Here is a 53,500-nt window from a genome sequence, read left to right as displayed (position 1 = left end):
AGGACCGATACCGTTCGCGCTCATTCCCGATGAGGCACCACCACACCCTACGCGCTCAAAAAACGTGAGGCACGTCGGGGGTTGCTTGCGTCGCATTCCTATGTATAATGTCTCAAGTCGCCAAAAGCGACGACCTAACGCGGATGTAGCTCAATGGTAGAGCCTCAGTCTTCCAAACTGATTACGCGGGTTCGATTCCCGTCATCCGCTCCACTCAAGGACCGTTGGAATTCCAACGGTCCTTTGCGTTTCATAACCATAGTGTCGTCGTCCATGACAACGACGTGACAACAAACACTATAATTCCACTGATTGAGAGCTTTCCAATGCCACAATCCCGGAAGAGCAGGTCCAGAGGATTATTTTTCGCTTCCCAGACTCCCCAATGACCTCAAAACGTTGGAATTTCCCAAAGGGAGCATACAGCGCACAAAGGGAGCGCAAAGGGAGCACGCGAGAATGGCGGAATGACCCAAAGGGAGCAAAGGGAGCAGATTTCACTCTCCAGAGAGAGCAACGAGTGATAACGGTTAATCACGGGTCGGCACGGTGCGGGTATGAAAAAGCGCCCGGCATGTGTCGGGCGCTTTTTCTCGGTGAGGGTTGTGGTCAGTCGTCTAGTCCGCATTGGCTGAGGTATGCGTCAAGATCGTCGGGTTCTCTCGCCGTTCCCGGGGCGGCTTGCAAGGGACGGGCGCGGTTGATGTCTTTCAGGGCGCTCAGGTATGCCGCCACTAGGCGTGTTGACGGTTCGGTGCCGGCCGTGTCCATCTGGCGGGCGAGGGTGCGGGAGACTTCCACTATGGCGTTGTATCGGTCGTCCGCGTCGAGTCCGAGCGCTTTTATGGTCCTGTTCACGGCCCTGATGTGCGTCTGGCTCATGGTCTGGCGTCTTTCGAGTTGGGTGAAAAATCGGCGGAGGGGGAGGAAGAGCGGCCACGCGGGCAGTGTCCCGGCCGGGGTGGTTTTCGGTTTTCTACCGCCCCTTATCCCTCGGGGTCGAGCGTGTCGGTGATGCGTTCCAGTCTGGCGTCGATGTCGAGCAGCTGGCGGGCTATGAGGGCGAGCAGCTGCACGGCCGGCGTGTGCTGTCGGCCTGCGATCTCGCCGACCCATTCGGCTATGCGTTCGCGTTGCATGGGGAACCTCCGCGTGATGGGCGGCGGCGCTTCCTCCACCGCCGCCCTGTGTGTCCCGGCCGCGAGAAGGAAACACGGCCGGAAGACATTCTTTACTTGGCTGCGTCCACCCGCAGCGTCTTGGCTATGCCGGTGGTGTCGGTCTGGCCCGACAAATCGAGCTTGACGAGACCGTGGGCGCGGAACACGTCGAGTGCGTAACGGTTCTCGACTCGGGCACGGATGGTGTTGCGGGTGAATCCGCTGTAGGGGTTCCACTCGATGTGCATTTCCTCACCGAAGCTGAGGGCGACGGAACCGGCGCCGATAACCCAGCCGGTGCCGGCTTCAAGGCCGGGGACCTGCACGACCTGGTAGCCGAACATGGTTCGGCCCACTGGGTCGATGATGCTGGGGGACATGTAATAGCGTCCTTCGGCGTCCTTCCATCGTTGCGCGTTCATCCAGTCCGTCGTGCTCAATGCGATGAGTTGCGCGGCCACGCCGACGCTTTCCACCTTGTTCACGCCCAGCATGACGGTATCGAGGATGTTTCCTCCCCATTCCTGGGTCTGGACGCCCTCGATGTGGTCGAGTCCCAGCAAATGCTTATCGCTGCCGTCTCCGTGAAGGATTTCGTCTTCCACGGCGTTGATTACCTCCAAGGTGAGGCGATTGCCGAGCCATGTCCTGATTGCCGAAAAGTCCTGTAGGACGAACTTGTCCAGTTCGTCCGAGAGAACGGCCACGACTTTAAGGTTCTGCGTCTTGAATTTCAGGCCAAGCCTCTTGACGGGCTTCTCTGCGCCTTCGGGGACAACGGCCGCGCCGCCTGAGTCTTCTTCGGGGGTGGTCTCAAAAAGGATGTCGTAAACGGGCTCTTTGCGGCCGACGGCGGGCAGATAGTCCACGAGACGCGGCGGAATCTCCGCGTCGATGGTCGGGATGGGCTCGGCGTTGTTGATGATGGGCACGGGGAGCAGCGTCCGGCCCGACTGCAACAGGCCTTTCACTCCAAAACGGCCGCTGTAGCTGATGATTTCCTTCGGGATCTCGTTTGCGAGCGAGCGGAGTGACAGGTGGGCGGATGCGCCGCCGCGCCGCGCGGCGGGGTTCGCGCCGTCGAAGTTCAGATCATTGACGCCCTTGAACAGCTCCACGCGCTCCTTGAGGCTCTTGGCCTTCTCGTAATGGTTCCTGAGTTCCTTCATTTCCTTTTCCGTGAGATTGGAGCCGTCGGGCCCGCCCTTCTCCACGAGCTTGCCGGCTGCGGCCTTCTCCGCTTCCAGTTGTTCCAAGATGTTCATGTCGGCTGGTTCCCCTCGTTGTCAGATGTCGAGTTTGTTGATGTATTCGGCGATGCGTTCGAGCTGCGGCAGCTCGCGGCGGCGTCGCCACCTGCGGATTCGTCGGCGTAGTGCGTTCATGAGGTCGCTCATTCGCTATTCCTCCCTATTTTGATATTGATAACCGTTACTATTACCTTTCTTGCTCTCATTATACGAAAAACCCGGCAACATGTCGAATAAAACGGCAGTTACCGGGCTTGTATCGCGCCTCATGCGCTCTCCGTGCATGCCGGCGAGCGCACACGGCGTTTAGGGGTTTACCGACTGTTTGAGGTTTGCTTTGTCGGTTGGTTCGTCGTGGTGTCGGATTGCGTCTTTGCGGGCCCTTCGCGTTCCCGTTCCCTTTTCAGTCGTCTGATGATGTGTCTCAGGTCCGTTTCGGTGTTCCTTGCGGTTTTTCGGTTTCTTCTCGGCATGGCCGGCCCCTTCCTGTGTGGTCGTTGTGTCTGGAGCTATCGGTGGTGGGTATCCTCACGGGTGCGTGGCGTAAGGGCGTGCATTTCGGTCCATGCGTGCTCGCACATGGGGCATATGGTCGAGCCGGGCCGGCCGGGGTCTTGCGAGCGCTTCCACGCCACCACGTCCGGCGTACGGAAGAACAGGCGGCCGCATAATGTGACGGTCACTCCGATCTCTTGGAGTTCCCGCGTGCGCACCCTGTGGTAGACGATGCGGCCGTTGGGGTCATGTGTTTCCGCCTCCATGGTTTCGGTCGTGGGTGGATGGCGGATATTCGTATGCACGGTGGCGTTGCCTCCCATGGTGTCGGTGGTGGTCATTGTGGGTTCCTTTCCTCGTGGTTTCCCTTGCTGGATTCCATGCCGTCGCCGTCCCGCGCCCCTAGTGGCGTGTGGCAGTGGACGGCGGCGGTAAATTTTTTCCCTCACCTGTCGGCGCGGCTTGGTCTATCCCACCTGTGGGTGACGTCTGCGGGTATCGGGTGAAGTTCCTGCGCTATGCGCAGCATGGACGCGGCCTGGACGGCGGCCGTCTCGGGGCTGCCGGGGACGCGGAACGTGACCGACTCCGCGCCGCCCTGCATGGCATAGGCGGCCGCACGCAACAGGTCGCCGGCGAGCGCCCTCGCGTCACGTCTCGGCTTGTCCACGTCCAGCCGGTACATGGCTGTAAGTTCGCGGGTCGAGGGGCGCGGCCCTGCGGGCATGGTCATAACCGGAATCCCTCCAATGGTGGTTGCGTCCAGCCGACGCGCAGGGCGTTGACGATCTTGGCGGCCTCGCACAGCGGGCATGAGACTTCGGTGTACACGCCGGCCCGCCGGGCCTGTCCGCACATGGTTTCGAGTTGCGGGGTAACGGTGACGGTCTTTCCGCATAGGGTCACGGCCGTGTTGCCGGACAGCCACCGGGCGGGCGTGTGCTGGGTCATGACGATAGGCCGGACGGTAGTGTTGTCGGTATCGTTCATGATTTTTCCTTTCTTGGTTTCAGACTTTTCAGACTTTTTTCAGACTTGTGGTTTCGGAAACCATTGGAATCATTGAGACTTCACAGACTTTCTAGACTTTTCAGTCTTTACGGGTTTTTCGCCGTTCGCGGGTTCGTTGTTGGTGCCCCAAGTGCGGGCGTCCTCCTCGCTGCATAGGTCCTTGAGATAGAGAATCGAGCGGGGGCGCACGCACTTCTGCTTGGTCTGGCGCACGCCGGCCTGACGGTAGGCGAGACGGAGCTGGTTGGGGCTGTAGTCCTTGGCCTTGGCCCATGTCTGAAGGTCGATGGCGAACACGTGGGTACCCCTGATCTTGATGGTGTCGTAAACCCACCTGGCCATCTCGGGCAATTGGTCGGGGTCCACGGGTTCGGCGTTGAGCGCGGCCTTGAGCTTTTTGAGCTCGGCTACGGTCTGGTCGGTGGGCTGCATATCCTCCACGACACGCACGGTGTAGGGTTTTCCGTCGTCGCCGGTCATCGGCTTGACCGCGAAAGTGATATACCGGTTGCGTCCCTCGGCGTAGGATGCGGACACCTGCTGGAGGACGGCGTGCATGTCGTCGTCCGGGGGCGTGCCGAGCGCGAGATGCGAGCGGCATTTGGCTATCCACTGATCGGAGCCGGACGCGCTCACGTCCACGTCGGCGTTCGGGTTCTTGCCGTCGTGCAGCACGCCGAGCACGGCGCAATCGAGGTTCTGGGCCATGGCGGTGAGGTCCACGAGACAGTCGGCGGCGTCCTGCCGGTTCCAGTCGCCCTTGGCGAGGGCGTGCAGCGGGTCCACCGTCACAAGCAGCGGCCTGACGGTTTCGGCCACCTGGATGATGGCGTCGAGGTCCCGGGCGGTGAAGTTCTCGCGTACCTCCGCCCCGCGCCGGTTGGTCCTCTTGGTGAAGACGCGCACGTTACCCATGTCGGCGTCCATGGCCTTGAGACGTGACTTGACGATGAACAACGGGTCCTCGCGCTGGACGATGAGGACACGGCCGGTATGGGACACGTCGGCGGCGATCTTGAGCGCGAGGGTGGACTTGCCCGAGCGTTTGGGGCCCACGAGGGCTGTCACTGCCTGCTTGGGCAGTTCGGGCTTCCAGCCGGGCACATAGTCCACGTCATGCATGGGCACGTCGTCCAGACTCTCCGCCGTGTACTCGCTGCCGTGCAGCACCACGGGTTCGTCGTCCTGTCGTGAAGTCTGGTTTTCCCCGGAAGACTGAAAAGTCTGCAAAGTCTGTGAAGTCTGAGTGTTTCCAACGGTTTCGGGACGTAAAGCCTGAAAAAAGTCTGAAAAGTCTGAACCGGGCGCGGCCGTTTCGGTCTTCCTATCGAGGTTATCCAGCCCCAAGGCGGCACCCACGATCTTGTTCGTGCGCATGTCATCGACGCCGGGCATGGTTTTTCTTTTCGTTCTGACACTCACTGCGCTCATGATCTATTCACCTTGCTTCCATTCCAACGGCTCGAACGGCTCCCCGGACAGGGTGCGGGGTATCCCGTCGCCCTGGTACTCGATTACGGGCGGTATCCGGTAGGTCTGCATATAGACAAGTTCGTTGAGGTAACGCCGGTAATTCGCTACGGCGTCCAGATACTTGCGGAAGGCGGCGAGCACCTGGGCGGATACGTCGGACACGTTCACGTGTTTTACCGGTAGATTGGAAACCGCAAGGTCTTTCACTCTTTCCTCCTTGCTTTCGGGATTCGGTATCATCGGCGTTCGCTCTTTCTCCTGAGGGGCGGACGCCGGCCCTATATGCGAATATTTCGACGAGAAGCCCGGCCAGTCCGAGCGCGTACACCCACGCCCATTGGTCAAGGCCGGTCAGTTCCAACGCGGCGAGCGCCAACAGCAAAGCGACTATGTGACTCATGATTCCGGCCTCCACAGGTGCGCGTGGATATAGTTCAATACGCTTTCACGCTTGTAGAACACGCGGCCGTTGACTGTGGTCAGGTAATCCGGGCCCACGCCCTCCGCGCGCAACGTCCGCCAATACGAGACCGGCGTATCCGTCGCGCTGGCGATCACGGTATCCATGCAACGCCTGGGCAATGCCTGCGCCTGTTCAAGCTGGCGAGCGCTGAACACGATATGCGCGACGGTCATGCGTTCACCTCGTGTGTGGTGTTCTGTTCACTGCCGTTCAGCCAGTCGTCTATATCGCCTTTCCGGTAAAGAACGGTGCGGCCTGACGGTTTGAGGAACTTGGGACCGTTGCCGGTATAGCGGAGCTGGGCTAGCTGGCCTTTGTCCATTGGGATGTAGACGGCGGCCTCTTCCGGTTTCATGCGGACTTCACGCGGGTCAAGACTGGCAGCAATACGCGCCATAAGCCGCTTATAGACGGTTTCACTCTCCGAAGGCGGGTCAAGGTCGATAACGGCGGCTGATATTGACCGAGATTCCTGAGTCATGTGATTCTCCTGCTTTTTTATTATCTACACACGTCGTATAGAATCCGTTGACTAAATATATACGTTGCGTATAGGAATGCGTCAATACGAAATATATACGGCGTGTCGTCATTCTGTGATTTAAATTAAATACATGGTTGAAAGCAGCAACGGATACAGCGATAAAGAAGTTGGCTCGAATCTCACTCGTTTGCGAGAGGCTGCCGGAATGAGCATGGAAATGCTGGCGGCAAAAATGCGCGACGTGGGGTACAAATGGACAAAAGCTACTGTGTACAACATTGAACGCGGTGAGCGTGCTCTTAAGTACACAGAAGCTAACGACGTCTTGTGGTGTCTTAATCTAAACCCGGGTTATCTCAATGAATTTTCTATGACGGCACCAGAGGTTGAGCTAGATATAGCTCAAGACAACGTATGGAAGTCGTTGCTGAAGATTTTTAAAGATATTGAAGGGCTGCAAGCCTCCATTAGAGGCTTGACCATGAGTATTAACGACCCTACGGGTCCCATCTCTGAAGAAAAACTGGACTACGCTCACAAAGTTCTTAAGGATGTTAGCGATCAGCGGATACTCTTATACGTCAAAGAAAAGCTGGAAGGACAATTACCGTCATGTTGGCGTCCGCAAAAAGCCTCTCATGGGCCTGATTATGTATCGTTGGGACCTAACCCTTTGGAATCATCTGGTGACTGATGGCGTCTAATCCGCTGCCGTACTATCTGAAGAATGGCGAGAAGCGTTATCGTATCGCCTATCGCAAGCCCGACCACAGCCAAGGCACGAAGCGCGGTTTCAAACGCTCCAAGGACGCCAAGGACTGGGCGGCGAGAATCGAGATCAGTCTCAATGACAACGACTTCATAGACCCGGCGTCCGGTGAAGTCACGATAGGCGTTTTGGCCAGAACGTATCTTGAAGGCAAGGAAGGCGCGGTCAAGCCCAGCTACAAGCGTGACCTGGAAAGCGCGTGGCGCGTCCACGTGCAACCCAAGTGGGGTAATCGTGCCGTCAACACGATACGACGTTCCGAGATACAGACTTGGGTGAGCCGCCTGGCCACGGGCGACGAAAAACACGGGATGCCCGGTAGAAGCGCGAGCGTGGTCATACGCGCCTACGATCTGCTTAAGCAGATTCTGGACATGGCCGTGGCCGACAGGCTTATACGCAAGACGCCCTGTGTTGACATCAGTCTTCCGCGCAAGACCCGCAAGGAAAGAACCTATCTCGATGAAGCGCAGGTGCTCGCCCTGGCTGATGCGAGTGGCAAATATCGGACGCTGATACTCGTATTGGGTTTCTGCGGCCTGCGCATGGGTGAGGCGAGGGGCTTGAAAGTCGCTGCCGTCGATATGGAGAACAACCGTATCCGGGTATTGGAGAGCGTCACGAGAGTGAACCGCGAATATGTGGCGAGCAAGCCGAAAACGTGGGAGACGCGCGAGGTTCCCGTGCCTGAATTCGTCATGCAGGCGTTGAGGGAACAATGCAAGGGCAAGGACAGCAGCGCGCTTGTATTCAACGGGCGCGCCCATGACGGGTATCTGGGCGAATACCGGCGCGGCTCCTACGGCTGGTATTCACGGGCCCTTGCGGCTTCCGATACCCCGAGTCTCACGATTCACGATCTGCGTCACACGGCGGCGTCGATTGCGATTCACAGCGGTGCGAACGTCAAGGCCGTGCAAAGGATGCTCGGTCATAAAACGGCGACCATGACGCTCGACCTTTACGCCGACCTGTTCGACAGTGATCTTGATGCGGTCGCGGAGAACGTCAACAGGAAAATCGAATGCGCCGTGACAACGACATGACAACAATTCCATTCAAAACACATGATTCCAGCAAGTCCCGCTCATGCATGAAGCGTTGAAAAATCAACGAAACGAGATTTGCAGACTGACGTGAGCCGGGTTCGATTCCCGTCATCCGCTCCACTCGAGGACCGTTGGAATTCCAACGGTCCTTCGCGTTTCACGGCAGTTTCGGCCGGTTCAAATATCATATGCATACAATCGATCACCTAGGCCCCGCACAGAAAACCGCGGATTGTCATGCAACTTTCAGGCGACGTCTGGGCTGCGATGAGCTTGAGGCTGTTATATGGGAGTCACGGCCGCAAGGTCGCGATAACTGAAACTCCTTCTTCTTCCCTCTCTCTTCTCCGGCCCGGTTCCTCGGAACCGGGTTTTTTGCCTCCAACATCCGAATCCTGCGAAAACCGCGGTATTGCAAGCATTACGCGATATCTGCCGCAGTAGGATCCCGCCTATTCCACCCCGGATTTCACTGTGGGTAAAACCCCGGAATGATTGGGGGCGCGGGAAGTTGGGTGAAGTGAAAGGCGAAGGTGAGAGCCCCGGAAGGGGTTCCGGAACCGGCCACGATATCCGCTTCGCTTCCCGCCCGCGGCAAGGCAGGAAGCGGACGGTAGCCAAACCGCTTCCCTCCTATTCAAGGAGTACCGATTATGGCAATGTTTCCGGCTTTGATGAATGACACGATGTTCTCTGATTTGTTCGACGATCCGTTCTTCGAGGGTTGGCGCAACATGGACAACCAGGTGGCTGCGGCCATGCCGGCGAACATGATGAACACGGATGTGCGTGAGACCGCCAACGGCTACGACGTCGACATCGACATGCCTGGCTTCAAGAAGGACGATATCAAGCTCGAGCTCAACAACGGCTACCTGACCGTGTCCGCATCTCGCAGCAGCGAGCATGAGGACAAGGCCCCTGAGTCCGGCGAGGCCACGGGTTCGTCGGATGCGAAGTGCGCATGCGCTTCCGATTCCGGCAAGTGGCTGCGTCGCGAACGCTACATGGGCTCTTGCTCTCGTAGCTTCTACGTTGGCGACGATGTGAAGGAATCCGATATTCACGCCAGCTACCAGAACGGCACGCTGTGCATCCAAGTTCCGAAGATGCAGGCCCAGCCGCAGGTCGAGGCCAAGCACCAGATCGCCATTGAGGGCTGATTAGGTTCGCTCCCGAACGGCAGATAACTTAATACGCCAGATGTCCCGAGACCGTGCCGTAAGGCATTGAGTCCGACGGCTTCGTCGCCGCCGGGCCGGCCTCCTGAACGAGGAGGCAATCAACACGATTCGTCGGGGACACCAAGCAAAAGGGACTTTTGTTCCTGCGCCGTCCGTCCTACGTTTTCTACGCCGACTAGTCTGACGGGCAGCGGGAAACAAAGCCAAATGAAAATGCCGGGCAAGGCGTTACACCTTACCCGGCATTTTCGTCGTTGTTGGCCAGGGACATCGCGGCCGAACAAGGCCTGCCGCCGGTCGCGATCGGTCAGGGATTCAGACAGTAAGGACCGATCGCAAGCCGGTTACAGGCAAGTCAATATGCACGGGATACGCAGGGGTGCGCGGAGTCCGGCAATGGTAAGCGGCATCTCGTAAACGTCGTGTCAGCCGCTGGGCTCCGGCACCACCCCGCGACTCATCACAGGTGGATGAACCGGGCCTCGTACGGGGCGAGGTCGGCCTCGACCGGGGAGTCGATGATGCCCTCGCTGGCGTTAAGGTGCGCATGCTGCTCCAGTTCGGAGAAGTTGAACAGGCCGACCAGCACGGAGCCTTCCACCTTGCGGACCACGGCGAGCACCGCGTCGTTGAACGTATCCCACGTGGACACCCAGGCGTCGGGCGCGAAGCACGGGTCGTGGCGCTCCTCGCGCAGGCCTTCCATACCCTTCCACAGCTCGTTCTGAAGGGTGCCGGACTTCTTGCGCAGCGCAGCCTTGTCCCAGTCGAACTTGGAGCGGTGCAGGTTGCGGCTGTCCTCCACGCGATCGGGATCCTCCTTGTAATCCCAGCCGTTGAGCTGCGCGATCTCGTCGCCGCAGTTGAGCATCGGGAAGCCACGCAGGAACGCCATCGCCTGATGCATGAGCAGGTCACGCTTGACGGACATCTCAAGCAGGGGCTTGTCATGCGTGATGAGCGCCTTCTCGATGCCGGTCAGGGATGCGGTGGTGCCGCAGCTGCGGGCGTCGCGGGTCGCCTCGTCGTAGTTGTACAGCTCGCCCATCGACCAGCTGCCGGGCACCGCGCCCTCGTAGAAGTGGTACAGGAATTCCTTGTGCTTGAGCGGGTCAATGCCGATTGCGCGTTCCACGTCCTCGTCCAGACCCCAGCCGATGTCGTCATGGCAGCGCAGGTAGTTGACAAACCAGCAGTTCTCAGGCAGGGCGTCGAGCTTGTCGATCTGGGCCTTGAGCAGGCGCACGTCGCGGCTGGCCAACGCGCTCCACAGGTTCACCATGATGGACACGTTGTACAGCATGTGGCACTCGGGGGCCTCCGGGGTGCCGAAGTAGGCGGCGAGCTCCTTGGGGGCCATGACCACCTCGCCCTTCAGGACCACGGCCGGGCAGACGCATTCGAGGATGATGCGCAGGATGCGCACGATGGTGTGCACGGTGGGCAGGTTGCGGCAGTTGGTGCCGAGTTCCTTCCAGATGTACGGCACGGCGTCGATGCGGAAGACCTCCACGCCGAGGTTGGCCAGGTGCATCACGGAACCCATCATGGCCACGAGGACCTTGGGGTTGCGGTAGTTGAGATCCCACTGGAACGGGTAGAACTGGGTCATGACCCACTTGCACATCTGCTCGTTCCACGTGAAGTTGCCGGGGGCGGTGTTCGGGAAGACCTGCGGCACGTGCGCGTCGTACTCGTCCGGGATGGTGCGGTCGTCGTAGCAGAAGTAGTAGTCCTGGTATTCCGGATCACCGGCCTGGGCGGCCTTGGCCCAGCGGTGGGTGGAGGCGGTGTGGTTCATCACGAAGTCAAGGCACAGGCTGATGCCGGCGCGACGCAGTTTCTTGGTGAGCGCGGCCAGATCCTCGTTGGTGCCGAGGGAGGGATCTACGTTGTCGAAGTCCTCGACCGCGTAACCGCCGTCGTTGTTCGGGTGCGGCATCTGCAGCAGCGGCATGAGGTGCAGGTAGGTGAGCTTCTGTTCCTTGAGGTACGGAATCTTGTCCGCAAGCTTCTTGAGGTCGCCGGCGAAGAGGTCGGTGTACATGGTCATGCCGAACATGTCGCCGCGCTTGTACCATTCGGGGTCAGCCTCGCGGGCCTTGTCGAGACGCTTCAGGTCGGCGGGACGGTCCGCGTACGCCGCGGCCATGGAATCGAGGAGCGACTGGAAGGCGGCCTGGTCGTCGTACAGGCTCATGAACAGCTGTTCCAGTTCCTCGCGGTGAGCGTCAAGCCTGGCCTTGAAGATAGGGCTGACGGCTGCCGGACGCGACGCCGTGTTGCGGGCGCGCGCTGCCGTTGATTTCGTGGATTTTGCCGCTGCCTTGGTCGCCTTCGGCTTCGACTGTGCCGACTGGTTGCCATTCTCCTGATTGTTCCGAGCCATCGGGAACTCCTTCGTCGCCTAAATTCCGCCCGCGTCAATCGTTTGACGTTGGGATATAGCATATCAAACCGGTTCGATATAGGCAAATCGAGGCACGCCGACACGCGTGGAAAAATCAGGATTTTCAGCCGGGTCGCCCCGGGGAGTTGAACACTCATCCAGCCGGGCCGTCTTTCGGTCGACTTCCCCGCCGACCCGTCCTGATCGGGACGTCAGTCGGAGGAGATTATGACCACGGCGGAGGCGATAGGGCCATCGTGACTGAGGGAGATGTGCACGACCGGTGATTCGGCTGCGCTCACAACCGCAACCGGCACGTCGCCGTATCGCCGCCCATGCATGACGGCATACGGGCTGTTATCACGACCGGCATCGGCCAAAGCAATGCGAGATGAACCCGCGTAATCAGTTTGGAAGACTGAGGCTCCACCCCTACGGCCAGCGCCGATCACTGACCCGCCAGACACATCCCGAAACGCCTGCGAGATCTTACCGGTGAGCATCATATGCGGCACCCCGCGCGAATCGTCCAGAATCTCGACTTCACGCCATGGAAAGTCATCCAACGTGAACGGGTATGGCCGCTCCCCCAACGCCTCGCACCACGCCTTGAGGAACGCCTCCTTGCCGGCCCACTTGGCAGCCAGATGCACGGCCTCGCCATCGTTTTTGACGCGCGCGCGTTCAGAGGCCTGCCGCAATTCGCGTACGGAGAACAGGTTGCGTATGCGGGAGCCCGGCTCGGACAGCTGCTCGGCGAATGCCGCCACGTCCACCACATCATGGCCCAGTCCGAGCACACCCATGATTCCTCCCGTATTCATGCGGCTGAATGTACGCGGCCGAATTGTCCGAATATGGCCGTCATCCGCCGCCGCGTATGGTCTGATCCCATATAACCACGCGGCTCAAGGACTTGACAGTATGGATTCAAGGCCTCGACGGTATGAATTTCCCCCGCCCCGATCACGCCCATGGTGTAGGGAATTTCCCATGTTGTAGGGATACAAATCTGCCATAAACCTCAAAAATGGCGGAATTCCGCCATTCTGATTCCCTACACCATGGGACGTTCCCTACACCATGCGAAAATCCCTACACCATGGGCACAGCTCCCCTCAGATAAGGGGAGCCAAGTGCACATCAGGCTTCGTAGAAGCCGGATTCGCCGAGACGAGCGTTCGGATCCAGCAGCATCGCCTTTTCGACCTCGTGGTGGTCGTAGCCGCGGTGGTCGTCATGGAAGCGACGGTTCTCGATCGGCTCGTACAGCGCGGCACGACCCATCATGCCTTCCTCGAGGTGACGCTGACCGGCGGCCAGGCGTGCGTTGGCACGTTCGCGCCATTCGGCAAGCGCAGCCTCGCCGTCGGCCTTGGCCACGGCGGCCTCGAAGGCACCAGGGTGCACCAGCGCCACGAATCCGGACACGTGTCCGAAGCCGAGCGACGTGGCAAGTCCGGCCTTGACCGGACGGCCCGGCGTCACGCGACCGTACGAATCCTCGCCTCCGCCGATGCGCAGGGGCTTCCTGACCCAGACCATGTGGTCGTCGCGCTCCAGCTTCGGGTCCACGCAGTCGAGGGCCGCGTTGGCCGGGATCACGCCGGACTTGAACAGCTGCGTCAGGCCGTTGACCTGGAAGATGCAGGCACCGCCCTTGGCGTGGCCGGTGAGCGTCTTCTGCGAGATCACGAACAGCAGGTTGCCGTCCGTGCGGCCGATGGCGTGGGCCAGCGTGTTGTGCAGCTCGGATTCGTTCGGGTCGTTGGCGTTGGTGGACGTGTCGTGCTTGGAGACCACGGCGATGTCGTCCGCCGTGACGCCGAGCGCGGCCAGGTCACGCACGAGCTTCGACTTGCGGCCGCCGAGGCCTGCCGCCAGAGCACCGAGACCGGGGGCCGGAATCGAGGTGTGCGCACCGTCGGCGTAGCTGTGGATGAAACCGACCACTGCCGCGACCGGCAGGCCGAGCTTCAGGGCGATGTCGCCGCGGGTCACGAGGATCGTGCCGCCGCCCTGGGATTCCAGGAAGCCGCCGCGCCTGCGATCGTTCGCACGGGAGAAGAACCGCGCGTCGATGCCCTTGCCGTACATTTCGGCGGAGTTGGCGGTGGCGTTCATGTTGCCGAAGCCGATCACCGATTCCACGCCGATGTCGTCGATCGCGCCGGTGACCACGAAGTCGGCCTTGCCCAAGGCGATCTTGTCGACGCCCTCCTCCAGGGAAACCGCGGCGGTGGCGCAGGCGGAGACGGGCTGGATCATGTTGCCGTAGCCGCCGATGTACGACTGCATCACGTGTGCGGCCACCACGTTCGGCAGTGCCTCCTGCAGGATGTCGGTCGGGATCTCGTGGTTGAGGAAGCGGTCAAGGTAGAGCTTGCGCATGGAACGCATGCCGCCGAAGCCGGTGCCCTGCGTGGAGGCCACCAGCGAGGGGTGGATGGCCTGCAGGATCTCGGCCGGGGTGAAGCCGGCGGAGAGGTAGGCGTCCACGGTGGTGACGATGTTCCACAGCGCGATCTCGTCCACGTCGCCGACCATCGAGGCCGGGATGCCCCAGCGGGTCGGGTCGAAGCCGGTCGGGAACTGACCGCCGACCGTGCGGGTCATGGTGGCACGGCGCGGCACGCGGATCATCGAACCGGCGTGGCGGGTCACGTTCCATTCGCCGGATTCGGCGTCAGGGGCGATGGTGGTGCGCTTGGCGTCCAGCTTGACGTATTCGCGGGCGACGTCCTCGCTCGGCACGGAGAAGGTGACGTCGTGGTCCAGGAAGACCTCGGCCTCCTCCTCGTCGGCGCCGTCCTTGTAGTCGGAGCCCATGCCGGTCTCGAACGGGCGGATGCCGGAGCGGGCCACGACCTCGTCGTGGTAGCGTTCGGCGATGTCTTCCTCGGGCACCAGGTTGCCGTCGGCGTCGTACCAGCCGGGCTTGGGGCTGTCCTGCCAGGTCAGCAGGCCCATGTTCCAGGCCAGTTCGAGCACGGCGCCGGCGCTCAGGTCAACCTCGCCGTCCGAATGGATGCCGAGTTCGGCCTCGGCGCGCGTACGGCCGGAGCCCCACGGACCCAGTTCGCCGACGGACACGATGACGATTTCGTCCTCCGGGCGGGCGGTGACGTTCTGCCAGTCGGCGAGGTCGACCGGGGCCTGCTTGGTGACGATGGGGGTGGGCAGGGCCTTCAATTCCAGACCGTCAACGGAACCTTCGGCACTGTCCTTATCGTCCTTCTCTCCCCCAGTCAGCCTTTGGCTGCCAGCCTGACCGGTAATTATGGAGCCTACGGCCAAAACATCAGCTCGACTATCGTCTCGCACCTTGCCTACGGAAAGTCCACCGGACTCTCCGCCCAACGGCAAGGTCCCGTCAGAGGGGGCCAAGTCTGCGGCAGCTTCGGCACGGAGGGCCTTGATGTCGATGAGCTCGGAGCCGAGGCCGCCGGTCAGGTCCACGTCAAGCGGGTGCTTGACGGCTTCCGCACGCGATTCCGCGGTGCACAGGTCGAGCAGCTTGGCCGCGATCTGGGCGGTGGAATAGGTGTGGATGCCGTGACGCTCCACCACGTCGACCAGCGGGTCGTTGCCGCCCATGAGACCGGTGCCGCGCACCCAGCCGATCTTCGGGTGGGCGAAGGTGACGCGGTCGGACCAGGCGTCACGCTCGGCACGGGCGCGGTTGACGATGGCATCGAAGGCGCTCTTGACTTCGCCGTAGGCGCCGTCGCCGCCGAACACGCCGCGGTTCGGGGAGCCGGGCAGCACCACGTGGAGCTTGTGCTGCACGTTGGTGTCCGCGCCGATCTTCGAGAATCCGGCGATGGCGCGTTCCACGCCCCACAGCATGAGTCGGGCCTGCGATTCGAACAGGTCGCCGGCGTCGGCCAGGGTGCCGTGCACCGGCGGGGCCGCGAACGGGAAGAACAGGGTCGGCTCGTAGGCGGGCTTGAGCACGGTGGTGGTGGCACCGGAAGTCTTCTTCTGCTCGTGGCCCACCCAATCGACCAGCGCGTCCACGTCGCGGTAGCTGGAGAGGTTGGCCGGGACCAGCCACAGCTTGGCGTCGCCGGTGGCATGCTCGCGGTAGGCCTTGCGAGCCCAGGCCTTGATGGACGGCTTGAAGCTGTGCGAGGTGGCCACCACGGTGGCGCCGCCCGCGAGCAGGCCTTCGACCACCTGCGCGGCGATGGAGTTCGGGCTCACACCAGTCACGATGGCGATGTCGTTCGCGAAGCGGGATGCCTGGTGATCAGAGGTGACGGGTTCGAGGGCTTCGGAGGCTACCTTCTGGAAGGCGGTCTTGAGGTCGGCGGTGCCGCTCCCCTCACCCGCCGCGCGGGAGCTCCCCTCAGAGAGGGGAGCCGAAATAGCGGTCTCCTCGACGGAGGGCTGATTAGCGAACCAGTTGGCTTCGTCGGCGATGGTCTTGCCGAGGCCAATGAAGCTGCCGTTCAGGGCGGCTGGGTCATTGTCGTAGTAGGCGCGGGCGAGGTCCTCGCGGGCGGAGGCCCAGCGGTCGTCGAACAGGATGGCCTTGTTGGCGTCGAAGCGCGGCTCGACCTGCTTGGGCCAGTCGGAGCCGAGTTCGGCCTCGACCGCGGCCACCACGGCGGCATTCTCGTCCTCTTCCTCGGCGGGGGCCGGGGCGGCCACGCCGAGTTCACCCAGCACGAAGCGGGCGGTGGCGGCGAGCACGCCGTTGGAGCCGGTGACCTTCTCGGCGAAGGCGTCCAGCGCGGCGGAATCGACCACCGCGCCGCCGGCCGCACCACCCGCGGTGGGCAATGCGACGGTGACGCCCTTCAGCTGGGCGACGGTCTGGACGGCGGCGTCGATGAGCTTGTCCGCCTCGGCCTTGGACTGCACGGCCGCGGTCGGCAGTTTGGCGAGGTCGCCGCCGCGGGAGCTGGAGCCCTCGCGGGTGTCGAGCAGGAGCGCGGCAAGCACGCTGGCCACCCAGCCTTCGCCGAGCTGCCAGACGTTGGCCACACGGTCGCGGATGTACTGCTGCTTGACGCCGGCGGCGCCGAAGAGCGCGCGCAGACGGTCACGCAGGGCTTCGGACAGCACGGCGCCGAACGGCTTGTAGTTCGGGGCGGCCTTGTTCACGATCTGCGCGAGCTGCACGAGCGTGGCTTCGGCGGCACCGTCCACGCTGGCGACTCCCAGTTCGGAGCTGATGTCCATGAGCAGCTGGTTGCGGCGCGAGGAGACGCCGTTGGTCAGGGTGTCGGTGGTGTCGTTGCTGCCGATCTGGTCAAGGCGCACCTTGGCGGAGTAGGCCATGAGCACGCCGATGGCGTCGGAGGCCTTGAAGGGCAGGTCGGCGACCGGGCCGGTTGGGGCGCCCAGTTGTGTTGCGGCATCATCCTCGGCTCCCTCTGATGAGGGAGCTGCCTGCACCGCAGGCTGAGGGAGAGAAGCAGGCGTAGCCGTAAAAACATCGGATTGGCCGGAGGCCAATGCCTTATTCTGAGCGGCAGCCGCCGTAGTCTCTCCCCCAGTCAGCCTGCGGCTGCCAGCCCCCTCGTCAGAGGGGGCCAAGGCTGCAGCTGCAGAATCAGCATCATCCTCGGGCACGAGGGAATCGGAATCGGTCATGTACACGCGGCCTTCGTCGCGGCCCACGTTGTAGACCACGGTGTCGCTGCCGGCGAACTCGGGCAGACGCAGGGTCTTGGCACCGAGGTTCGCCAGGGTCGGCGCGTTGCCGAGACCGACCTCCACGTATTCCTCGACGCCGAGGCCACCCTGCTCGCGCCTGCCGAACAGCAGCGCTTGGGTCTCGATCCAGCGCACCGGGGAGGCGAACTGCCAGGAGAGCAGTTCGGTCAGGAGCAGTCGGCCGAGCTTCTGGTCGTCCGCGGCGTAGGAATCCCACACCTCCGGGTTCTCCAGGGCCTCGCGGATGCGCTCAGAGGGCACCACGTCGAGAATCTTGGCGGCGAACTCGCGGGTCATCTCGAACGGCACGGCCACCAGGTTCGGGATGTAGCGGCCCACCAGACGGCCGCGGTAGTCGATGTACTGAGGCAGCAGCGCGTCGAGCTTGTCGCGGAACTCCGGCACGCCCTTGCGAAGCAGCGTGGAGTGGAACGGCACGTCGATGCCGGGCACCAGCATGAACGCCGGCTTGCCGCCGTATTCGGCCACGCGGCGGGCGGCGTCGGCCTTCAGGGCCTTGAGGCCCGCGATGGTGCCGGCGATGGCGTACTGCTGGCCGGCGAGGTTGTAGTTGACGATCTGCAGGAACTCGCCGCTCTTCTTGGCCACGGACTCCACGTATTCCTTGACGTGCGCGTCGTCCACGCCGAACTGGTTCGGACGCAGCGCGCCCATGCGGTAGTTGGAGCGGCCCTGGGCGTCGCGGTCGATGAGGTGGTGCATGGTCGAGCCGCGGTGGAACACGAGCTCCAGCACGGTCTCCAGCGGGATCACACCGGCGAATGCGGACAGCGCGTTGTACTCGCCGAGCGAGTGGCCGGCGAAGTAGGCGGGCCAGATGTCCGCGCCGGCCTCGCGCAGGCGGGCGGTTTGGGCGAAGGCCACGGTGGCGAGCGCCACCTGTGTGAACTGCGTCAGGTTGAGCAGGCCTTCGGGGTGACGGTAGGTCACGCCGTTGGCGGTGAGCTCCTTGGGGTTATCGCGCACGAGGCCGATGATCGAGAAGCCGAGCTTGGAGCGTGTCAGCTTGTCGGCGCGCTCCCACACGTCGCGGGCGGCGGCGGACTTGGCGCGCTCGTCCAGGACCATGCCCTGCTTCTGGATGCCCTGGCCGGGGTAGACGAAGGCGGCGCGCGGGGCACGGACCAGTGCGGTGCCACGGGAGACGAGCTGTCCGCCGATACGGCAGGTGACCTCCAGGGTCATGCCGCCGTGGCGCACCTTGCCCACGCGCTCCACAGAAATCTCCACCTGGTCGTTCAGCTGGACCATGCCGTACATGTTGTAGGTCCAGCCGGCGATCTCATAGTGCGCACCCTTCTCATCGGTGGCCTGCACGGCGTGCTGGGCGGTGGCGGACAGCCACATGCCGTGCACGAGCGGGGCCTTGAGCCCGGAGATGCGGGCGCCGCGCGTGGAGGTGTGGATCGGGTTGAAGTCGCCGGAGGTGCGGGCGAAGGCGGTCATGTCGCCGGGGGCGGTGACCTTCACGCGGCGCAGCAGACGACGCGGCGTGGGCTCAATCTCGTCATGCGAGGCGTCGCCGAATTCGGGGGCGTCCGCGGGCAGCGCGTCGGAGTAGACACGGCCGCGGATGGCGAAGCGCTCGGTTTCGCGGGCCAGCAACGTGCCGTCGGCGGCGGTGTGGGTCACGTGGATGGTCACCACGCGGCCGGATGCGGATTCGAAGTAGTCCTCGGCCCAGGAGGTGAGGGCGATGGTCTCGCCGGTGTGCTTGAGCAGTTCCTCCTCGTTCACCTCGAGTTCGATGAGGTGGTCGAGGTGGACGGCGTTGAGCAGGCCTTCGATGACCGGGTAGCCGTTGACGGAGACGGAGCCGAGCGCCGCGTAGATCGCCGGCCAGGCGGGGCCGACCAGCGCGTCGGGGGCGATGCGGCTGGGCTGCAGGGTGGCGGGCAGGGCACCGCCGGTGGCCGCCTCGTGGTCGAAGCCGAGGTTGGCGGAGAGCGTGTAGGTGGCATGCGCCTCGCCGAACACGCGACCTTCGGCGGGCGTGATCTCGGGCATGGCGGCGAGCTTGTCGCCGGTGATGGCGGTGTTGCCGATGCCGGCGGTGGCGGCGAGCATCGCGTAGACGTCCGGGATCAGGCGCTCGCGGTCCACGACCGGCACGCGGCCGGGTTCGGTGCCGCCCACGATGAGCGGGATGACGATGTCGCGCACGGCGTGCTTGGAGAAGCCACCATCCAGATCGTTGTCCCAGTAGGTGTCGAGATGGATGTCAAGGTCGTACTTGCCGGCAGTGGCGTCAAACGCGCGGATCTCGTAGTGCTCGTCGCCCAGTGCGGTGCCGTAGGCGGGGTTGTCGGTGATGTGGCCCACCCAGGAGATGTTCGGGGACTTGCGGATGAAGTCCTCGGCATCGGTGGCGTCGCCCAGCGCGGCGAACGCCTGCGGCTCCTCGGTTTCGGCGGTCTTGACACGCTCAATGGCGGCGTGTTCGAAGCGGCCGAGGATATCGGCCACCGGCTCGTCCACGCTGGTGATGCCGGCCACGGAGATCGGGCCGGGGATGGCACGCACGGAATCGGCGGAATAGCGTGGGTCCTCGGACTGCCAGAGCTGATCCTGGCCCCACCAACGCAGCAGGTCGTGGTCGATGACCGGCACGAACGGCATGGGCTTGGGGTATTCGCGCACGAGCACCGGGAACCAGGCCACGTCGGCCGGGACCACTGTGAGCTCGGCGGTTTCGGAGTAGGTTTCGGCGAGCTTGGCGAGCGCCGGGGTCGAGTCCTTGAGGATGTCGTCGCGGGTCAGGAGTCCCGCTGCGGCGGCGGCTTCGGCGGAAGTGCCGTCCGCGGCGAACAGTCGGGAGGCGAACTTGCCGGAGTCCTTGGCGTTGACGCGGGCCTCGATGCGCTGCAGTAGGTGCTGGAAGCGGTCGGCATAGGTGGGGTCGACCCACGGGTAGGCGAGCGCGGCGAAGCGCTTGGCCCAATCGAGGTAGGTCATGGAGTCGAGGTCGCCGAAGTAGGGCTTGGCGGTCTTGTTCAGGGCCTCGATGATCTCGCCGCGGCGGGACTCGAGTTCTTCGGGGTGCTTCATGACGCGCACGAGCAGGCGGCCGCAGGCGGCGGAGGAGTTCTCGAGTTCGTAGATGTCCGCGTGCAGATGGCTCAGGCCGGAGGAGACGCCGCCCGCGGACTTGCCGGAGGGCACCCAGTGGGCGGCCTGCGGGGCGAACGGATCGGCGGCGTCATCGCCGGCACCGGCGGAAGGGGCCGGGATGCCGGGCGTCTTGACGAGCAGCTGCTTGACTTCGGGGCTGGTGTGCGCCTCCTTGGCGGTCATCACAGCGGTGCCCACGAGCACGCCGTCCACCGGCATGTCGGGCAGGCCGTAGGCGCGGGCCCACTGGCCGGAGATGTAGTCGGCGGCACGTTCGGGGGTGCCGATGCCGCCGCCGGCCACGAGCACCAGATTCTCGCAGGCGCGCACGTCGGCGTAGGTGGCGGCCAGCAGGTCGTCGAGAGCCTCCCAGCTGTGGTGACCGCCGGCCTCGCCGCCCTCCACCTGGATCATGATGACAGTGGGGGCCACGGCCTTGGCGATCGCGACCACCTGACGGATCTGGTCCACGGTGCCGGGCTTGAAGCTCACGTACGGCAGGCCGTCCGCCTGCAGGGACTTGATGAGGGAGACGGCCTCGTCAAGCTCAGGAATGCCGGCGGAGACCACCACGCCGTCGATGGGCGCGCCGGACGCGCGCTTCTTGGGTACGATGCGGGAGGAACCGAACTGCAGGTTCCACAGGTAGCGGTCCATGAACATGGCGTTGAATTCGACCGTGCGGCCTTCCTCCAGCTGCTCCTCCAGCGCGGCCACGTGGCCACCGCCGGCGAGCGCGGCCCAGTAGCCGGCGTTGGCGGCCGCGGCCACGATCTCCGGATCCACGGTGGTGGGGGTCATGCCGGGCAGCAGCACCGGCGGCTTGCCGGTGAGACGGGAGAACTTGGTGACGAGCTTGTCGCCGGCCGGGGTGGCGATCACGCGCGGCGCGAAGGCCTTCCAGTTCTGGGTGCGTTCGGGTTCGCCCTCCAGCGTGGACAGGGCGGCGCGTTCGGCGAGGGTCGTGGCCTCCACCACTCCCACGCCGGTGCCCTGCACGACGTTGCCCACGAGCTTGCCCAGGGTGTTGCCCGGGCCCAGATCCACGATCCACAGCTTGGCCGGGTCGTCCACCTGGTCAAGCAGGGCCTTGACGCGGGCATTCCAGTCCACGTGGTTGAGCAGTACCTCCTCGGCGAGCGCGCGGGTGCGGTCCTGGTCGAAGCCGCAGGCGGCGGCCCAGGAGACGGTCTGTTCCACGGCCTCGGCCATGAGCGGGGAGTGGAACGGCAGGGTGACCTCGAGGTATTCGAGGGTGGGGTTGAACACGGCGCCGCCGTGCAGCTTCTCCTCGCGCAGCTTGGTCTGGTGCTTGTGCTCGCGCTCGGTTTCGATGGCGAATGCGGACAGGTCCTCTGGGTAGCCTGAGAGCACGTGGTGGTTGCCCGAGTTGGTCACGGCGATGGAGATCGGGCCGCGGGCGTGGTTCGAGCCGGCCACGCGGGCGATGAGCGCCTTGACCTGGGCCAGGGTGGCACCCTTGACGGAGAGCATCGGGCTGGCCTCACCGTACTTGGTGGCCAGTCCCAGTTCGCGCACGCGACGGGTGCCGGCGGCGCCGATCAGCGAGGCGACGGCCAGGATCTCGTCGAGCGTGGGGGCCGCGGCCTCGATCGAGCCGGCGGATTCGATGGCGCGGGCCATGTGGACCGCGAGCACGCCCTGGGAGTGGCCGAGCACGGCGGCCGGCTTGGCCGTGGCGAGCGTGTATCCCAGGTGTTCGAGGTCGAGCAGGGCGCCGAGCTGGGTCAGGGCCACGCCTTCCACGGAGGCGGTGGCGTCGGCCGCGGCGCCGAGGCGGGCCGGGTTCGGGGCGAAGCCGAACAGGTCCACCGGGCGGCCGGTGGTGGCGAGCAGGTCGGCGGCCACCGGGGTGAGCAGTCGGCTTGCGGCCTCGACGTGGGCGTGCAGGGCCTCGTCGAGGCTGGGATCGGTGGTCTGGTCGGCGAGCGCGACCGGCCACGGGGTGGACTGTCCGGCAAAGGCGAGCGCGTGCGGCTCGGCGGCCAGGCGGTTGAGGAAGAAGGTGGTCATTGGTGTTCCTTGGGTTGGTGGATTGGTTGACGGATTAGGAAAAAGTTGATGAGACATGAGCTTTGGCTCCCTCTGACGGGACCTTGCCGTTAGGCGGAGAGTCCGGTGGACTCTCCGCAGGCAAGGTGCGAGACGACAGTCGAGCTAATGACTCGGCCGAAGGCTCCATCATTGCTGGTCGAGCTGTCGAGCGCAGCGAGACTGAGGGAGAGAAGCCGCGATGTCAATCGCGAAAGAAACAGCATCGGCCCGCAGGCCGATTCGTTACCAATGCGGCTTGCGCCGGCTGCTCTCCCCCACCCGCTTCGCGGGAGCCCCCTCGCCAGAGGGGGCCAAGATACGACCCGCGCTACAGCGGTTGGTTGCCGTGATGCTTGGTGGTCCGTCTCACGCGGCGTTTGGTGGCGAGCGTGGCGAGGGATTCGGCGATCACCTCGCGGGTCTGCTCCGGGTCGATCATCGCGTCGATCTGCCCGATTTCGAGCGAGAGGTTCGCGTTGACCGTGCTGGTCTCGTATTCCTTGATGTACCGGGCTCTGAGCGCTTCCACGTCCTGTCCGGCGGCCTTGGCCTTGGCCAGGTCGTGCCGGTGAATGATGTTCACCGCACCGGCCGCGCCAAGCACGGCGATCTGCGAGCTGGGCCATGCGAAGTTGAGGTCCGCGCCGATGGCCTTGGAGCCCATCACGATGTACGCGCCGCCGAACGCCTTGCGCAGCACCACGGTCACGAGCGGCACCTGCGCGTTGGCGTAGGCGTAGATCACTTTGGCGCCGCGGCGGATAATGCCGGCATGCTCCTGGTCGGAGCCGGGCTTGTATCCGGGCACGTCCACGAGCGTGACGACGGGCAGGTTGAAGGCGTCGCACAGGCGTACGAACCGGGCCACTTTCTCGGACGAGTCGACGTCCAAGATGCCGGCCCTGACGTTCGGCTGGTTGGCCACGACGCCCACCGGATGCCCGTCGATGCAGGCGAATCCCACGAGCGCGGAGGCGCCGAAGAGTTCCTGGACCTGCACGAATTCGCCGTAGTCCACGATGCAGCGGATCACGTCGAGCATGTCGTAGGGCTGGCGTTCGTTGGCGGGCACGATCTGGGCGAGCCGTTTGGCGGTGTCCCGCTCGGCGCGGGTGGCGGCGTAGGCGTAGACCGGCGGCTGGCTCTCGGCGTTGGACGGCAGGTAGGCGAGCACGGTGCGCGCGTAGTCGATGGCGTCCGACTCGTCCTCGCCGAGGTAGTGGGCCACGCCGGAGACGCGGTTGTGCACCTCGCCGCCGCCGAGGTCGGCCATGGAGATGGTCTCGCCGGTGGCCGCCTTGACCACATCCGGGCCGGTAACGAACATGTTCGAGTTCTCGCGGGTCATGATGATGAGGTCAGTCAGGGCCGGACAGTAGACCGCGCCGCCGGCGCAGGGTCCCAGGATCAGGCTCAGCTGCGGTACGAAGCCGCTGGCCTCGCAGGTCTTGCGGAAGATGCGGCCGTATTGGGTGAGCGCGGCCACGCCTTCCTGGATGCGCGCGCCGCCGGAGTCCACGATGGCCACGATCGGTACCTTGAGGTCGATGGCCATGTCCATGAGGCGGCAGATCTTCTCGCCTTCCGCGGTGCCGAGGGTGCCGCCCTTGACGGAGAAGTCCTGCGCGTAGACAGCCACCTTGCGCCCGTAGATCAGGCCGAAGCCGGTGATGACGGCCGCGCCCGCGTTGCCGGCGGCGATGTTGCCGCCCTGGAAGCGGCCGATCTCCTCGAAGGTGCCGGTGTCGAAGAGCATGTCGAGGCGTTCGCGGGCGGTCTTCTTGCCTTTGGCGTGCTGCTTGTCGCGGGCGCGCTCCTCGGCGGCGCGGGCCAGTTCGGCGGCACGGACCACGGCGGCCCTCAAAGGCTGGTGGGCCGAGGGCTGCGACGGGTTGGCGGAGCCGCGCGCGGCGGAATCGGCGGAACCACGCGCATCCTCAGCGCCCGTCGTCCCCGTCCCCGCGCCCGCCGCCGCGGAGCGCACCGCCGCCTTGACGGCCGGGGAGTCCATGATGTCGGTCATTTGGCCGCCTCCTTCTTGGTCACGTCCAGGGTCACGAGGGTGTCGCCGGCCTCCACGCCGTCCGCGGGCCCGACGAAGATCTTGGTCACTTCGCCGGCGGCGGGCGCGTACACGTAGTTCTCCATCTTCATGGATTCGAGCACCACGAGCAGGTCGCCCTTGGCCACCTGCTGGCCTTCGGACACGTTGATGCGGGTGACCACGGCCTGCATCGGTGAGGCGATGACGCCGGACTGGACGCCGTCGTTCGCGCTCTGCCCTGCGGCGGCCACGTTGTGCAGACCGGCGCCGCGCAACGGCTGGGTGGGCCGCTTGGCGCCGCGGGCGCGGGCGGAACCGGTGATGTTCTCCACGATGTCGAGCGGCACGGTGAGCTTGACGCGGCGGTCGTTCATTTCGATGACGAACGTCTCGGTGCGGTCCTTCTCGGCTTCCGCGGCTCCCTGGGCCGTGCCGGCTCCGGCGAGGGACGCGGGCTGCCCGGCACGGGCGGAATCCGGCTCGCGGTTGAGGTACGTGCGTTCCAGCCATTTGGTGGACACGGCGAACGGATGGCCGCCTTCCGCAGTGAAGTCGTCGTTGCGGAAGATCTCCTTGAACAGCGGGATCGGCGTGGGCACGCCCTCGATCACGAGTTCGTCGAGTACGCGGCGCACGCGGGACACGGCGGCGGCGCGGTCCTGCGCGGTGACGATCACCTTGCCCATCATCGAATCGAATTTCGGTGAGATGGTGTCGCCCTGTTCCACGCCGGTGTCGATGCGCACACCGGGGCCGGCCGGCCATTGGATGCGCTCCAGTGTGCCGGCGCCGGGCGTGAGGTTTTTGGCCGGGTCCTCGCTGGTGATGCGCAGTTCGAAGCTGTGGCCGCGCGGTTCGGGGGCCGGTGTGAGCGTGCCACCGGAGGCGATGACGAGCTGCTCGCGCACCAGGTCGAGTCCGCTGACCTCCTCGGAGACGGTGTGCTCGACCTGCAGTCGCGGGTTCACCTCGAGGAAGTAGACCTTGCCGTTGGGCGTCACCATGAACTCGCAGGTGCCCAGGCCCACGTAGTCCACGGTGGTGAACAGGCGGCGGGAGTACTCCACGAGCGTGTCGGTGATCTCCTGGGGCAGGAAGGGGGCGGGGGCCTCCTCCACGAGCTTCTGGTTGCGGCGCTGCAGCGAGCAGTCGCGCGTGGAGTAGACGGTGAAGTTGCCGTGGGAGTCGCGGCCGGACTGGGTCTCGACGTGACGGGCCTTGTCGATGAACTTCTCGATGAAGTATTCCTTGAGATCGCCGCCCTGGAGCGCGTCGTGGTTGGTGTAGAAGCGGCGCAGCTCCTCGTCGTCGTGGACCACGGTGATGCCGTGGCCGCCACCGCCGTCGGTGCGTTTCATCATGATCGGATAGCCGTGGGTGTGCGCGAAGTCGAGCAGTGTGCGCATGTCCTCGACCGGTTCGGACAGGCCGGGCACGGGCGGCACCTTGGCGCGCAGGGCCACACGGCGGGCGGTGATCTTGTCGCCGAGGTCCACGAGTGCGGTGTGGTGCGGCCCCACCCAGATGGCGCCGGCGTCCTCGACCTTCTGCGCGAAGCTCGGCACCTCGGAAAGGAACCCGTAGCCGGGATGCACGGCGTCCGCACCGGTGCGGTGCAGGATGTCGATGAGCAAATCCTCGTTGAGATACGTGTCCTTGTAGGTGTCGCCGGAGAGCAGGTACGCCTCGTCGGCCATGTCCACATAGCGGCCGTCGCGGTCCTGTTCGGCGTAGACGGACACGGTCTTAATCCCCATCTCCTTGGCCGTGCGCACCACGCGCAGCGCGATCTCGCCGCGATTCGCGATCAGCAGTTTATTGACAGATTGAGCCATATCGTCAAATTTTTGCGCGCTTCGGCGGCCACGGCAAGACCCGTTCACACAAAACGTTTCAAGGGCTTTTGTAGGCTACCGACAAACGAGCGCGTAGGTTTCGCCGACGTAACCGTAAGCGACCAACAGCCAAAAGCGTTGCGGTTCCGCCGTTTTTAACCCACCTACACTCGCTGTCGCAAAGTTGACAATGAAGAACTATTCGTCAACTTGCGACAAATCGAAATCAACATTTTTGTAACTTGGCACGAAACCGCACGAAAACGAACATTCCTACGATGGCAATCGTTGGGGGAAGGTTCCGCCGTTGCCGGCTTCTTGGGAGAGGCCGGCAACGAAGCCTCGCGAACAGCCATCGCGGCCCTTCACGGACCACACGCGGCAGGAGTCTTTTCCGGATCCCTGTCAGGGGAGCCGGCGGCAAAGCCAACGAAGGGTGGCCCGTGACCGCTACGCCCGCAAAACCACAAGCACCCAGCACATCACGCCACATCACAAACCCAGCACATCACGCCACATCACAAGGGGGAATCACACATCATGCAGACTTCACACACCGCAACACCCGCCGCCTCCGCAATCTCGCTCACCCGCCGCATCGCGGCCGCATCCTGGAAGCCGGTGCTGTTCGCCGCATTGCTGTGGCTGGCGGCCGCGGCCGGCGAGATTCCGGTTCCCGGCACGCCGGTGCCCATCACGCTGCAGACTTTCGTGGTGATGCTGGCCGGTCTCATGCTGCCATGGCGTCAGGCCACCTCCGCCGCGGCGCTGTATCTGGCCGCCGGCGCGCTGGGCCTGCCGGTGTTCGCGGGCGGCGCCTCCACGATGGCGTTGGTCGGCCCGAGTGCCGGTTTCCTGTTCGGTCTTATCCCGGGCATCATCGTCATCGCGCTGCTGCGCGGCAAGGCTGATCTTTCCTCCGCCGCGCGTGCGGCGTTCACCGCCGGCCGCTATCTGCTGGCGGCCCTCGTCGGCGGCGTCGCGGTGGTGTACTTCTTCGGCATCACCGTGCAGTCCACGCTCACGGGCGTGCCGCTGACCACGGTCGCGCTGGCTTCCATGGCCTTCATCGCCGGCGACATCATCAAGGCCGTGGTGGCCGCGCTGGCCACCTCCGGACTGAGCCGGCTTGTCCGCTGAAATCGCACTGAGCCGCGCCGAAATCGCGTCATCATATGGTTCGGGCCGCCCTGCAGCATATGCGGGCGGCCCGAACCATCTCTCTTTCTTTCCTCTGATCGTCGGCGGCAACCGTGACGCCGACGACGTCTGTTACAGCACGCCCACGTCCGCGGTGTGCACGGTGTGGTCGACCCCGTCGGGGGTGCGCAGAATCAGCGAGGCGTCCTCATTGAGACCGATCGCCTCGCCGGTCAGCGTGGATCCGTCCGTGAAGTGCGCCTCGACCTGACGGCCGCGCGCCCAGCACACGGTTTTCATCTCCTCGCGCAGCAGTTCGGCCTGGCCGTGTGGGTCGGCCACGAATTGGGCCAGTCGCTCACGGAAGCCAGCTACTTCGCGGGCGGCCACGGCGTCGCGCAGTTCGCCGAACGCCGGCAGGTCGTGCACATGCAGCTGCAGCGACGTGGACTGCGGCGTGGGCAGTCGGCATGCGCCGAGCATGAGGTTCAGGCCGACGCCGAACACGACGGCGACATCGACGTCCGCATCCGCCGTCTCGGGCAGCAGCACCAGCTCGGACAGCAGTCCGCCCAGCTTAAGGCCGTGGCAGAAGATGTCGTTAGGCCACTTGAGTTCCAGCAGCGAATCCGGATGGTCTGGCTCGGCACCGAATTCCTTCATCGCACCGTTGAGCGCGTCCAGCGTGACCAGTCCGGCGATCATCTGCAGCCACCCGTTGAGCGTTTCGTCGGTGGCGATCGCGCGCGGCAATCTCACGGCATAGGAGATCGTGGAGGATCGGCCCGGCTGGCTCACCCACGTGTGCCCGTTGCGCCCGCGGCCGGCGGTCTGGCGGTCGGCGGCCACCACGGCGATGGCGGGGGTGCCGTCCTGCGCCGGGGCGAGCGGCATCGTGCCGTCGGCGATCATGCGCGCGGCAAGCGCGTTGGTCGAGTCGGTCTCGGCCACTGCCACCACCTGTTCGGTGGCATCGTTGGTTCTCGGCAGCTGCGGCACTGCAGCCTTCAAAGCAATAATCATGGGTGACACCATACCCCCGATACCGACCAAGATGACCCCGTCATCCCACGAAGAACCGCACAATTCCAACCATTTTCCGACAACGGTTCGTTGTTAGCGCTCACAACCACCGCGCAAAGTGACGCAAATCACATTTTCGTCACATCAAGCCGGCGGGGCCGCACGAACCCCACCAGCCAGGGCCGCCGAGCCGTCAGGCTCCGGGCGCGAATCCGTCTTCCAGAGGTCTTTTCCGCATAGCAACGGCTGGTTCCTGTACTGAAAGGACCTCAAATCCAGGTATTCGCGGTCCTTTCAGTACAGGAACGAGGGTCTGCTGTACTGAAAAGACCGCGGACGCCGCGATTGACGGTCCTTTCGCCATAGAAGACGCTCCCTTCTGTATCGAAAAGACCGCAAGCAGGGCACACGCCGCCTCAACCTCGCGCCACCCGCGGCCCGCCGACACCGCAACCACCGCCAGCGCCCCAGCTCAGCCCACCGCCAGCAACCCGGCCCAGCCCGTCACCTATGCATATCCATCAATCACAAGCACTCCTCACACACGCCTTATTTATAACCTTATAAATAAGTGCTATGCTGATGACGTACGCACAGATGCACGGCACCGCGGCAAGGCTCCGACGGCGCCACAGCAGCAACGAAGCAGCCGAAAGGAAACCCATGCGATACGGTCATTTTGATGATGCGAACCGCGAGTACGTAATCGAGACCCCCGCCACCCCCCTGCCGTGGATCAACTACCTGGGCAACGAGGACTTCTTCTCGCTGATCTCCAACACCGGCGGCGGCTACTCGTTCTACAAGGACGCCAAGCTGCGCCGCATCACCCGCTACCGCTACAACAACGTCCCGTTCGACAACGGCGCACGCAACTACTACGTGAGCATCATGAGCGGCGAGGGCGCGGACGCGACGCCGGTCGAGACCTTCTCCCCCACCTTCCTGCCCGTCAAGACCCCGCTTGACAGCTACAAGTGCCGTCACGGCATCGGCTACACCGTCTTCGAGGCCACCAAGTCCGGCATCCGCACCGAGCTGACCGCGTTCGTGCCGCTGCACACCGCGGCCGAAATCAACCGCCTCGACATCACCAACATCAACGGCGCCCCGAAGACCGTGGACGTGACCGGCCTGGTCGAATGGTGCCTGTGGAACGCGGTGGACGACTCCAGCAACTTCCAGCGCAATCTGTCCACCGGCGAAGTCGAGGTCGAGCGCCGCGAGGACTCCACCCTGCTCTACCACAAGACCGAATTCAAGGAGCGCCGCAACCATTACGCATTCTTCGGCGTGAACGCGCCGGTCGTCGGCTTCGACACGAGCCGCGACGAGTTCCTGGGCCAGTTCAACGGCTGGGACACCCCGCAGGTCATCGCCGAGGGCAAGGCCCACGATTCCGTGGCCCACGGCTGGTACCCGATCGCCGCGAACCGCGTGCGCGTCACAATCGCCCCCGGCGAGACCAAGTCGCTGGTGTTCACTCTCGGCTACATCGAGGTGCCGAACGACCAGAAGTGGGAGGACCCGAACGACCCGGCCAAGGTCGGCATCATCAACAAGAAGCCCGCGCACGAACTGTTCGCCCGCTTCGACACGACCGATAAGGTCGAGGCCGCGCTCGCCGAGCTCAAGGACTACTGGAACGGCCTGCTGAGCATCTACAGCGTCGAGTCCGGCGACGAACGCCTGGACCGCATGGTCAACATCTGGCACCAGTACCAGTGCATGGTCACGTTCAACATGTCCCGCTCCGCGTCCTACTACGAGTCCGGCATGGGCCGCGGCATGGGCTTCCGCGACTCCAACCAGGACCTGCTCGGCTTCGTGCACCTCGTGCCCGAACGCGCCCGCGAGCGCATCATCGACATCGCCTCCACCCAGATGGAGGACGGCTCCGCCTGGCACCAGTACCAGCCCCTGACCAAGAAGGGCAATGCGGACATCGGCGGCGGCTTCAACGACGACCCGCTGTGGCTCATCGCCGGCGTGAACGCCTACCTGGCCGAGACCGGCGACGCCTCGATTCTCACCGAACCGGTCCCGTTCAACAACGTCGAGGGATCCGAGGTCCCGCTGCTCGAACACCTGCGCCGTTCCGCGAACTTCACGATGACCCACCTCGGCCCGCACAAGCTGCCGCTCATCGGCCGCGCCGACTGGAACGACTGCCTCAACCTCAACTGCTTCTCCGCCACCCCGGGCGAGAACTTCCAGACCGTGGAGAACAACGACACCGGCGTGGCCGAATCCGTGTTCATCGGCGGCATGTTCGTGCTCTACGGCGGCCAGTACGCCGACATCCTCGAGCACTACGGCGAGGCGACCGGCATGAGCGCCGACGAAGTGGCCGCCGAGGCCGCGAACGTTCGCACCGCCATCGACGACATGACCGAGGCCGTTAAGACCGCCGGTTGGGACGGCGAATGGTTCGTACGCGCCTACGATGCCTACTCCCGCCCGGTCGGCTCGCACACCGACACCGAGGGCCAGATCTACATCGAGCCGCAGGGCATGTGCGTCATGGCCGGCATCGGCCTGGACGACGGCAAGGCACAGGCCGCGCTCAAGTCCGTGCGTGACCGCCTGACCTGCGAGTGGGGCACCGCGATCCTCGCGCCCGCGTACTCCACCTACCGCATCGAGCTTGGCGAGATCTCCACCTATCCGCGCGGCTACAAGGAGAACGGCGGCATCTTCTGCCACAACAACCCGTGGGTCTCCATCGCCAACGCCCTCGCCGGCAACGACGAGGAAGCCTTCAACGTGTACCGCCGCAACTGCCCCGCATGGCTCGAGGACAAGTCCGACATCCGCAAGGTGGAGCCCTACGTGTACTGCCAGATGGTCGCCGGTCCCGAGGCCGCGATCCCGGGCGAGGGCAAGAACTCCTGGCTCACCGGCACCGCCGCATGGACGTTCGTGGACGTCTCCCAGTACCTCCTCGGCATCCGCCCGACCCTGGACGGCCTTGCCATCGAACCCCACCTGCCCGCCGAGTACACCGATCTGACCGTCACCCGCGTCTACCGTGGCACGACCTACCACATCACCCTCAAGCGCACCGGCCAGCGCACGCTCACGGTCGATGGTCAGCCCGTCAACGGCACCGTGGTGCCCGTCCCGGCCGCCGGCACGACTACCGTGGACGTCAGCGTCACGTTCTGATTCGTCCGTTCGTGGCTCCCCTCTTTGAGGGGAGTCACAACATATCCCAAAGGAAACCCATGCAATACATCGACCAGACCATCACCGGCATCGACGGCACCCCGGCCCACTTCACCGGCTACGTCATCGACAACAGCCCCGAGGTCGACCCGAACCGCCAGCGCCCGGCCGTGCTTGTCATCCCCGGCGGCGGCTACGAAATGACCTCCGACCGCGAGGCCGAGCCGATCGCCCTCAAGTTCGTGGGCGCGGGCTACAACGCATTCGTGCTGCGCTACTCCTGCAAGCCCAGCCTCTACCCCACCGCCCTGCTCGAGGCCGCAGAGGCCATGCGACTCATCCGCACGCACGCCGACGAATGGCACACCGATCCCGAGCGCATCGCCGTGATCGGATTCTCCGCCGGCGGCCATCTCGCCGCGAACCTTGCCACCACCGCGGGCGACGAGGACGAGCGGGCGCACGGCTACGACCCGGACGAGGTGCGTCCGAACGCGCTCATGCTCGGCTACCCCGTGGTCACCTCCGGTCCGCTCGCCCACCGCGGCAGCTTCGATTCGCTGCTCGGCCCGGATCGCAAGGACGACCAGGACTGGCTCGACAAGCTCTCCATCGAAAAGCACATCGACGCCAAGACCCCGCCCGTGTTCGCCTGGCACACCGTGCCCGACGACTGCGTGCCGATGGAGAACACCCTGATGCTCATCTCCGCCTGCAAGGCTGCCGGTGTGCCGGTCGAGGCCCATCTCTTCCCCGAAGGCGGCCACGGCCTCGCACTCGGCACCGCCGAGACCGCATGGGGCGGCAAGGGCAACATCTTCCCCTGCATCCAGGTCTGGCCCGAGCTCGCCATCGACTGGCTCGGCCGTCTCTTCGGCTGATTGATAGATATGATCTGGTTCCCCTCAGTCGGCTTCGCCGCCAGTTCGTCCTGCAATTAACGACGAACTTCGTTCGCGGTGTATTGGCCCGACTGTCGTCTCGCACATTGCCTACAAACAGCTCCGCTGCTCGCTTCACGGCAATGTCCTCAGAAAGGGAGCCAGATCATTTGACACTGATCTCAGCCATCACCGCCAAAACCACCGCTACCGCGCGCGGTAGACTATTGCACAATGTGAGCGCACACATCCCCACGAAGGAGGGAGGTCACCAATGCCTGTCGCAGCATGGGAACAGTTCCTGAAGGACCAGAGCAGCTGGCCCGCGGCTTCACGGACCACCCACCAGGCCATGGTGAGGGATACCACGGCCGGTACCACCTTCGAAAAGCGCAAGCGCATGAGCCCCGAGGAGCGACATCTGCAGATCATGCAGGCCGCGGTCAAGGTCATCGCATCCAAGGGCTTCTGGGGCATGTCCCTGCAGGATATCGCCGACGAAATCGGCATCACCGAGGCGGCGCTCTACCATTACATCCGCTCGAAGAACGAGCTGCTCAACATGGTGCTCGCCGAGGGCTACGACACCCCCGAGGCGGACGAGTACAACGCCATCACCTCCACCGTGACCGATTTCGACGGCCACTACTGCTATTGCTTCCCCCGCTACTGCATCAACGTGGTGCTCTACAACCTGCAGCGCCCGGAAATGGTGCAGCTGTTTTCGATGCTCAACGGCGAGGCGCTGAATCCGGCGCATCCCGCACACCGCTTCTTCATCGGCCGTCACCTGCGCAATTGGGAGCAGATCGGATCGATGAACTGGATTCTGCCGGACGCATACGACGAGGAGCGGTTCTACCACCTCTATACGCTCGCGATGTCCGCGATGGACGGCCTGCAGTACCGCTGGCTCGCCGACCATTCCGTGAACCTGCTGGAGGAGTGGATGGCGTTCTCCGACGAAATCTTCCCGGAGAACGTGTGGAAGGGCTTCCGTGACCCATCCGAATACGATCCGGCCAGCAAGCAATGCCTCCTGCCGCTCACCCTCGCAGCCCGCGAAAACTAAACGAATCGGCCGAATCGAATCGGTCTTACGCCAATACCGTATTTCCGATACCGTATTTTCCGCAGCCTTCGCCTTCAGTAGCTTCGCCTCCAGCTCCGCCATGTTGCTTTACGGCAATGCCCCTTCAAAGTGAGCCAAATTCTATCTGATATAAGTCTTGCCTCCCTCTGGCGAGGGAGGTGGCGCGAAGCGCCGGAGGGAGAGCAGCGGAGCAGCCACAGGCTGCGGGAGAATCTATCGGCCACAGGCCGATGCCGCCCCAATCACTTCACTTCATTCACAAAGGCGTAGTACGCGCCCAAGAGGCCCGCATAGCTCACGTTGCGGCAGCGCTTGATGGGCGTGGCGAAGTCCTTCCAGTACGGGATCTCCTCCAGTGAGCGCTGCACGAGCGGCAGGAACGCGGTCTCCTGACAGATGGCGCCGCCGAGCAGCACGCATTCCGGGTCCAGCGAGACCACCACGTTGTAGATGCCCACGGCGATGTACTGAGCCCATTCCTCCACGATGCCGCGTACTTCCGGATCATCCATGCGGCGCAACAGACTGGAGGGCACCACGATCTCGGACGGGCCTCCGAATTTCGCGGCGTACCGCTTGTTGAGCGTGTCCGTAGACGAGTATTCGTGCAGCGAGCGCGCGCCTTCCGTCTGGTAGTTGGTGATCATCATGCCGAGTTCGCCGGCACGCCAGTCGCGTCCGCGGCGGATGTGACCGTCCAGGAACAGTGCGCCGCCCACGCCGGCATCGGTGATGGTGAAGACCACGAAGTCGTCCATCTTGCGTGCGTTGCCGGCGTATCGTTCAGCGATGGCGGCGCAGTTCGCGTCGTTCTCCACCCAGATGGGCAGGTCGTCGCCCAGTCGGCGGCGCAGTTCCTTGCCGACGTTCTGCTTGTACAGCGCGATGACCGGCCCGCCGGTGATGGTGCGTTGACGCTTCACATCCACGAATCCGGGCAGACTCAGCGAGATGCCGTCCAACGATTCGCCCTGTTGGCGGACCACGTTCGCGATGCCGTCGAACAGCGCTTCGGAATCCTCGGAGGGTGTGGCGAAGGCGGAGGGCACGTCCTGCATGCCGTCGGTCACCACGGCGTGACGGATGAAACGGTATCCCACGTCGAATGTCAGCACGCGCTTGCTGTCCATGTGTCCTCCTTAACTCGCCGCCGAGTATCGTCCGCTGCGTCTGCGATATCCACAACAACGTGAACGCAACGTTCTGCTCAGTAGCTTAGCGGTTCTTGCCAACCCTTATTGATCGACGGTTTAACAAGATTGAAATTATTGGTCCTTTTCTGGCTCATCCGCAATTGCGGACAGTCCGCGACTGCGCTTTTCTGGTTCGGCTTCTCTGAAGGTGAGCTGTCAGTGAAGCTGACTGAGGGAAGTACTATCCGGCAGGCTCCCCTCAGTCTCACTCCGTTCGACAGCTCCCCTCAGAGAGGGGAGCCAGAGAATAGTCGTGACCCGCCCACAACCGCGGATGGCCTGCCGGATTGTCTGCTTTACGGTTCGGTTCCTCAGAGGGGAGCCAGAAAACGCTCATCGTTCGGCCACGATGACCTGGTAGGGGGCCAGGGTGTTGCCGGCGGCAATCGTACGGCCATTCGCCAGCAGGTCGGCGGCACCGGCCAGGGCGGGAAGCGTGACGTGCTGTTCGCGATCGGTCAGGTTGATGACGAACGTGAACGTGCGCCCGTCGTCCGCGTACCGTTCGGCGATCTCCACGCCGTCCGGGGTCGTGGTCGGCTCCAGTCCCGCAGCGTCCACGATCGGCTGGATAAGCACGTCCATGCCGGCTTCGTCCAGCGGAGTGCCAACGTAGTAGGTTTCACCCTCGCCGCACACGTTCGCAGTGACTGCCGGAGTGCCGGCGTAGAACTCGTCGCCGCCGTACGTGGCGAGCACGCGGGCGCCCTCCAGGTGCATGATGCTGGCGACGATCTCACCGCTGGCGTCACTCTTGGTGTCCGCGGTATCGGCGGCATTCCCGGTCGCGCACTTCCCGCAGCAATGGCTCGAAGCCTCGGACACGGCACCAGAGTCGCCGGCAACCGCCGATTTATCGTCCACCGCGCCGCCGAAGCGCACCGGAATCGTCTCCCCCGGCGCGATGGCGTCGATCTCCTCGGCCCAGACGCCGGCGAGCGCGCGGAACGGTCCGGGGTAGCCGCCCGGAATCACCAAATCGTGTTCGTCGTGGATGCCGGACATGTAGCCGGTGATGAACCGACCACCGCCACGCACGTACGTCTCGACGGCTTCGGCCACACCAGGCTTGACCATGATGAGCGCAGGCGCCGCCACAACGGAGTACCGCTCGAGTTCGGCGGCGGACGTGGTGCTGGGAATGATGTCCACGGCGATGTTGCGGCGGTTGAACGCGCGGTAGAAGCGATGGACCTCCTCCGGGTAGGCGAACCCGGCGGTGGGGCCCACGCAGCCTTCGAGCGACCAGTAGCTCTCCCAGTCGAACATGACGGCCACGCGCGCGCGGACCTTCGAGCCCATGATGCGCGGCGCCACCTTGCCCAGCGCCTCGCCAAGCGCGGCGGTCTCGCGGAACACGCGGGAATCCTCGGTGCCATCGTGTGCAATCACGGCACCATGGAAACGTTCGCACCCACCGATTGACTGGCGCATCTGGAAGAACTGCACGGTGTCCGCGCCGTGCGCCACGGCCTGCCAGCTCAAGGCGGCCACCTCGCCGGGGCGCTTGACCTTGCAGTACGGGAACCAGTTCTGCTGGTTCGGCGTCTGTTCCATGAGCATGAACGGCTTGCCACCACCCACGGCGCGCATGAGGTCGTGGTTCATGGCCACGCGGCTGGCCGGCATACCCATGCCCGGATAGTTGTCCCAGCTGACCACGTCCATCTCGCGACCCCACGTGAAGTAGTCGAGGTCCTTGAACGTACCCATGAGGTTCGTGGTGATCGGCGTCGCGGCGTCGAACCGGCGCACGGCGTCGCGTTCGTTCGTGAAGCAGGCGAGCTGTGATTCGTTCTGGAAGCGGCGGTAGTCGATGAGCAGGCCGGAGACCACGCACTTCCTCGGATCCCAGTCGGATCCGATGCCGTCGCCATAGCCCACCGGCGGCACCACGTCCGCCCAATCGACGATGGTGTGGCTCCAGAAGTTCGCGCACCATGCCTTGTTGAGCGCCTCGACGGAACCGTACTTGGCCTTGAGCCAGTCGCGGAAGGCCGCAGCACAAGCCTCGCAGTAGCACAGGCCGCCACCGCCGCCGTATTCGTTGCCGATGTGCCAGGCCGCGAGTCCCGGGGTGCCGGCGTATCGTTCGGCGAGCGCACCGGCGAGCTTGCCGGACACGGTGCGGAAGTAGGCGGAGTTCGGACAGAAGTTGTGGCGTCCGCCGAACACGTGGCGCTTGCCCTCGAACGTGGTGCGGATGATCTCGGGGTGTTCGCGCACCATCCATGCGGGCAGTGCGGCGGTGCCGGTGGCGAACACGATGTTGAAACGGTGCTTGACCAGCAGCGCCACGATCCTATCCAGCATGGTGAAGTCGTAGGTGTCCTCGCCGGGCTGCAGGAGCGTCCAGGAAAACACGTTGATGGTGGCCTCGTTGATGTGCGCGTCCTCGAGCATCTCGATGTCGCGTTCCCACGTCTCCTCGGGCCACTGTTCGGGGTTCCAGTCGCCGCCGAACAGGAAGGTGTCGAATAGGGGTTTCATGCCTTGCTCCTTGCGCAATGATGCCGAATCAATAGAAAACTTGTCCGACTGCGAGTATTGCCTCGTAGAACTACCCTCAGTCGGCTTCGCCGCCAGCTCCCCTGACAAGGGGAGCCAAGAAAACAATCACACCGTGTAACGGACGTTGGTGAAGGTGGCTTCGCCGCTGCCGTGGGCGTAGACGCCGAGCAGGATGCCGGTGAATCCGCCCGCGTTGGTGAAGCTCAGCAGTTTGCCGGGCACGTGGCCGAGCAGTTGCTCGCCGCCCGCGAATGCGCTGGTGTTGGCCACCGCGAAGTCATATCCGGATTCGTCACCGCGCACGACCAGGCGCAGTTTGGCGCTTGCGGGCACGGCCACCGTACCCACCACGGTGGCGAGTCCGGCATTGTGGGCCGTGGCCTTGACCCGGATCAATCCGTTGGCGTCGGACGCGCGCACGGCGATGGTCAGGTAGTGGCGGCTGTTGGCGTACACGGCGACGCCCGCCTCGCCGAGGGTCAGCGTGCGGGCGTCGGCCAGCGTCGCACCGAATTCGAAACGCAGATCGGTCTGACGGGTGCCGATCATCGGCGCTCCGTGGGCCAGGTCGAACGACTGCGCGGCCGCATGCACGGCGATGGTCACGTTGTTGGTGGTGGATGCCGCGACGGCACGGCCGGACGAGACGACGTACTGCCGATCCGCGTCGATGCCGGGGGTGATCCATTCGACGTCGGACTCCAGCGAATCGCCGTGGCCGTTGAGTTCGCAGTCGTACGACTGGTCCTTGAGCTCCGGCCAACCGTCCTTCCAGTCGAACCAGACGGCGTACGGCTCGCGGCCGATCCAGCCCTGGGCCGGGTATTCGTCGTTGTTGCGGGTGCCGTGGAACACCATGAGCGTGCGATCGTCACCGAAGTGCGCGCAGTCGCAGTGGCCGATGGCCTGCAGCGTCAGGTGCGTGGAGCGGTTGGTGATCAGCGGGTTGCCGGGGTACATCTCGTACGGGCCTTCCGGGCTCGACGCACGCGCGATGTTTTCCATGTGCCCGGATTCGGTGCCGCCTTCGGCCCACATGAGGTAATAGGTGTCGCCGCGCTTGTACATGTGCGGACCTTCCGGATTGGAGCCGGTGATACCGCCGCAGATGCGCTGGCGCTTGGTGAGCACGGTGCCGGTGTTGACATCGATCTTCGACAGGTAGATGCCGGCGGGTTCGCGTTCGCCGTTCTCGTCCGGTTCGCCGCCCTCGTTGCCGCAGATGTAGGCGGTGCCGTCGTCGTCGAAGAACAGGCTCGGGTCGATGCCGGGCCAGCCGTCCACCCAAATCGGGTCGGACCAGCCGGCGTGCGGATCCTCGGTGGTGAGAATCATGTTGCCCTTGTTCACGTTGGTCACGATGAGGTAGTACGTGCCGTCGTGCCAGCGCAGGGTGGGTGCGTAGATGCCCTGGCTGTTGTCCATCGTCTCGTACGGGAACTGCTCGGGGCGGTTCATCGCGTCGCCGATCTTATGCCAGTGTTCGCCGTCCTCGGATTCGAAGACCGGCAGTCCGGGGAAGTATTCGAACGAGCTGTTGACCATCAGGTACGTGCCCTGCGGTGTCTCGCAGATGGTGGGGTCCGGATGGAAGCCGGAGGCGATGCGGCGGGCCGGCTGAACGTTGAACAGAGTCATGATTCTAACCTTTTATACAGTTTTTTGGCTCCCCTCTTTGAGGGGAGCTGTCGCGAAGCGACTGAGGGGAGTCCATCATCAGAAATAGCCGGCTCCCTTCAGTCACCTACGGTGACAGCTCCCCTCAAAGAGGGGAGCCATGTTTGTATACGCGGTACTCGCGCGGGCACTCAGGCGTTGAGCGGGTCGGAACCGGGACGGACCAGCACGGGCAGGGTGTGGTAGTCGTACTGCTCGGTGTACCACTTGCCCGGCTCGTAGGTCTTGCCGGTCAGCAGGTTGGTCCAGGCCTCGCCGGCGTGGTCGCCGCCGGCGTCCGGCACATAGAAGCGCGCGGTGCCGTCCTCGGAGAACACCGGGGCCACGAGCAGGTCGTCGCCCAGCATGTACTGGGTGTCGATGTCCTCGCAGGCCGGGTCGGTCGGGAACTCGAGCACCATTGCACGCATCATCGGCACACCGGTCTCGTGGGTTTCCTTGGCCATCGCCTCCAGGTACGGCTTCAGGCGCAGCTTGAGCTCAGTGAACTCGCGGGAGACCTCCACGGCCTCGTCGCCGTACAGCCACGGCACCTTGTACTCGGTGGAGCCGTGGTAGCGGGAGTGGGAGGAGAGCAGGCCGAACTGGGTCCAGCGCTTGAACAGGTCCGGGGTGGGCTTGTCCTCGAAGCCGGCGATGTCATGGCTCCAGTAGCCGAAGCCGGACATGCCGAAGCTCAGGCCGGCGCGCAGGGACTCGGCCATGGACGGGTAGTTGGAGGAGCAGTCACCGCCCCAGTGGACCGGGAACTGCTGGCCGCCCACGGTGGCGGAGCGGGCGAACAGAATCGCCTCGTCGGCACCCTTGGTCTCCACGAGCACGTCGTACACGGCCTTGTTGTACAGGTACGTGTAGTAGTTGTGCATGAGCTCGGGGTCGGAGCCGTCGTAGTACTGGACGCCCTCGGTGGGGATGCGCTCGCCGAAGTCGGTCTTGAAGCAGTCGACGCCCTGGGCCACAAGGTGCTTGAGCTTGTCCTGGTACCACTTGGTGGCCTCGGGGTTGGTGAAGTCGACGATGGCCATGCCGGCCTGCCACTTGTCCCACTGCCAGACGGAGCCGTCGGTGTTCTTGATGAAGTAGCCCTTCTTGGCGCCTTCCTCGAACAGCGGGGACTTCTGGCCGATGTAGCTGTTGATCCACACGCACACCTTGAGGCCGCGCTCATGCAGTTTGGCGAGCAGGCCTTCCGGATCGGGGAACTTGGTCTCGTCCCACTCGAAGTTGCACCACTCGAGTTCCTTCATCCAGCGGCAGTCGAAGTGGAAGACGGACAGCGGGATGTTGCGCTCGGCCATGCCGTCCACGAACTCCATGACGGTCTTCTCGTCGTAGTCGGTGGTGAAGGAGGTGGACAGCCACAGGCCGTAGCTCCAGTCCGGCACCAGCGGCGGCTTGCCGGTCAGGTCGGTGTAGGTGTTGAGGATGCCCTTCAAATCCTTACCGCCGATGACGGAGTAGCTCATCTCCTCGCCGGGCACGGAGAACTGCACGCGGGAGACCTTCTCGGAGCCGACCTCGAAGCTCACCTTGCCGGGGTTGTCCACGAACAGGCCGTAGCCCTTGTTGGACAGGTAGAACGGGATGTTCTTGTACGCCTGCTCGGTGCCGGTGCCGCCGTCCTCGTTCCAGATGTCGACGGTCTGGCCGTTCTTGACGAAGTTGGTGAAGCGCTCGCCCAGGCCGTAAATCTTCTCGCCCACGCCGAGGTCGAGCTGCTCGGAGACGTGCAGACGGCCTTCCGGATCGGTGACGAGGCCCTTGGCGCGCCAGCCGGAATGGGCGATGACCTTGCCGTCGTACTTGTAGGTGAAGTCGATGGACTCGCCCTTGGCGATCTCCAGGGTCAGCTTGCCGGAAGTGAAGGACCACTTCTCGTCATCCTCGGTAATGGCGACGGCCGGGTCGGACTCGTTGAGGGCGAACTTCGGGCAGTGGCTGCGGTCCTTCTTGAAGTTGATGAGGCGCGTGGTGATGATGTCCTCGCGCGGGGAGGTGACCTCGATGGTCAGGATGCCGCCATCGAGCGTCTGGCCGGGGTGATGGATCGGCACGCCGAACGGGCAGAACAGGGTGAGCTTCTTCGGCTCGACGTTCGCGGTGTATACGTTGGCAGCGTACTTGACGTCGAAGCCGTCCTTGACGAGCCAGCCACCATTGAGGAACTTCATTGTCGCGTCTCCTTCATTGCGAGTACGTTTGTTGAAAACAATCTTATTTATAAGTTTATAAATAACAAGTTCCGACACGCCAGCGGCGGTGTATTTCGGACGGGTCAGGCGGCGATGCCGTGCACGTGGCACTGCGCGGCGGGGCGACCGACCACGCGAAGGGGAAACGCCACCCATCAACGTCATCGGCGGGGGATCAATCGGCGCTATGCATGCGGTTCAATCACTTCCCCCACCTACATAACGTCAGCCCATGAAGCAAAAGGCTCACTATGTATGCGGCCCAACCATGCACCCGCATACATAACGCCGGTTCACGGGGCAAAAGGCTCACTATGTATGCGAGCCCTTCGTTCGGCCGCATACATAGTGACGGTTTCCCACCACCTCGCCGCCCCACCGCATCGCCCGCCATCCCGCCACTCGCGCCCGGGAAACGAAAGGCTCTGTTAAACCAAGATTGACATGAATTCCACCGGATTACCCCTCAGTCGGCTTCGCCGCCAGCTCGTCCTGTAATTATGGACGAACTTCGTTCGTGTTTTGCTGGCTCGACTGTCGTCTCGCACATTGCCTGCAAACAGCTCCGCTGTTTGCTTTGCGGCAATGTCCTGACAAGGGGAGCCAAGAATAAGGGCATGTCTGGTTTAACAGAGCCAAACGAAAAGGCCTGCCGCGGAATCGGTTTCGCGATTCCACAGCAGGCCTACGCGGCAGTCAACGGCGCAAGGTCAGGCGGTGATGGCCACGTCCGCCACCGATTCGGTGACTTCCGCATCAGCGGCATCGCACGCACCCAGCACACCGGTCAGACGGATATCGGCCACGGACTCGCCCACAAACACACGGGCGGTCGGCGCGAGGGCGTACTCCCCCGCCTCGTTGGACCAGTAGCGCAGGGCCTTGGCGGCGGGCAGCACGAGTTCCACCTGACGGCGCTCGCCCGGCTCCAGCGCGACCTTGGTGAATCCACGCAGCTCCTTGGCCGGACGGTCCTCGCCGGTGCCCTCGAGGCCGAAGTAGACCTGCGGCACGGCCTTGCCGGCGCGATCGCCCGTATTCTCCACGGTGAACGCGATGCGCACGTCGCCGTCCACGCGGCGCACGTCGAGGTCGGCGTAGGTGAAGGTGGTGTAGCCCAGGCCATGGCCGAACGGGAAGCGCACCGGCACGCCGCGGGTGGAGAAGTAGCGGTAGCCCACGTAGATGTCCTCGTCGTAGCGCACGTGCAGGCCGGGGCCGAACGTGCCGATAGCATGCGCCGGGCTGTCCTCCAGGGCGACCGGGAACGTCTCAGGCAGGTGGCCGCTCGGGTTGACGCGGCCGAGCAGTGTTTCGGCGAGCGCAGTGCCGGATTCGCAGCCGTTGTACCAGTTCCAGACGATGGCGCGAGCGCGGTCGGCCCACGGCATGGCCACCGGGGAGCCTGCCACGAACACCAGAATCGTGTCCGGGGCGGCGTCCAACAGCGCCGAGATGAGTTCGTCCTGGCCGTACGGCAGGGCGATGTTCTCGCGGTCGCGGCCTTCGAGGTCGTGCTCGTGGTCGAGTCCGCCCACGAAGATCACCGGGTCGCCGGCCGCGGCATACTCGCGGGCCAACGTCACGGCCTCCTCGCGCAGGTGGGCGGCGCGTTCGGCGTCGTCGGAGGCGGAGCCCACCGAGTTCTCCAGGCTTTCCTCCTGCCAGGAGTCGTCCTGCACCACCTGCTTGGCGTCGTAGCCGAGCGCGTATTCGATCTCCACGTTGCCGCCGAGCTGGCCGTTGAGGCCCAGGATCGGCGTGACCTCGTGCAGCGCCTTGATGACGGCACTGCCGCCGCCATTGGAGTGGATGCGGTCGGCGTTGGCGCCCACCACCAGCACGCGGCGCAGGGCGTGTTCGTCCAGCGGCAGCAGCGTGCGGCCGGATTCGTCGGCGTCGTTCTTGAGCAGCACGATGGATTCGCGGGCCACGTCGAGAGCGGCCTGCGCGTGCGCGAGCGTGGCGTATGAGCCGGCCTTGCGGGCGGGACGGCTGCCATCGGAATCGCCATCGGAATCGGGCAGCATGTGCAGCGCGTCCATCACCGCGAGCACGCGCTCCACCTTGATGTCGATGTCCGTCTCGCTCACCTCACCGGCGGCCACGGCCTTGCGCAACGGGTTGGCGAAGTAGTATTCGTCGAAGTTCGGCGTCACGGACATCTCCACGTCCAGTCCCACGCGGGCGCTGGCCACGGTGCGCTTGACGGCGCTCCAATCGGAGACCACGAAGCCACGGAAGCCCCACTCGTCACGCAGAATGTCGTCGAGCAGGCGCTTCGATTCGCAGCACTGCTCGCCGTTGACCAGGTTGTACGCGCCCATCAGGGAGAGCACGCCGCCGCGCTTGACCGCATCCTCGAAGGCCGGCAGGTAGATCTCACGCAGCGCGCGTTCGCTGATGGTCTCGTCCACTTCGAGACGGTCGGTCTCCTGGCTGTTGGCTGCGTAATGCTTGGCGCAGGCGGCAACGTCGGACTCCTGCACGCCCTTGATGAACGCCACGCCCTGCTCGCCGGTCAGGTACGGGTCCTCGCTCATGTATTCGAAGTTGCGGCCGCACAGCGGGCTGCGCTTGATGTTGATGGAGGGGCCCAAGATCACGTCCTTGCCGCGGCCGCGGGCTTCGGCGCCGAGCACCTGGCCGGCGGCATGCGCCAGGTCGCGGTTCCAGGTGGAGGCCACGGCGGAGCCGGAGGGCAGGTAGGTCACGCGGTCGCGGGTGTTGTACAGCGGTGCCCAGTTGTCGTTGTGCAGCTCCTCGCGCGGGCCCATCGGACCGTCGTCCATCTTGAACGGTGGGATGCCTAGGCGCGGCACGCCTTCGGTGCGGAAGAGGCCGGCGGCGTGGATCATGTCGATCTTCTCGTCCAGCGTGAGCTCGGCGAGCAGGGCGCGCGCCTTGGTCTTGTTGGCTTCGGTGATGGTGGTCATGTGTGTTCCCTTCTTCGGTTCGCGGCACGCTGCGGCGCGCGCCCGTTCATGACTTACGCGATGGTGATCTTGAATCCGATTGGCACGTTCGCCTCGGTTCCGGGCCGCTCGGCCGGCGTGATGACGAGCCCGTCGGCGGTGCGCTCCCAGGCCACCGGCCCGGCGCCCAGCTGTTCGACGCCAGCGATGATGCCGTGGAACGGCGCGCGGATGCCGTCGTGGTAGGCGGCGAACGTGGCGCTGGTGAGCGCGGATGCTCCGGCCGGGTTGAGGCAGAAGGCGTATACACTGCCGTCCTTGGCGGTGAATCGCCAGTCGGCGGCCGTGTATTCGAGGGCGGTCTGGTCGGCAAACGACCCGTCGGCGGCGTGCGTGGGGCCTTCCTCGGCGAGCCTCCACGGGCGTGTGCCGTAGATGCCCTCGCCGTTGGCGTCCATCCAGCGTCCGATGGATTCGAGCAGGTCGCGGTCGTGCGGGGCGATGGAGCCGTCGGCGCGCGGACCCACGTTGAGCAGCAGATTGCCGTTCTTGCTCACGGTATCCACGAGGGTCACGATGAGTTCGGCGAGGTTCTTGTAGTCGAGCGAGTTCGTGTAGCACCACGAGTTGCGGGCGATGGCGGTGTCCGTCTGCCACACGTACGGGGTGGCGGTGGACAGGCCGCCGCGCTCCACGTCGAACAGGCCGGCGCCCCAGGCCATGCCGTCGTCCTTGTAGCAGATGATGACCGGCACGCCCCATTCGGCGCCGCGGTTGTAGTAGAACGCGGCGAGGCGCTTGATGTACGGCTTGAAGGCGTTGTGCTGGATCCACCAGTCGAAGTACAGCATCTCCGGACGGTAGTTGTCGATGAGCTCGCACACGCGCAGCAGCCAGTCGTCGAGGAACTCCTCGTTCGGCTTGGGCACGGAGAACAGGTCCTGGTTGTCCGGTTCGGGGTTGGCGGGCCAGTAGAAGCCGCCCTTGGCATCCGCTTCGGCGCCGCGCACGTCGGAGTCGAAGTCGCGGCCGTGGCCCATGAACCACCAATGCTCGGCGCGGTGGTTGCTGGTGGCGAAGTGCAGGCCGTGCTTCAGCGTGGCCTCGCGCAGTTCGCCGATGATGTCGCGGTGGGGGCCGGTCTCGACGGTGTTCCAGTGCGAGATCTCGCTGGCGTACATCTGGTAGCCGTCGTGGTGTTCGGAGACCGGGAAGTAGTAGCGCGCGCCGGCGCGGGCGAACAGGTCGAGCCATTCGTCGGCGTCGAATCCGGACGCGGTGAACATCGGGATGAAGTCCTTGTAGCCGAACTCGGACTGCGGGCCGAAGGTCTCGCGGTGATGGTCGAATTCCGGATAGCCCTCGATGTACATGTTGCGCGAATACCATTCGTTGCGGAATTCGGGCACGGTGTACAGGCCCCAGTGGGTGAAGATGCCGAATTTGGCGTCCGGGAACCAGCCTGGCACCCGCACCTTGGACAGGGATTCCCAGGTGGGCTCGTACGGGCCTTCCGCGATTACGCGGTCAATGGTTTCGAGATCAATCATCGAAGGTGCTCCTGTTCCAATCGAAGCCCACGGCCTGGCACCACGAACGGGCGATGATCATCGCGCCGCGCTCGTACGGGTGCACGCGGTCCTGGCTGGCCAGGCAGCCGTGCAGCTGGGTGAGCCAGTGGTCCACGGCGGCCTGCGTGTCCACGAAGATCGCGCCGTGGCGTTCGGCCACGCGCTGCGATGCGGCGGCGAATTCCTCGATCTTGGCGCGCATCTGGTCGGCCGGGTTCGGCTCGAACATGAACGGGCGCATCACGATGATGCCCTTGAGGTCCGGCAGGGCCTCCTTGGTTCGGGTCAGCAGGTCGTCGTAGATCCGCTCGAAGTCCTCCACGGTGTTGAGGCGGGCCTGCCACAGCGGACCGTCGAAGTAGCGCCAGGCGTCGTTGACGCCGACCATCACGGACACGTAGTCGGGCTTGAGGTCGATGACGTCCTGCTGCCAGCGGTCCGCCAACGCCACGATGTCGTCGCCGCTGACGCCGGAGTTGATGGTGCACAGCGCGCGGTCCGGGTAGACGGCGGTGAGCAGGTTGTGCAGGGCGTTCACGTAGCCGGTGCCGTAGCCCCAGCCGCCGGGGAAGGCGGTGCGGTCGCGGCCGGCGTCGGTGATGGAGTCGCCCATGAAGACGATGCGAGAGTGTTTCGGGAAGATCAGCATGATAAGTCGCTTTGATACGGTGCGTCGTGTTCGTGGCTCCCCTCAGTCACGTTCGGCGTGACAGCTCCCCTCGATGAGGGCAGCCAAAGAGAGGAGTTGTTTGGAAAGGGAGATCGCGGGAAATCGTGGGATTCGGAAGGAGTGGATATGAAAATTGCGCGGTGGCCCGGGGAGGAGCGGGGCCACCGCGCAATCGGAAAGGCCTAAGTTGTCTTTGGCGGGGTCAGACTCGGCTCCCCCTCCCCGAGGGGAGCTGTCACACGAAGTGTGACTGAGGGGAGTTGCGGTATAACCCGTAACCGGGTTCCCGTCTCCCCTAGAGGAGCCGAATCAGATCATCACTTGGAGTCGGCCTTGTACTGCTTGACGACTTCCTGACGGGCCTTGATCCAGTCCTTGGCGTTCTGCTCGTCGACCTTGAGCACGCTGTCGTAGCCCAGATCCTTGACCTGCTGGCGGGCGTCCTTGAGCACCTTGGCGAACTCGGAGTCGGACTTGGCCACCAGGGCGTTCCAGGAGGCGTTGACGACCTCGGTCTTGATGGAGCTGCGGGTGGCGGAGACCGTGGACTCCTCCTGCGGGGTGGTGTAGGAAGCACCGGGGGCGACGGCGAGCAGGTTGTTCTTCTGCAGGTAGTCGATGTCGCTGGTGGCGCCGCCCATGTGCTCGGACCAGTCCTTGAACAGAGCGGAGGTGTCGGCCTCGGACTCCCACAGCTGCGGGTTGAACGCGGCGCCGGTCTCGGAGTCGATGTCGTTCTGCTGCACGGCCTTGAAGTTCAGCAGGGAGAAGCCGCTGTCGTAGGTGCCGCCGCCGAGCTTGTCGGAGATCTTGAGGTTCGCGTGGTCGCCGTTCATGGCCTGCTTGCCGAAGTCGGTGAGCTGCGGCTTGCCGTCATCGCCCTTGGTCCAGCAGCCGAGGCTCTCCGGGCAGGCGGCACCGCCGGCGTTGGAGGCTGCGGCGTACACGCCCTCGGAGGAGTACAGCCAGTCGATGAACTTGGCGATGCGCTCCTTGTACTTGGACTTGGAGCCGATGGCGATGATGGTGGAGCCGTCACCGTCCGGGGTGAAGCCGGTGGAGTAGACCTTCATGGTCTGCAGCGGGGCGAGCATGAAGCCCACGCCCTTGGCCTTGTTCTCATCGGAGTTCATACGCGGCTTGCCCAGCCAGCTGAAGATGGAGACGAGGGTCTTGCCGTTGGTCACCTTGTTCTGCATGGTGTCCCAATCCTGGGTGGTGGATTCGGGATCCACGAGACCCATCTGCTCGGCCTTGTTGAGGAACTCGAGGGCCTGCTCGTAGACGCCGCCCTCCTTGGTGGCCGGCTGCACGTCCTTGCCGTCGGCGCTCACGAACACGGAGCCCTGGGCCTGGTAGCCGAGCCAGTTGACGATGGCGGAGGCGTTGTTCATCACGTCGCCGTCCCAATCCTTGAACAGGGAGAAGGCGTAGATGTCATCCTGGCCGGTTTCCTTGCGGGCCAGGTCCTGCATGTCCTTGAGCACGTCGAGGAAGGAGTCGAGGTCCTTGATCTGCGGGTAGCCGAGCTCCTTGTAGTACTCCCAGCGGATGTACGGGGCGGAGGTGGGCTCCATGCCCTCGCTCGGGCTGGACGGATCGGAGGAGGAGACGCCCTGCGGAATGCCCCACACGCCATCCTTGCCGGCCTGCTTGGTGACGGAGTCGACCGCGTTCTGGTACTTCTTGACGTTGGTCATCTTGCTGTAGTACGGCGTCATGTCGGTGACCAGGTTGGCCTTGACGAGCTTCTGCAGACGGCCGTTGCCGGTGCTGGTGATGATGAGGTCGCCCAGGGAGCCGGAGGCGGCGCGGGTGTCGAAGACGGTGTCGCCGCCGGAGACGTTCGGGGCGATGATGTTGAGCTTCAGGTTGAACTTGTCCTGCACCATCTTGGCGAACCAGCCCTTCTGCTCACCCTGCTGGTTGGCCAGCGAATCGAACACGTCGATGGTGACCAGCGAACCGTCGTCCTTCTCATCGGCCGCGGTGTCGCTGCCGCAGGCGGCCAGCGAGAACGTCATCGCCGCGGCCAGGCCGACGGCCAGCACCGAGGTGAGCTTCTTCTTGAGTTCCATAATGGAAACCTCCTTGTTTCTTTTGTTCCTTTGTTTCCTGTAACGATTGGTTAAGAAGTATTAGCGGGTTCCCCGCTTCGTTGTGTTATCGCCTTCGGCCCCTGCAAGAACGGACCTCGCTTCGCTCGGACTCAATCCGACCTTCGCTCGGCTACCGCCTCGCTCAGGCTGAGCCTACGGACAGTCCACTGGACTGTCCGCTTAACGGCTCAGCCCTTGACCGCACCCAGCATCATGCCCTTGACGAAGAAGCGCTGGAAGAACGGGTAGACGAACATGATCGGGAGCACCACGATCACGGAGACCGTCATGCGGATCGAGGTCGGGGTTGCCGCGGAGGCCAGGGCCGCCACGTTCGCCGCGTTCGCCTTGGCCGCGTTGGCCAGTGCGCTCGCCTGGTTGATGTAGGTGTACAGCAGGTACTGCAGGGAGTAGAGCTTGTCGTCGGTCATGTAGATCAGCGTGTCCTGGAAGGAGTTCCACTGTCCGACGGCGGAGAAGATGGCGACCGTGGCCAGGATCGGCGTGCACATCGGCAGCACGATCTTGCCGAAGATCGTCAGTGTTCCGGCGCCGTCCATCTCGGCGGCCTCCTGCAGGGAGTTCGGGATGGACTCGATGTAGGTCTTGACCAGGATGATGTTGAACGGCTGAACGACGGCGGGCAGGATGTACACCCAGAAGTTGTTGGTCAGGCCGAGGTTCTTCATCGTGATGAACATCGGGATCAGGCCGGCGTTGAAGTACATCGTGATGACCACGAAGCGGTACCAGAACGAACGGGCCCACATCTTCTTCTGCGTGAACATGAAGCCCAGGTAGGCGCTGGCGAGCACGGTGAGGGCGGTGCCGATCACGGTACGGGCCAAGGAGATCCACGCGGCGCGGCCGAGGCCGGACAGGGCCAGCACGTCCTTATAGTTCTGCAGGTGGAAGCCCTTGAACCACCAGGTCACCTCGCCGGCCGCCGACAGGTTGTTGTCGGACAGCGAGTTGATGATCAGGTAGTAGAACGGGTAGGTGCAGATCAGTGCGAACAGGGACAGCACCACGATGTTGAATACGTTGTAGACCTTCTCACCCGTGGTGCGACGCATCGCCGGCGAGACGCTTGACTTCTGCTTTGCCATGATTATTCCTTACAAATCTCGCGTTGACTTCTGCTTGGGGCGATCAGACGATGCCCTCGCCGCGGGTGCGCTTGGACAGCCAGTTGACGATGAACAGCAGCGCCACGGAGACCAGCGACTTCAGGATGGAGATCGCGGTACCCAGGGAGAGGCTGGAGTTGCCAAGGCCGACGTTGTACACGTACAGGTCGAGCACTTCGATCCACTTCTGGTTGAAGTTGTTCTGGAAGACGTAGTACTGGTCCATGCCGTTGTTGAGGAAGTTGGAGATGGAGAGCATCAGCAGCACGAAGTAGGTGGGCAGCAGCTGCGGGATGGTCACGTGAATGATCTGCTGGAAGCGGTTGGCGCCGTCCACCTGCGCGGCCTCGTACAGCTCCTGGTCGATGCCGGCGATGCCTGCGAGGTACATGATGGAGCCCCAGCCGAGGCCCTTCCACAGGTTCCACAGCAGCATCTTGAGCCAGATGTGGTCGCCGGAGTCGAGGAACTTGATGGGCTCAGTGATCAGGTGCAGGTTCTGCAGCAGCTCGTTGATCATGCCGGAGGAGGAGAACATCGCGAAGGCGATCGAGTAGACGAGCACCCAGGAGATGAAGTTCGGCAGCGTGGTGAGCGTCTGGATGAGGTTCTTGAACCACTTGGCGCGGATCTCGTTCAAAGCGATGGCGAAGATCACCGGGAAGAACGAGGTCAGGATGTTCAGACCGGACATGGCGAAGGTGTTCATGAGCACCTGGCCGATCTTGGCGAGCTGCGCCGGGTTCTGCACCAGCAGCTGGAACCACTGCAGGCCCACGAACTCACTCTCGGACAGCGGGATCGGCGGCTGGTAGTCGTAGAAGGCGTAGATCCAGCCGAACAGCGGCAGGTAGCTGAAGAGCACCACCATGACCAGCAGCGGCGCGACGAGCAGGAACAGCTTGAGGCCGTGGCGCTTGTTGTAGTCGGTGCCGGGAAGCATCTTCTTCGCCTTGTTGGCGGCGCGACGATCACGACGGTTGCGCGCCGGCTTGGCATCGGCGGTCACAGTGCCGTCCGCGGCAAGCCCGACTTCGCCGTCCGTGGTTGCAACGTTCTGCATCTTGTCTCCTTTGAAGCAATGCAGCGAAGATCACGTGGGTGCGATCCGTTTCGCATCCCGTCGTCTTCTTTTCTCTTGTTTATAAGTTTATAAATAAGAATTTTCCCTGTCAACTCGGGGGATGCTCGATACCCCCTTCACGCACGTCAAAGGAGCCCGAAAACCGTTGGAAACTCGCGGAATTCGACCAATCAAATTTTTATTTATATACTTATAAATAAGCGTGTCGCGCTCCGCTGGAGCACCGGCAATGAAGTACTTATCACAGCGTCATCAAAAGCAGGAGGAGAACGATGAAGTTCAATACCAATGCGCCGTTCTGGCGGTTCATGGACACCCTGGTCCGTTTCACCGCACTGAACCTGGTCTATCTGGTCACGCTGGTCCCCGTCGTCACCATCGGCCCGGCCCGCGCCGCGCTGTACAGCACGATGTTCGCCTACGACGAGCACGACGACATCAGGCTCGTCCATGAATACCTGCGCCGGTTCAAGCGCGAGTTCAAGCACGGGCTCATCTCCGGCCTCATCGTCATGGTGCTGGCGGCGGCCATCATCTTCGGTCTCGCGTTCTGGAGCGCGTGGGACGCCAACATCTCATATGTTCCGCTCGTCGTCCTTATTATTGCGGCGGTGATCGTAACGCTCACGGCCGAATACCTCTTCCCCATGCAGGCCCGTTTCGAGAACCCGCTCGGCACCCAGTGGAAGCTGGCGGCAATGTTCCCCTGGCGCGCCTTCCCCTGCACGCTCGCGCTGCTCGCCATCGACGTGCTGCTGCTCGCGGTGGCGTACTTCATTCCGTTCATCCGCGTGCTGGTGCTAATCTTCGGCGTCGCCTGGGGTGCCTACGCCAAGTCGCTCGTCTTCCTGTGGGGATTCAAACGCTACGGCGGCATGGGCCCGGTGGAGCGCCCCACCTTCATCAACGCCCACGACTGATTCGAGGGGACTCCCCTCCCTCTCCTCTTGAGTCCGCCCGCCTTGCCGTTCAGCGGCTAACGCAGGTTCCGCGCGGGACGATGGATGCATATCGCGATTTTTCGCGCATCGTCCCGCATCCGCTTGCCCCCATAAGCACGTCAAACGATTGCCACACGTTTCATTTCACACCCCGACAACGGCAAATCCACGGAATTCCGCCATTATCGCGATATCGTCCGCACCCGTGACCTGACAAGCTGCGGGATAATGTGCCCAAAACACCACAATCGCCGGATCGTCCCGCATCCCAACAGTCACTCGCGGCATCGCAGTTGGCGTATGCGGCTACCATTGACTGACATGACGTCACCAGCCATCTCGAAGCCTGCCGCCGCATCGCACCACCCCGACTCCCGCACGTACGCGCACCCCGCGTGGCACCGTGTGGGAGCAGTCGCACGGTGGACGCTGGCGGTGCTGGCCTGCCTGTGGCTGGCCCTGTGCACCGCGGTCGGCCCGTTGTACTGGGACTTCGAGAACGGCACCATCGCCAACTGGAACTGGACGAACACCGCCATCTTCGCGGGCTCGTTCGTCATCTATCTCGGCATCATCCTGCTGCTGGTCCGGTTCGCCGGCACCGGTCGGGTGCTGCCCGCCATGCTTGGCGAACGTTGGCATCGGTTCGTTGGCCGGTACTTCACTCCCCGTCATCGCTCGTCTCAGCATTCCGAAGCAACGACGACTGTCATGTCCGGCGACGAACCCAGCGACGCCGAATCGACGGGCCCCACTGACGCAAGCACCGTCACCACAGCCGGCACAGCCGCACCGATCGACTCCGGTTCAACATCCGAAGCAGTCCCGGCAACGGACTCCCCCAAATCGACCGCCCACCAACGTTCCGCCGATTCCCGCCCCCGTCCCCGCCTCCGTATCTCCCCGCGGCAAATCACCACAGCCATCGCCACGGGATTCGTGTTCCTGAACCGCTGGATCATCCGCGGCACGGATCGGTTCTGGAAGCTTGCGCTGATTCTCTTCCTCGGCTGGCTATGGGCGCCCACCACCCTGCTGGCGGCGTTCGGCGCGGACATCCGCTCGCAGATCCGCGAGTTCAGCTGGGCGTGGAACCAGTGGACCGGACTGAAGCAGCCGTACATCGGCTTCTTCTCGTTCGTGCCGATGGACATCTACCCCACCGCGCATTACATGTGGCCGGACGACCCCACCTACCTGACCGACCAGCATAACGTGGTGCTCACCGTGGTCTATGGCGCGGTCGCGATGTTCTCCCGCTCGCTGACCGGTTCGAACGACGCTGGTATCGTGGCCCTCGCCGCCGTCCAGATGCTGTTCGCCGTGTTCTGCTGCGCGGCCACCGCGAACCGGTTCCTCAACCGTCCGTGGATCGGCGGACTCGCCGACGGCGGAACCATGACCCGCAAACCCGGAACACCCGCTTCCGGAAGCACTGCCGCCGACGCTCGTGATGCTGCCGACGATAGCGTCGCCACCTCGGCAATCTCCGGTATCTCCGGCACCTCCGCCACCCCCAAGCTTGCCGGAGGCCGGGCACGATTCCTGATCCTCTTGTTCTTCCTGGTCTGCCCGCTGGCGGTGTTCTCCACGATTTCGATTACCAAGTCGCCGTTGTTCGCCTTCGCCTTCGTCTGGTGGTTCGGCATCTGGTACGAGCTCGTCCAGACCTGGCGTCCGGCCGGCACCAAGCGCAAACGTCAGAACGATTCCCCCGCTACCACCAATCAGGCGAGCCTGTCGCGGATACAC

At 63.9% G+C, this 53,500-nt stretch carries 35 protein-coding genes and 1 tRNA gene; 10 read left to right on the top strand and 26 right to left on the bottom strand.

Translation table 11 applies throughout. The features are described 5' to 3' along the window. Nucleotides 1-139: 139 nt before the first annotated feature. Nucleotides 140-213: transfer RNA gene (locus DF196_RS10035), tRNA-Gly, on the top strand. Between the two features lie 396 nt (nucleotides 214-609). Here the strand turns inward: DF196_RS10035 and DF196_RS10030 are convergent. The 10 genes from DF196_RS10030 to DF196_RS13955 all read right to left on the bottom strand — a co-directional run bounded on the left by DF196_RS10030 (nucleotide 610) and on the right by DF196_RS13955 (nucleotide 6,333). Further along, nucleotides 610-882 carry a hypothetical protein gene (locus DF196_RS10030; protein WP_109057691.1) on the bottom strand — a complete coding sequence of 91 codons (273 nt, stop codon included), beginning with the start codon at nucleotides 880-882 and terminating at the stop codon, nucleotides 610-612. 104 nt (nucleotides 883-986) lie between these two features. After that, a complete protein-coding gene (locus DF196_RS13485) occupies nucleotides 987-1,139 on the bottom strand; it encodes a hypothetical protein (RefSeq protein ID WP_158276312.1) in 153 nt (50 codons plus the stop codon). Nucleotides 1,140-1,231: 92 nt separating this feature from the next. Next, the gene (locus DF196_RS10025) at nucleotides 1,232-2,425 is read right to left on the bottom strand and encodes a phage major capsid protein (RefSeq protein ID WP_109057690.1); all 1,194 of its coding nucleotides are present in this window, start codon (nucleotides 2,423-2,425) and stop codon (nucleotides 1,232-1,234) included. Nucleotides 2,426-2,919: 494 nt separating this feature from the next. Continuing rightward, the gene (locus DF196_RS10020) at nucleotides 2,920-3,246 is read right to left on the bottom strand and encodes a hypothetical protein (RefSeq protein WP_109057689.1); all 327 of its coding nucleotides are present in this window, start codon (nucleotides 3,244-3,246) and stop codon (nucleotides 2,920-2,922) included. A gap of 104 nt (nucleotides 3,247-3,350) precedes the next feature. After that, nucleotides 3,351-3,638 (bottom strand): hypothetical protein, encoded by a 288-nt coding sequence (locus DF196_RS10015; RefSeq protein WP_109057688.1) that lies wholly within the window; start codon nucleotides 3,636-3,638, stop codon nucleotides 3,351-3,353. Then, on the bottom strand, nucleotides 3,635-3,895 hold the full coding sequence (locus DF196_RS10010; protein ID WP_109057687.1) for a hypothetical protein: 261 nt from the start codon (nucleotides 3,893-3,895) through the stop codon (nucleotides 3,635-3,637). The genes DF196_RS10015 and DF196_RS10010 overlap by 4 nt, the downstream gene beginning before the upstream one ends. Nucleotides 3,896-3,964: 69 nt before the next feature. After that, nucleotides 3,965-5,347: an AAA family ATPase gene (locus tag DF196_RS10005; protein ID WP_146194747.1), complete on the bottom strand. Its 1,383-nt coding sequence runs from the start codon at nucleotides 5,345-5,347 to the stop codon at nucleotides 3,965-3,967. Between the two features lie 3 nt (nucleotides 5,348-5,350). Further along, nucleotides 5,351-5,596, bottom strand: coding sequence for a hypothetical protein (locus DF196_RS10000; protein WP_109057686.1), 246 nt, complete (start codon nucleotides 5,594-5,596; stop codon nucleotides 5,351-5,353). 189 nt (nucleotides 5,597-5,785) lie between these two features. Then, nucleotides 5,786-6,025 carry a hypothetical protein gene (locus DF196_RS09995; RefSeq protein ID WP_109057685.1) on the bottom strand — a complete coding sequence of 80 codons (240 nt, stop codon included), beginning with the start codon at nucleotides 6,023-6,025 and terminating at the stop codon, nucleotides 5,786-5,788. Continuing rightward, nucleotides 6,022-6,333, bottom strand: a complete 312-nt coding sequence (locus DF196_RS13955) for a helix-turn-helix transcriptional regulator (RefSeq protein ID WP_241519687.1) — start codon at nucleotides 6,331-6,333, stop codon at nucleotides 6,022-6,024. Before DF196_RS13955 ends, DF196_RS09995 begins: the two co-directional genes overlap by 4 nt. Nucleotides 6,334-6,466: 133 nt before the next feature. Here DF196_RS13955 and DF196_RS09985 point away from each other — a divergent pair, with 133 nt between their 5' ends. From DF196_RS09985 to DF196_RS09975, 3 genes are all read left to right on the top strand, one after another. Further along, nucleotides 6,467-7,030: a helix-turn-helix domain-containing protein gene (locus DF196_RS09985; protein WP_109057684.1), complete on the top strand. Its 564-nt coding sequence runs from the start codon at nucleotides 6,467-6,469 to the stop codon at nucleotides 7,028-7,030. After that, nucleotides 7,030-8,151, top strand: coding sequence for a site-specific integrase (locus DF196_RS09980; RefSeq protein ID WP_109057683.1), 1,122 nt, complete (start codon nucleotides 7,030-7,032; stop codon nucleotides 8,149-8,151). Before DF196_RS09985 ends, DF196_RS09980 begins: the two co-directional genes overlap by 1 nt. A 656-nt stretch (nucleotides 8,152-8,807) precedes the next feature. Further along, on the top strand, nucleotides 8,808-9,317 hold the full coding sequence (locus DF196_RS09975) for an Hsp20/alpha crystallin family protein (protein WP_109057682.1): 510 nt from the start codon (nucleotides 8,808-8,810) through the stop codon (nucleotides 9,315-9,317). Between the two features lie 481 nt (nucleotides 9,318-9,798). Here the strand turns inward: DF196_RS09975 and DF196_RS09970 are convergent, their stop codons facing one another. The 5 genes from DF196_RS09970 to DF196_RS09950 form a co-directional block, all read right to left on the bottom strand. After that, entirely contained in the window at nucleotides 9,799-11,727 is a 1,929-nt protein-coding gene (locus DF196_RS09970; RefSeq protein ID WP_241519686.1) for an alpha-amylase family protein, read from the bottom strand. Between the two features lie 212 nt (nucleotides 11,728-11,939). Further along, nucleotides 11,940-12,533 (bottom strand): holo-ACP synthase, encoded by a 594-nt coding sequence (locus DF196_RS09965; protein ID WP_109057681.1) that lies wholly within the window; start codon nucleotides 12,531-12,533, stop codon nucleotides 11,940-11,942. A gap of 337 nt (nucleotides 12,534-12,870) precedes the next feature. After that, entirely contained in the window at nucleotides 12,871-22,560 is a 9,690-nt protein-coding gene (locus DF196_RS09960) for a type I polyketide synthase (RefSeq protein ID WP_109057680.1), read from the bottom strand. Between the two features lie 349 nt (nucleotides 22,561-22,909). Further along, nucleotides 22,910-24,604 (bottom strand): acyl-CoA carboxylase subunit beta, encoded by a 1,695-nt coding sequence (locus DF196_RS09955; protein WP_109057679.1) that lies wholly within the window; start codon nucleotides 24,602-24,604, stop codon nucleotides 22,910-22,912. Next, entirely contained in the window at nucleotides 24,601-26,460 is a 1,860-nt protein-coding gene (locus DF196_RS09950; protein WP_109057678.1) for an ATP-binding protein, read from the bottom strand. The genes DF196_RS09955 and DF196_RS09950 overlap by 4 nt, the downstream gene beginning before the upstream one ends. A 540-nt stretch (nucleotides 26,461-27,000) precedes the next feature. On the opposite strand from DF196_RS09950, the gene DF196_RS09945 reads away from it, so the two are divergent. Beyond that, entirely contained in the window at nucleotides 27,001-27,600 is a 600-nt protein-coding gene (locus DF196_RS09945) for a biotin transporter BioY (RefSeq protein ID WP_109057677.1), read from the top strand. 132 nt (nucleotides 27,601-27,732) lie between these two features. Here the strand turns inward: DF196_RS09945 and DF196_RS09940 are convergent, their stop codons facing one another. Then, nucleotides 27,733-28,623: a biotin--[acetyl-CoA-carboxylase] ligase gene (locus tag DF196_RS09940; protein WP_109057676.1), complete on the bottom strand. Its 891-nt coding sequence runs from the start codon at nucleotides 28,621-28,623 to the stop codon at nucleotides 27,733-27,735. A gap of 663 nt (nucleotides 28,624-29,286) precedes the next feature. Here DF196_RS09940 and DF196_RS09935 point away from each other — a divergent pair. The 3 genes from DF196_RS09935 (at nucleotide 29,287) to DF196_RS09925 (ending at nucleotide 33,744) form a co-directional block, all read left to right on the top strand. Then, nucleotides 29,287-31,791: a glycoside hydrolase family 94 protein gene (locus DF196_RS09935; protein ID WP_109057675.1), complete on the top strand. Its 2,505-nt coding sequence runs from the start codon at nucleotides 29,287-29,289 to the stop codon at nucleotides 31,789-31,791. Between the two features lie 59 nt (nucleotides 31,792-31,850). Continuing rightward, the gene (locus DF196_RS09930; protein WP_109057674.1) at nucleotides 31,851-32,672 is read left to right on the top strand and encodes an alpha/beta hydrolase; all 822 of its coding nucleotides are present in this window, start codon (nucleotides 31,851-31,853) and stop codon (nucleotides 32,670-32,672) included. A 274-nt stretch (nucleotides 32,673-32,946) separates the two neighbouring features. Beyond that, nucleotides 32,947-33,744 carry a TetR/AcrR family transcriptional regulator gene (locus tag DF196_RS09925; protein WP_109057673.1) on the top strand — a complete coding sequence of 266 codons (798 nt, stop codon included), beginning with the start codon at nucleotides 32,947-32,949 and terminating at the stop codon, nucleotides 33,742-33,744. Nucleotides 33,745-34,007: 263 nt separating this feature from the next. Here the strand turns inward: DF196_RS09925 and DF196_RS09920 are convergent, their stop codons facing one another. From DF196_RS09920 to DF196_RS09875, 10 genes are all read right to left on the bottom strand, one after another. Further along, the gene (locus DF196_RS09920) at nucleotides 34,008-34,895 is read right to left on the bottom strand and encodes an ROK family protein (RefSeq protein WP_109057672.1); all 888 of its coding nucleotides are present in this window, start codon (nucleotides 34,893-34,895) and stop codon (nucleotides 34,008-34,010) included. 396 nt (nucleotides 34,896-35,291) lie between these two features. Continuing rightward, on the bottom strand, nucleotides 35,292-37,448 hold the full coding sequence (locus DF196_RS09915) for a beta-galactosidase (RefSeq protein WP_109057671.1): 2,157 nt from the start codon (nucleotides 37,446-37,448) through the stop codon (nucleotides 35,292-35,294). 126 nt (nucleotides 37,449-37,574) lie between these two features. Beyond that, nucleotides 37,575-39,107 carry a glycoside hydrolase family 43 protein gene (locus DF196_RS09910; RefSeq protein WP_109057670.1) on the bottom strand — a complete coding sequence of 511 codons (1,533 nt, stop codon included), beginning with the start codon at nucleotides 39,105-39,107 and terminating at the stop codon, nucleotides 37,575-37,577. Nucleotides 39,108-39,277: 170 nt separating this feature from the next. Then, the gene (gene yicI / locus DF196_RS09905) at nucleotides 39,278-41,317 is read right to left on the bottom strand and encodes an alpha-xylosidase (protein WP_109057669.1); all 2,040 of its coding nucleotides are present in this window, start codon (nucleotides 41,315-41,317) and stop codon (nucleotides 39,278-39,280) included. A gap of 731 nt (nucleotides 41,318-42,048) precedes the next feature. Beyond that, nucleotides 42,049-44,274 carry a beta-glucosidase gene (locus tag DF196_RS09900; protein ID WP_109057668.1) on the bottom strand — a complete coding sequence of 742 codons (2,226 nt, stop codon included), beginning with the start codon at nucleotides 44,272-44,274 and terminating at the stop codon, nucleotides 42,049-42,051. 53 nt (nucleotides 44,275-44,327) lie between these two features. Continuing rightward, nucleotides 44,328-45,803 (bottom strand): alpha-L-fucosidase, encoded by a 1,476-nt coding sequence (locus DF196_RS09895; RefSeq protein ID WP_109057667.1) that lies wholly within the window; start codon nucleotides 45,801-45,803, stop codon nucleotides 44,328-44,330. Continuing rightward, nucleotides 45,796-46,473, bottom strand: a complete 678-nt coding sequence (locus tag DF196_RS09890) for an SGNH/GDSL hydrolase family protein (protein ID WP_109057666.1) — start codon at nucleotides 46,471-46,473, stop codon at nucleotides 45,796-45,798. The genes DF196_RS09895 and DF196_RS09890 overlap by 8 nt, the downstream gene beginning before the upstream one ends. Nucleotides 46,474-46,811: 338 nt before the next feature. Beyond that, nucleotides 46,812-48,572, bottom strand: coding sequence for an ABC transporter substrate-binding protein (locus DF196_RS09885; RefSeq protein WP_109057665.1), 1,761 nt, complete (start codon nucleotides 48,570-48,572; stop codon nucleotides 46,812-46,814). A gap of 209 nt (nucleotides 48,573-48,781) precedes the next feature. After that, nucleotides 48,782-49,702: a carbohydrate ABC transporter permease gene (locus DF196_RS09880; protein WP_109057664.1), complete on the bottom strand. Its 921-nt coding sequence runs from the start codon at nucleotides 49,700-49,702 to the stop codon at nucleotides 48,782-48,784. Nucleotides 49,703-49,745: 43 nt separating this feature from the next. Then, on the bottom strand, nucleotides 49,746-50,786 hold the full coding sequence (locus DF196_RS09875) for an ABC transporter permease (protein WP_109057663.1): 1,041 nt from the start codon (nucleotides 50,784-50,786) through the stop codon (nucleotides 49,746-49,748). A 293-nt stretch (nucleotides 50,787-51,079) separates the two neighbouring features. On the opposite strand from DF196_RS09875, the gene DF196_RS09870 reads away from it, so the two are divergent. Continuing rightward, nucleotides 51,080-51,727 carry a YesL family protein gene (locus DF196_RS09870; RefSeq protein WP_109057662.1) on the top strand — a complete coding sequence of 216 codons (648 nt, stop codon included), beginning with the start codon at nucleotides 51,080-51,082 and terminating at the stop codon, nucleotides 51,725-51,727. A gap of 426 nt (nucleotides 51,728-52,153) precedes the next feature. Continuing rightward, on the top strand, nucleotides 52,154-53,500 hold a 1,347-nt coding region (locus tag DF196_RS13950; protein WP_421728483.1), incomplete at its 3' end, for a DUF6020 family protein.

Origin of the sequence: Bifidobacterium callitrichidarum (assembly GCF_003129905.1) — a bacterium.
GTDB lineage: Bacteria > Actinomycetota > Actinomycetes > Actinomycetales > Bifidobacteriaceae > Bifidobacterium > Bifidobacterium callitrichidarum.
Note: the sequence above shows the minus strand (reverse complement) of the source record. Positions and strands in the feature narration are given on the sequence as shown.

Excerpts from the sequence above, each read along its gene's own strand:
- DF196_RS10030 (WP_109057691.1), bottom strand. The coding sequence starts at position 882 with ATGAGCCAGACGCACATCAGGGCCGTGAACAGGACCATAAAAGCGCTC.
- DF196_RS13485 (WP_158276312.1), bottom strand. The coding sequence starts at position 1,139 with ATGCAACGCGAACGCATAGCCGAATGGGTCGGCGAGATCGCAGGCCGA.
- DF196_RS10025 (WP_109057690.1), bottom strand. The coding sequence starts at position 2,425 with ATGAACATCTTGGAACAACTGGAAGCGGAGAAGGCCGCAGCCGGCAAG.
- DF196_RS10020 (WP_109057689.1), bottom strand. The coding sequence starts at position 3,246 with ATGACCACCACCGACACCATGGGAGGCAACGCCACCGTGCATACGAAT.
- DF196_RS10015 (WP_109057688.1), bottom strand. The coding sequence starts at position 3,638 with ATGACCATGCCCGCAGGGCCGCGCCCCTCGACCCGCGAACTTACAGCC.
- DF196_RS10010 (WP_109057687.1), bottom strand. The coding sequence starts at position 3,895 with ATGAACGATACCGACAACACTACCGTCCGGCCTATCGTCATGACCCAG.
- DF196_RS10005 (WP_146194747.1), bottom strand. The coding sequence starts at position 5,347 with ATGAGCGCAGTGAGTGTCAGAACGAAAAGAAAAACCATGCCCGGCGTC.
- DF196_RS09995 (WP_109057685.1), bottom strand. The coding sequence starts at position 6,025 with ATGACCGTCGCGCATATCGTGTTCAGCGCTCGCCAGCTTGAACAGGCG.
- DF196_RS13955 (WP_241519687.1), bottom strand. The coding sequence starts at position 6,333 with ATGACTCAGGAATCTCGGTCAATATCAGCCGCCGTTATCGACCTTGAC.
- DF196_RS09985 (WP_109057684.1), top strand. The coding sequence starts at position 6,467 with ATGGTTGAAAGCAGCAACGGATACAGCGATAAAGAAGTTGGCTCGAAT.
- DF196_RS09980 (WP_109057683.1), top strand. The coding sequence starts at position 7,030 with ATGGCGTCTAATCCGCTGCCGTACTATCTGAAGAATGGCGAGAAGCGT.
- DF196_RS09975 (WP_109057682.1), top strand. The coding sequence starts at position 8,808 with ATGGCAATGTTTCCGGCTTTGATGAATGACACGATGTTCTCTGATTTG.
- DF196_RS09970 (WP_241519686.1), bottom strand. The coding sequence starts at position 11,727 with ATGGCTCGGAACAATCAGGAGAATGGCAACCAGTCGGCACAGTCGAAG.
- DF196_RS09965 (WP_109057681.1), bottom strand. The coding sequence starts at position 12,533 with ATGGGTGTGCTCGGACTGGGCCATGATGTGGTGGACGTGGCGGCATTC.
- DF196_RS09960 (WP_109057680.1), bottom strand. The coding sequence starts at position 22,560 with ATGACCACCTTCTTCCTCAACCGCCTGGCCGCCGAGCCGCACGCGCTC.
- DF196_RS09955 (WP_109057679.1), bottom strand. The coding sequence starts at position 24,604 with ATGACCGACATCATGGACTCCCCGGCCGTCAAGGCGGCGGTGCGCTCC.
- DF196_RS09950 (WP_109057678.1), bottom strand. The coding sequence starts at position 26,460 with ATGGCTCAATCTGTCAATAAACTGCTGATCGCGAATCGCGGCGAGATC.
- DF196_RS09945 (WP_109057677.1), top strand. The coding sequence starts at position 27,001 with ATGCAGACTTCACACACCGCAACACCCGCCGCCTCCGCAATCTCGCTC.
- DF196_RS09940 (WP_109057676.1), bottom strand. The coding sequence starts at position 28,623 with ATGATTATTGCTTTGAAGGCTGCAGTGCCGCAGCTGCCGAGAACCAAC.
- DF196_RS09935 (WP_109057675.1), top strand. The coding sequence starts at position 29,287 with ATGCGATACGGTCATTTTGATGATGCGAACCGCGAGTACGTAATCGAG.
- DF196_RS09930 (WP_109057674.1), top strand. The coding sequence starts at position 31,851 with ATGCAATACATCGACCAGACCATCACCGGCATCGACGGCACCCCGGCC.
- DF196_RS09925 (WP_109057673.1), top strand. The coding sequence starts at position 32,947 with ATGCCTGTCGCAGCATGGGAACAGTTCCTGAAGGACCAGAGCAGCTGG.
- DF196_RS09920 (WP_109057672.1), bottom strand. The coding sequence starts at position 34,895 with ATGGACAGCAAGCGCGTGCTGACATTCGACGTGGGATACCGTTTCATC.
- DF196_RS09915 (WP_109057671.1), bottom strand. The coding sequence starts at position 37,448 with ATGAAACCCCTATTCGACACCTTCCTGTTCGGCGGCGACTGGAACCCC.
- DF196_RS09910 (WP_109057670.1), bottom strand. The coding sequence starts at position 39,107 with ATGACTCTGTTCAACGTTCAGCCGGCCCGCCGCATCGCCTCCGGCTTC.
- yicI (WP_109057669.1), bottom strand. The coding sequence starts at position 41,317 with ATGAAGTTCCTCAATGGTGGCTGGCTCGTCAAGGACGGCTTCGACGTC.
- DF196_RS09900 (WP_109057668.1), bottom strand. The coding sequence starts at position 44,274 with ATGACCACCATCACCGAAGCCAACAAGACCAAGGCGCGCGCCCTGCTC.
- DF196_RS09895 (WP_109057667.1), bottom strand. The coding sequence starts at position 45,803 with ATGATTGATCTCGAAACCATTGACCGCGTAATCGCGGAAGGCCCGTAC.
- DF196_RS09890 (WP_109057666.1), bottom strand. The coding sequence starts at position 46,473 with ATGCTGATCTTCCCGAAACACTCTCGCATCGTCTTCATGGGCGACTCC.
- DF196_RS09885 (WP_109057665.1), bottom strand. The coding sequence starts at position 48,572 with ATGGAACTCAAGAAGAAGCTCACCTCGGTGCTGGCCGTCGGCCTGGCC.
- DF196_RS09880 (WP_109057664.1), bottom strand. The coding sequence starts at position 49,702 with ATGGCAAAGCAGAAGTCAAGCGTCTCGCCGGCGATGCGTCGCACCACG.
- DF196_RS09875 (WP_109057663.1), bottom strand. The coding sequence starts at position 50,786 with ATGCAGAACGTTGCAACCACGGACGGCGAAGTCGGGCTTGCCGCGGAC.
- DF196_RS09870 (WP_109057662.1), top strand. The coding sequence starts at position 51,080 with ATGAAGTTCAATACCAATGCGCCGTTCTGGCGGTTCATGGACACCCTG.